This window comes from Pseudodesulfovibrio sp. (assembly GCF_028692895.1).
Lineage (GTDB): Bacteria > Desulfobacterota > Desulfovibrionia > Desulfovibrionales > Desulfovibrionaceae > Pseudodesulfovibrio.
Window position 1 is genome coordinate 1 of the sequence record NZ_JAQUWN010000022.1, and the last position, 56200, is coordinate 56200.

Annotated in this window: 50 protein-coding genes; 13 read left to right on the plus strand and 37 right to left on the minus strand. The window is 65.9% G+C overall.

The annotated features are described in order from the left end of the window. Positions 1–430: 430 nt before the first annotated feature. Both PHP91_RS07425 and hisA read right to left on the minus strand, forming a co-directional pair. A complete protein-coding gene (locus PHP91_RS07425) occupies positions 431–2317 on the minus strand; it encodes a potassium transporter Kup (protein WP_300139130.1) in 1887 nt (628 codons plus the stop codon). A gap of 173 nt (positions 2318–2490) precedes the next feature. Continuing rightward, positions 2491–3219, minus strand: a complete 729-nt coding sequence (gene hisA, locus PHP91_RS07430; RefSeq protein ID WP_300139132.1) for a 1-(5-phosphoribosyl)-5-[(5-phosphoribosylamino)methylideneamino]imidazole-4-carboxamide isomerase — start codon at positions 3217–3219, stop codon at positions 2491–2493. 615 nt (positions 3220–3834) lie between these two features. Between hisA and PHP91_RS07435 the strand changes: the two genes are divergently transcribed. Then, positions 3835–4152, plus strand: a complete 318-nt coding sequence (locus PHP91_RS07435; protein ID WP_300139134.1) for a hypothetical protein — start codon at positions 3835–3837, stop codon at positions 4150–4152. Between the two features lie 16 nt (positions 4153–4168). Here the strand turns inward: PHP91_RS07435 and PHP91_RS07440 are convergent, their stop codons facing one another. The 21 genes from PHP91_RS07440 to PHP91_RS07540 all read right to left on the minus strand — a co-directional run bounded on the left by PHP91_RS07440 (position 4169) and on the right by PHP91_RS07540 (position 23798). Beyond that, entirely contained in the window at positions 4169–4807 is a 639-nt protein-coding gene (locus tag PHP91_RS07440) for a hypothetical protein (RefSeq protein ID WP_300139136.1), read from the minus strand. After that, positions 4770–5759 (minus strand): hypothetical protein, encoded by a 990-nt coding sequence (locus tag PHP91_RS07445; protein WP_300139138.1) that lies wholly within the window; start codon positions 5757–5759, stop codon positions 4770–4772. The genes PHP91_RS07440 and PHP91_RS07445 overlap by 38 nt, the downstream gene beginning before the upstream one ends. 320 nt (positions 5760–6079) lie before the next feature. Then, complete coding sequence (locus PHP91_RS07450; RefSeq protein WP_300139160.1) at positions 6080–6721, minus strand: hypothetical protein; 642 nt, start codon at positions 6719–6721, stop codon at positions 6080–6082. A gap of 8 nt (positions 6722–6729) precedes the next feature. After that, positions 6730–7317, minus strand: a complete 588-nt coding sequence (gene hisB / locus PHP91_RS07455; protein WP_300139162.1) for an imidazoleglycerol-phosphate dehydratase HisB — start codon at positions 7315–7317, stop codon at positions 6730–6732. A gap of 116 nt (positions 7318–7433) precedes the next feature. After that, a complete protein-coding gene (gene tatC / locus PHP91_RS07460; protein WP_300139163.1) occupies positions 7434–8720 on the minus strand; it encodes a twin-arginine translocase subunit TatC in 1287 nt (428 codons plus the stop codon). Between the two features lie 6 nt (positions 8721–8726). Next, a complete protein-coding gene (gene tatB / locus PHP91_RS07465) occupies positions 8727–9119 on the minus strand; it encodes a Sec-independent protein translocase protein TatB (protein WP_300139165.1) in 393 nt (130 codons plus the stop codon). A 30-nt stretch (positions 9120–9149) separates the two neighbouring features. Beyond that, complete coding sequence (gene guaA / locus PHP91_RS07470; RefSeq protein WP_300139166.1) at positions 9150–10694, minus strand: glutamine-hydrolyzing GMP synthase; 1545 nt, start codon at positions 10692–10694, stop codon at positions 9150–9152. Between the two features lie 106 nt (positions 10695–10800). Next, positions 10801–12255: an IMP dehydrogenase gene (gene guaB, locus PHP91_RS07475; RefSeq protein ID WP_300139168.1), complete on the minus strand. Its 1455-nt coding sequence runs from the start codon at positions 12253–12255 to the stop codon at positions 10801–10803. Positions 12256–12332: 77 nt separating this feature from the next. Further along, the gene (locus tag PHP91_RS07480) at positions 12333–13040 is read right to left on the minus strand and encodes an ABC transporter ATP-binding protein (protein WP_300139241.1); all 708 of its coding nucleotides are present in this window, start codon (positions 13038–13040) and stop codon (positions 12333–12335) included. Position 13041: 1 nt separating this feature from the next. Then, complete coding sequence (locus PHP91_RS07485; protein WP_300139170.1) at positions 13042–13836, minus strand: ABC transporter ATP-binding protein; 795 nt, start codon at positions 13834–13836, stop codon at positions 13042–13044. Next, positions 13829–15097, minus strand: coding sequence for a branched-chain amino acid ABC transporter permease (locus PHP91_RS07490; RefSeq protein ID WP_300139243.1), 1269 nt, complete (start codon positions 15095–15097; stop codon positions 13829–13831). The genes PHP91_RS07485 and PHP91_RS07490 overlap by 8 nt, the downstream gene beginning before the upstream one ends. Positions 15098–15194: 97 nt before the next feature. Continuing rightward, entirely contained in the window at positions 15195–16097 is a 903-nt protein-coding gene (locus PHP91_RS07495) for a branched-chain amino acid ABC transporter permease LivH (RefSeq protein ID WP_300139172.1), read from the minus strand. A gap of 83 nt (positions 16098–16180) precedes the next feature. Next, complete coding sequence (locus tag PHP91_RS07500) at positions 16181–17296, minus strand: branched-chain amino acid ABC transporter substrate-binding protein (protein WP_300139175.1); 1116 nt, start codon at positions 17294–17296, stop codon at positions 16181–16183. Positions 17297–17489: 193 nt separating this feature from the next. Further along, positions 17490–18080, minus strand: coding sequence for a tetratricopeptide repeat protein (locus PHP91_RS07505; protein ID WP_300139176.1), 591 nt, complete (start codon positions 18078–18080; stop codon positions 17490–17492). Further along, positions 18070–18216, minus strand: coding sequence for a CcmD family protein (locus tag PHP91_RS07510; RefSeq protein ID WP_300139178.1), 147 nt, complete (start codon positions 18214–18216; stop codon positions 18070–18072). The genes PHP91_RS07505 and PHP91_RS07510 overlap by 11 nt, the downstream gene beginning before the upstream one ends. A gap of 24 nt (positions 18217–18240) precedes the next feature. Then, positions 18241–18900 carry a cytochrome c biogenesis protein CcsA gene (gene ccsA / locus PHP91_RS07515; protein ID WP_300139180.1) on the minus strand — a complete coding sequence of 220 codons (660 nt, stop codon included), beginning with the start codon at positions 18898–18900 and terminating at the stop codon, positions 18241–18243. Between the two features lie 2 nt (positions 18901–18902). Beyond that, entirely contained in the window at positions 18903–19580 is a 678-nt protein-coding gene (locus PHP91_RS07520; protein WP_300139182.1) for a heme exporter protein CcmB, read from the minus strand. Beyond that, complete coding sequence (gene ccmA, locus PHP91_RS07525) at positions 19574–20245, minus strand: heme ABC exporter ATP-binding protein CcmA (RefSeq protein WP_300139184.1); 672 nt, start codon at positions 20243–20245, stop codon at positions 19574–19576. The genes PHP91_RS07520 and ccmA overlap by 7 nt, the downstream gene beginning before the upstream one ends. Then, complete coding sequence (locus PHP91_RS07530; RefSeq protein WP_300139186.1) at positions 20246–22141, minus strand: cytochrome c-type biogenesis CcmF C-terminal domain-containing protein; 1896 nt, start codon at positions 22139–22141, stop codon at positions 20246–20248. It abuts the gene before it with no gap. A gap of 129 nt (positions 22142–22270) precedes the next feature. After that, the gene (locus PHP91_RS07535) at positions 22271–22714 is read right to left on the minus strand and encodes a cytochrome c maturation protein CcmE (RefSeq protein WP_300139188.1); all 444 of its coding nucleotides are present in this window, start codon (positions 22712–22714) and stop codon (positions 22271–22273) included. A 19-nt stretch (positions 22715–22733) separates the two neighbouring features. Continuing rightward, complete coding sequence (locus PHP91_RS07540; protein ID WP_300139190.1) at positions 22734–23798, minus strand: hemolysin family protein; 1065 nt, start codon at positions 23796–23798, stop codon at positions 22734–22736. A 128-nt stretch (positions 23799–23926) separates the two neighbouring features. Here PHP91_RS07540 and PHP91_RS07545 point away from each other — a divergent pair, with 128 nt between their 5' ends. After that, the gene (locus PHP91_RS07545) at positions 23927–24946 is read left to right on the plus strand and encodes a glycosyltransferase family 9 protein (protein ID WP_300139192.1); all 1020 of its coding nucleotides are present in this window, start codon (positions 23927–23929) and stop codon (positions 24944–24946) included. A gap of 28 nt (positions 24947–24974) precedes the next feature. Here PHP91_RS07545 and nadD read toward each other — a convergent pair whose 3' ends face one another. The 3 genes from nadD to PHP91_RS07560 all read right to left on the minus strand — a co-directional run bounded on the left by nadD (position 24975) and on the right by PHP91_RS07560 (position 29065). After that, on the minus strand, positions 24975–25631 hold the full coding sequence (gene nadD, locus PHP91_RS07550) for a nicotinate (nicotinamide) nucleotide adenylyltransferase (protein ID WP_300139193.1): 657 nt from the start codon (positions 25629–25631) through the stop codon (positions 24975–24977). A 95-nt stretch (positions 25632–25726) separates the two neighbouring features. After that, positions 25727–27067 (minus strand): NAD(P)/FAD-dependent oxidoreductase, encoded by a 1341-nt coding sequence (locus PHP91_RS07555; RefSeq protein WP_300139195.1) that lies wholly within the window; start codon positions 27065–27067, stop codon positions 25727–25729. Between the two features lie 738 nt (positions 27068–27805). Beyond that, complete coding sequence (locus PHP91_RS07560) at positions 27806–29065, minus strand: glutamate-5-semialdehyde dehydrogenase (protein ID WP_300139197.1); 1260 nt, start codon at positions 29063–29065, stop codon at positions 27806–27808. 332 nt (positions 29066–29397) lie between these two features. Between PHP91_RS07560 and PHP91_RS07565 the strand changes: the two genes are divergently transcribed. Genes PHP91_RS07565 through PHP91_RS07585 form a run of 5 tightly spaced genes read left to right on the plus strand, consistent with a single transcriptional unit; the run spans position 29398 to position 35766 of the window. After that, positions 29398–30051, plus strand: coding sequence for a tetratricopeptide repeat protein (locus PHP91_RS07565; RefSeq protein WP_300139199.1), 654 nt, complete (start codon positions 29398–29400; stop codon positions 30049–30051). 21 nt (positions 30052–30072) lie between these two features. Then, entirely contained in the window at positions 30073–31908 is a 1836-nt protein-coding gene (iorA, locus tag PHP91_RS07570) for an indolepyruvate ferredoxin oxidoreductase subunit alpha (protein WP_300139201.1), read from the plus strand. Next, positions 31909–32505: an indolepyruvate oxidoreductase subunit beta gene (locus tag PHP91_RS07575; protein ID WP_300139203.1), complete on the plus strand. Its 597-nt coding sequence runs from the start codon at positions 31909–31911 to the stop codon at positions 32503–32505. A 10-nt stretch (positions 32506–32515) separates the two neighbouring features. Then, a complete protein-coding gene (locus PHP91_RS07580; RefSeq protein ID WP_300139205.1) occupies positions 32516–34093 on the plus strand; it encodes a sigma 54-interacting transcriptional regulator in 1578 nt (525 codons plus the stop codon). A 59-nt stretch (positions 34094–34152) separates the two neighbouring features. Then, positions 34153–35766 (plus strand): glycosyltransferase, encoded by a 1614-nt coding sequence (locus PHP91_RS07585; RefSeq protein ID WP_300139207.1) that lies wholly within the window; start codon positions 34153–34155, stop codon positions 35764–35766. A gap of 691 nt (positions 35767–36457) precedes the next feature. Here the strand turns inward: PHP91_RS07585 and PHP91_RS07590 are convergent. Both PHP91_RS07590 and PHP91_RS07595 read right to left on the minus strand, forming a co-directional pair. After that, positions 36458–37006, minus strand: a complete 549-nt coding sequence (locus tag PHP91_RS07590) for a hypothetical protein (RefSeq protein ID WP_300139209.1) — start codon at positions 37004–37006, stop codon at positions 36458–36460. A gap of 151 nt (positions 37007–37157) precedes the next feature. After that, a complete protein-coding gene (locus PHP91_RS07595) occupies positions 37158–38726 on the minus strand; it encodes a glycosyltransferase family 2 protein (RefSeq protein ID WP_300139211.1) in 1569 nt (522 codons plus the stop codon). Between the two features lie 81 nt (positions 38727–38807). Here PHP91_RS07595 and PHP91_RS07600 point away from each other — a divergent pair, with 81 nt between their 5' ends. Both PHP91_RS07600 and PHP91_RS07605 read left to right on the plus strand, forming a co-directional pair. After that, a complete protein-coding gene (locus PHP91_RS07600) occupies positions 38808–40496 on the plus strand; it encodes a glycosyltransferase (protein ID WP_300139213.1) in 1689 nt (562 codons plus the stop codon). Positions 40497–40507: 11 nt separating this feature from the next. Continuing rightward, positions 40508–40831, plus strand: coding sequence for a hypothetical protein (locus PHP91_RS07605; protein WP_300139215.1), 324 nt, complete (start codon positions 40508–40510; stop codon positions 40829–40831). 83 nt (positions 40832–40914) lie between these two features. On the opposite strand, the gene PHP91_RS07610 is transcribed toward PHP91_RS07605, so the two are convergent. From PHP91_RS07610 to PHP91_RS07625, 4 genes are all read right to left on the minus strand, one after another. Then, positions 40915–41145 (minus strand): cold-shock protein, encoded by a 231-nt coding sequence (locus PHP91_RS07610; protein ID WP_300139217.1) that lies wholly within the window; start codon positions 41143–41145, stop codon positions 40915–40917. A 76-nt stretch (positions 41146–41221) separates the two neighbouring features. Further along, entirely contained in the window at positions 41222–41371 is a 150-nt protein-coding gene (locus PHP91_RS07615) for a hypothetical protein (RefSeq protein ID WP_300139219.1), read from the minus strand. 114 nt (positions 41372–41485) lie between these two features. Beyond that, positions 41486–41749, minus strand: a complete 264-nt coding sequence (locus PHP91_RS07620) for an RNA-binding protein (RefSeq protein ID WP_300139221.1) — start codon at positions 41747–41749, stop codon at positions 41486–41488. Between the two features lie 227 nt (positions 41750–41976). Next, positions 41977–43533, minus strand: a complete 1557-nt coding sequence (locus tag PHP91_RS07625; RefSeq protein WP_300139223.1) for an ATP-binding cassette domain-containing protein — start codon at positions 43531–43533, stop codon at positions 41977–41979. Positions 43534–43611: 78 nt separating this feature from the next. Here PHP91_RS07625 and PHP91_RS07630 point away from each other — a divergent pair, with 78 nt between their 5' ends. Genes PHP91_RS07630 through PHP91_RS07640 form a run of 3 tightly spaced genes read left to right on the plus strand, consistent with a single transcriptional unit; the run spans position 43612 to position 47626 of the window. Beyond that, positions 43612–44538 (plus strand): DUF362 domain-containing protein, encoded by a 927-nt coding sequence (locus tag PHP91_RS07630; protein WP_300139224.1) that lies wholly within the window; start codon positions 43612–43614, stop codon positions 44536–44538. Positions 44539–44576: 38 nt separating this feature from the next. Then, positions 44577–46919, plus strand: coding sequence for a carbamoyltransferase HypF (gene hypF, locus PHP91_RS07635; protein ID WP_300139226.1), 2343 nt, complete (start codon positions 44577–44579; stop codon positions 46917–46919). Continuing rightward, positions 46916–47626: a DUF3298 and DUF4163 domain-containing protein gene (locus PHP91_RS07640; protein ID WP_300139228.1), complete on the plus strand. Its 711-nt coding sequence runs from the start codon at positions 46916–46918 to the stop codon at positions 47624–47626. The genes hypF and PHP91_RS07640 overlap by 4 nt, the downstream gene beginning before the upstream one ends. Positions 47627–48002: 376 nt before the next feature. On the opposite strand, the gene PHP91_RS07645 is transcribed toward PHP91_RS07640, so the two are convergent. The 3 genes from PHP91_RS07645 to PHP91_RS07655 all read right to left on the minus strand — a co-directional run bounded on the left by PHP91_RS07645 (position 48003) and on the right by PHP91_RS07655 (position 52076). Next, positions 48003–49574, minus strand: a complete 1572-nt coding sequence (locus PHP91_RS07645; RefSeq protein ID WP_300139230.1) for a methyl-accepting chemotaxis protein — start codon at positions 49572–49574, stop codon at positions 48003–48005. 160 nt (positions 49575–49734) lie between these two features. After that, a complete protein-coding gene (locus tag PHP91_RS07650; RefSeq protein ID WP_300139232.1) occupies positions 49735–50925 on the minus strand; it encodes a phosphoglycerate dehydrogenase in 1191 nt (396 codons plus the stop codon). Between the two features lie 11 nt (positions 50926–50936). Continuing rightward, the gene (locus PHP91_RS07655; protein ID WP_300139233.1) at positions 50937–52076 is read right to left on the minus strand and encodes an aminotransferase class V-fold PLP-dependent enzyme; all 1140 of its coding nucleotides are present in this window, start codon (positions 52074–52076) and stop codon (positions 50937–50939) included. A 266-nt stretch (positions 52077–52342) separates the two neighbouring features. On the opposite strand from PHP91_RS07655, the gene PHP91_RS07660 reads away from it, so the two are divergent. Beyond that, positions 52343–53095 (plus strand): DUF6125 family protein, encoded by a 753-nt coding sequence (locus tag PHP91_RS07660; RefSeq protein ID WP_300139235.1) that lies wholly within the window; start codon positions 52343–52345, stop codon positions 53093–53095. Positions 53096–53183: 88 nt separating this feature from the next. Here the strand turns inward: PHP91_RS07660 and rsgA are convergent, their stop codons facing one another. Then, positions 53184–54278 (minus strand): ribosome small subunit-dependent GTPase A, encoded by a 1095-nt coding sequence (gene rsgA, locus PHP91_RS07665; protein ID WP_300139237.1) that lies wholly within the window; start codon positions 54276–54278, stop codon positions 53184–53186. A 645-nt stretch (positions 54279–54923) separates the two neighbouring features. Next, complete coding sequence (locus PHP91_RS07670; protein WP_300139239.1) at positions 54924–55826, minus strand: hypothetical protein; 903 nt, start codon at positions 55824–55826, stop codon at positions 54924–54926. Between the last annotated feature and the right edge of the window lie 374 nt (positions 55827–56200).

The following is a 56200-nucleotide window of genomic DNA, read 5'->3' on the forward strand; positions in this document are numbered from 1 at the left end:
GGTGCCGCAGAGCACGAATAAGAAAAGGAATACACTCTATTAGCCGCAATGGTGAGGGTAGAGTCTGGCCTGTGAACAGTCGAAGACAGGGCAAATGGGAGGGATTGACATGGGGCCGCATAAGAAAGCCCCTTCGCCGAGCGGAGGGGCTTTCTCTTATGCGGCGCGCCGGGACTCCCGACGCGCCTGTTCCTCGGTCAGGAAACTTCGCAATCCCGCCACGGCGTCGAAGACATGCTCGCGCAGGCGATAAGCGCCGCATCCTGGCCTCGGCCGCCCGCGCGATCCTGCCTCTGACGTCCTTTTCAAGACCTGCACCAGCCGCTCCTCCCTTCGAATTCAAAAATGAATTTATCATTCATTTTTCAAAAGCGAACATGCCGCTCACTTTTCAAGTTGCCTAGGTCTGGGGGAAGGATCGCCGAAGCGGTTACAGCTCCAGCCGCGCGCCCACCTCGATGACCCTGTCGGAGGGGATGTTGAAGAAGGACGCGGCGTCCATGGCGTTGCGCGACAGGAACTGGAAGAGCACGGCGCGCCAGCGGCTCATGGCCGGGTGCTCGCCCACGGTGAGCTTCTCTCGGCCCAGGAAGAAGCTGGCCTGGTCCAGGTCCACGTCCAACCCCTGGCCCCGGCACAGGGAAAAGATGGTCCGGATGTCCGGCTCCTCCATGAACCCGTAGTGGACGATGATCCGGCTGATGCCCAGGCCGATCTTCTCCACCTCGATCTTGTCGAAGTTCGGCACGCGCGGAATCTCCTCGGTGCGGATGTGCAGGAGGTAGACCTTGGTATGCAGGATCTTGTTGTGGCGCAGGTTCTGGAGCATGGCCACGGGCACGATGTCCCGGCTACGGGTCAGGAAAAAGGCCTGGCCGGGGATGCGCGCCGGATTCTCCTCGGGCACGCGGCCCAGGAAGTCCTCCACATCCATGGTCAGCGCGCGCATCCTGGCGGCCAGGATGTCGCTGCCCTGCTTCCAGGTGACCATGACCAGAAAGAAGAACAGGCCCACGACCAGGGGGAACCACGCGCCGTGGAATATCTTGGTCAGGTTGGCCGAGAGGAAGGAGACGTCCACCACCAGGAACAGGGCGGTCAGGGACGCGGCCGCGTAGAGCGACCAGTGGCGCAGCGTGCGCAGGACCTTGAAGTAGAGGATGGAGGTGATGAGCATGGTCGTGGTCACGGCCACGCCGTATGCCGCCGCCAGCCTGCTGGAGGACTGGAACCCGAGGACCAGGCCGATGGTGCAGAGCATCAGCAGCCAGTTGACCGGGGCCACGTAGATCTGTCCCCGGTGCTGGGCCGAGGTGTGGGTGACGCGCAGACGCGGCAGGTAGCCCAGCCGGATGGCCTGGCTGGTCAGGGAGAACGCGCCGGTGATGACGGCCTGGGAGGCGATTATGGTGGCCATGGTGGCCAGGCCGACCATGGGCGCGAGCCCCCAGCGGGGCACGATGGCGTAGAAGGGATGGTAGGCGTCCGCCGGGTGGTGCAGCAGGTTCGCGCCCTGGCCGAAATAGTTGAGGACCAGGCTGGGCAGGGCCACGACGAACCAGGTCAGCCGGATGGGGCGGCGGCCGAAGTGCCCCATGTCCGCATAGATGGCCTCGGCGCCGGTAACCACCAGGAAAACCGCGCCCAGGACCACGAAGCCGTGCAGGTGGTTGCGCAGGAGGAAGGAGAGCCCATGCCAGGGCGACACCGCCACCAACACGGCCGGGTGGCTCGCCACCTGGATGAACCCGAGCACGGCCAGACAGCCGAGCCAAAGCAGGATGATCGGGCCGAAGAGCGCGCCCACCATGGCCGTGCCGTGCTTCTGGATGAGGAACAGCCCGATCAGGATGGCCAGAGTGATATGGACCACATAGGGCTGGCAGGCCGGGGCGATGAGATCCAGTCCCTCGATGGCGCTCATGACCGAGATGGCCGGGGTAATCATGCCGTCGCCGTAGAGCAGGCAGGAGGCGAAGAGCCCGAGGCCCACCAGGAGCCAGGCCACGGTGCCCTTGACCACGCGCATGGGCCGGACTAGGGCGGTCAGGGCGATGACGCCGCCCTCGCCGTGGTTGTCCGCGCGCAGGATGAAGAGCAGGTACTTGACCGTGACGATGAGCAGCAGGGCCCAGAAGATCAGGGAGAGCACCCCGAGGACATTGTCCGGCGTGACCGCGATGGCGTACTCGCCGTGGAAGCACTCGCGCAGGGCGTAGAGCGGGCTGGTCCCGATATCGCCGAAGACCACACCCAGCGCGGCCAGGGAAAGGGCCGCGAGGCGTTTGCCCGAGGGATTCTCCGCTACGGTTTCCATTTTTGCGGTTTACTGCCGCACTGCGGCGAAGTCAAATCAAGTCCCGCCCGGCCGCCCGGGAGCGCCCGGCCCGGCGGGATAAGAAGGCCCCCTCTCCCCTGCCCTGGCCGGGCGGGAAAAGGGGGCGAAAAACGCTCGGGCGGCCCGCTGCTGCGGGTCGGCCCCGGCGGGCCCTACCGGGCGTCGATCCAGGCGATGGCCTCCCGGACGTCCAGGGTGCCGACGTAGATGGCCCGACCGGAGATGGCCCCTTCCAGCCCCTTTTTCGAGAGCGGATAGAGGGCCTTGATGTCGTCCATGGTGTGCACGCCCCCGGCCGCGATGACCGGGATGGACGTCTTGGCGCACAGGGCGGCGAGGCCCTCCACGTTGACGCCGGTCTGCATGCCGTCGCGCGAGATGTCGGTGTAGACGATGAACCGGACCTTGTCCGCCTCCAGCCGGGGCAGGACGTCGTCCATGGTCAGCCCGGCGTCCTCGACCCAGCCCTTGGTCTTGAGGCGGCCGTCCACCGCGTCCAGCGAGACGCCGATGCGGCCGGGCAGGGCGCGGCAGAGCTCGGAGAACAGCTCCGGGCTCTCCAGGGCCATGGTCCCGATGATGAGCCGGTGCACCCCGGCCTCGATGTACTTCTCGGCCGTGGCCACGTCGCGGATGCCGCCGCCGAGCTGGACCGGGATGTCGATGGCCGCGCAGATGGACTTGATCAGCTCGAAGTTGCGGGGCACGCCGGAGAACGCGCCGTCCAGGTCCACCACATGCAGGTAGCGGGCCCCCTGCTCGGCCCAGTATTTCGCCTGGGCCACGGGGTCCGGGCCGAAGACCGTGACCTGGTCCTCCTTGCCCTGGGCCAGGCGGACGCACTGGCCGTTCTTGATATCGACAGCGGGGAAGAGAATCATACACCAAATCCTTCTAAAACTATTTGAAATTACTAAATATCATGACGCATTATCATGCATTGTCGGCCATTCCGCCATCCCGGTGGCGGCATCCATACGATTTTCATGATGAAAGTTGGCTACTATCATAATTCAACCGAAAAGCTGTCAAGCGAAATCGACCGGCCGGAGCCGGCATTCCATCGGCATCAAGATTCGCTCGACAGCCATGGAGGTGCATTTCACCGGTATGTCCAGCAGTTGCGCTCCCCGGCAGAGGCCATTGAAGGGACGCGCAACCAACTTCCGGGAGAATGGCAATACCAGGGAACAGAGAAGACCTTGGGAATGGATGGGTGGCAATCGCGGTCAACCAGAAGATTGAGATAATCTTGCCAGTAAAAAAATGAAAACATCATCCCGACCATTCCACCTTGCCATAAGCACAAGCGCACGCGATGGACATATGATATCGAATGTGGCAATCAAATTGCCATGACCCGCTCTCGAAAATTCACCTGTCTCTTTGCCGGGGGCATCGCCTGCATTGCGTTTGTCTATGCTTTGGCGATTCATTTGCTTTGGAAGGGGGCTCCCTACTCGGCATCAATATGTGCAGTTTTCGGAGCGTTATTCTTGAGTTTTGTCATATGGCGGCTGCTTTATGAAAAGCGAGGAAAGCAATACGTCAGCGGGGTCATCCTGGGAGCCCTGTCCGGTTCGATCGTCTTGTTACTCGGACCAATCGGCTTTTATATAGGGTTGGCCTCCGAAAAACCCGAGCCATTGGGGCTTTCCCAGATACCTTTTATCCTGGCAATGAGCGGCATAGCATTCCCTGTGGTTTTACTTGCCATGCATGGATGGGCTGTTGTGCTGGCTTCAGTGTTTTGGGGTGGATTATTAGAAACCGTGGAGAAGGGTAATAAAATAAAAGTAAAAGGGGAGACATAGTTCCCCTTCAATACTATTATTTTAGCTTCCGAACATAAGGATTGGTATCGAGCATCTCTTCGGTTTGATCATAAGCTTCAGGATTTTTGGGGATCATATGCAACGCTCCTGCTCCGGCAGTTCTTGCCGCTTTACCCAATCCTTTTTTCTGCCAGATTCCTTTGCCAACTTCTAGGGATTCACGGAAGGCATCCAAATGCCACATGCCTGTGGCATCGACAGTTCCAATGATCTTGTCAATGTCTTCCTGAGGCAACTCCGCCAAACCTGCCTCAAGATACGCTTCAGAGTGAGAATCGTAAGCCTTTTTCTTCAATTCCTCTGGCTTTGATTCGTCCCACTCGCCGCTCCTCAGCCCTGATTCCATCTTGAACTGAAGCAGGTTCTTGGTTTTCTCCATCCACGTCTGCCCCTTCTCGGATAATTCCGGCTTCAGCTTGTCGAACCGCCTGACGTAGTTATCGCCGTATTCGCGATAGTAGGCCGGCGCATTTTTTCCGGGGTTCCGCTCCTCATAGTCCTTGGCCCTTTTTTCGTAATACCCGGTCTTGCCGAGTTCATCCTTGATCCAGGTGGGCTTGACTCCGGGCTTTTGCTTGTAATGCTCTTCAACGTCTCTAACACTGTTGCCGGTTTGTTTCTCCCACTCTTCCACGAGCCATGCCGCTCCCGTTGAACTGTCGGGTTTGGCGACTTGCGCTTCCATCTCGCGACCCTGCGCAGCGGAATACCTGCGAGAGACTGCCTCCAGAGCCTCCGTCTGCTCTTTTCCCGCAGTGTTTTTTTTGCTGATGCGTCTGCAGGTCTCCGTGACCGTCATCGCCGAGCGCCGCAGCTTTTCCCTTTCCAGCGGCATCACTCATGGTTCCGGCGCCATTCTCAGCCAGCATGACACCGTCTTCCATCTTGAAACCAGGCTTGACTCCGGAGACCACGCCGTTCTCAGAAGCCCGTGTCTTTTCCATGTCTACGCCCGCATACCCCAAATACTTATCGTACATCGCGTCGGCGTCCTTCTCATCGAACATGGCCTCGGACAGCACGTACTTGTTGATGAGATCGAAGGCGGCATCGTCATGGGCCTGGACTCCCTTTTCGTCCCTCGCGCCAAGCGCCCCTTTGGCGATACGCCGCAAGCCCTTGTCGAGGACGTTTCTGGACCGTTCGTTGAGTTTATCCACGGCGAACTGGCGCCCCTGCTTCAGAAAGCCGTCCTTGATCCTGGGCAGCGAGTCGGCCAGGGCGGCATGACGTTTGCCGCCCCTCGGCACGGAGGAGAGGACGGACTGCTCGTAGTCATCGAACTGCTTCTTGAGATTGGCGGCGTCCCTGGACGGCTGTTTGCCGGTCACGCCCTTCTGCCAGTCGGTCAGCCCCTTGCCGAAGAAGTCATGTGCCTCGTTCTCCTTTTCAACTGTGAAGTTGAGGCGATCCAGATCATGAAAGGCGTCCGTTTTTTGCTGTCGCCCCTGTTGCTGCCGGTTTTGATTATTGAAGCCGATGCCCATTTCCAGAGCGGACTTGCGCTGGCCGGAAGTGGCATTGCCGAGCATCTTCCTCTGCTCGTCGGGGTCCATGTCGATGAGTGATTTTCCAAAGTCAAACATAGCCGAATTCCTCCTGTCAGGATTTTGAGGTTACAGATCAAACATCCTAACCCCGGTTTTCGGCCCAGGGGAAAAACGGAAGAAAAAGGGTACCCAAAGGATAAAAGAAGCATAAAAGAGCAGCTTGACAGGGTTTCATTGAAGGGCTGGCAAACCGGCTTCTCCGTTTCAACCCCGGCCCATCGCCGCCAACCGCACGGGTCGGCGTTCTCGGCCGTCAGGCGGCCGGAAAACACAAAAAAAGGGTTAGCTGAAAACAGCCAACCCTTTGATTTTTATAATCCGAGTCTTTCGCGCGTTTCAGGCAACGCGCATCGGCATTACAAACCGAGTTCCGTGAGCTTTTCGTCGATGCCGTCCGAGGCCAGACGGGTGGCGGTGACCCACTGGCCGCCTCGGGAGGCGAATTTCTTGGCGGTGAGCAGGTTCTCCATGAGCGACTCCTGGGTCTCCTCGTAACGGGCGCGGGTCATGCGCTCGTTCTTCACGTCGATGAGGAAGAAGTCGATGGCCACCGAGGCCGGAGCCTCCACGCCGGAGGTCGAGCCGACCCGCTCGCTCCAGTGGGTGACCTGCGGCACGAGCAGCAGGTCCGCCTGGATGCACTTGGCCACGCCGAGCCAGTACTTCCAGGCCGAAAGCTTGGGCAGGCCGGACTGCTCGAAGACCACCACTTCCTGGCACTGCTTCACCGCGTCCGGGGTGATGTAGTCGAAGACCTGGTGGCGGCGCAGCGTGTCGGTCAGGATGGAGTCCAGGGCCTCGAGGGTGCCGTCGGGCACGGGATGGCCCTCCTCCTCCAGGTATCCGGCCAGGAGCTGCCAGTTGTAGATCGGATTGGAGAACCCGGCCACGGCCAGCTTGCCCTCGGGCCGGGGCACGGCGGCGGTGCGCTTGGAGCCGCAACCGGCCGCCAGGAGCAGGGAACAACACAGGGCCGAAAGAAGGAAAACTTTCATCATGCGTCGCATCAGTCGAGACTCCCTTTGGTGCTGGATACGCCCTTGCGGCCCACGCGCACGGCCTGGGCCAGGGCCAGTCCCAGGGCCTTGAACGCGGCTTCCAGGAGATGGTGCCCGTTCTGGCCGTATTCGAACTTCACGTGCAGGTTCATGCCCGCCTTGTAGGCCACGGACTTGAGCATCTCGCGCCAGACGTCCTTCTCGTCGCCCGCGATGACCTCGGGCAGGAGCGCGTCGTCGTAGACGAGGTAGGGACGGCCGGAGAGGTCCACGACCACCTCGGCCAGGGCCTCGTCCATGGGCACCTTGGCCGACGCCACGCGGACGATGCCCTGCTTGTCGCCCAGGGCCTCGGCCAGGGCCTGGCCCAGGCAAAGGCCCACGTCCTCCAGGCTGTGGTGGGAGTCGATCTCAAGGTCGCCCCTGCAGGTCAGCTCCAGGTCGAACCCGGCCCAGAAGGCGCACAGGGTGAGCATGTGGTCCGCGAAGCCGACGCCGGTGTCGACCTTCACCTTCCCCTCGCCGTCCAGGACGAGGGTCAGGGCGATATCCGTTTCCCTGGTGGTGCGGTTAACCGTTGCCGCGCGCTTGGCCATGGCCTACTCCTTTTGCAAGACGGTGCAGCATCATTGATGCTGGACTGTATAGTAAAACTCTAGAAAAGGAAACCGGGCGTCGGCGGCCTTTTTGCCGCCCCGCCCGGTCAATTCCGTCAGGCTTTTTCGGCCGCCCCGTCCGGCTCGGCCGCCTCCTGCTTCAGGTGCCGCTTCTCCTTCTTGCCGAAGAAGAAGGCAACCCAGATGCCGAGCTCGTACAGCACGATGAGCGGCCCGGCCATGAGGCACTGGGTGAAGGGATCGGGCGGCGTCAGGATGGCCGCCACCACGAAGGCGACGAGGATGGCGTACTTGCGCTTCTTGCGCAGCCCCGTGGACGAGACCATGCCCATCCGCGCCAGGAAGAAGATGAACAGCGGCAGCTCGAAGACCAGGCCGAAGGCGAAGAGCAGCTTCAGGCAGAAGCTCAGGTATTCGTTGAGCTTGGGCGTGAAGACGATGCCGTCGGTGGAGAAGCTGGCGAAGAACTCGAAGCCGTAGGGGAATACGATAAAGTAGCCGAAGAGCGCGCCCGAGACGAAGAACAGGGCCGAGACAACGGCCATGGGCACCATCCACTTGCGCTCGTGGGCATAGAGCCCCGGGGCGATGAAGCCCCAGATCTGGGCGAAGACATAGGGGCTGACCAGGAACAGCCCGGCCACGATGGATATCTTGATGTGGGCGAAGAACGCCTCGGCCGGGTAGGTGTACTGGAAGTGCCCTTCCTGGGTGGCCTGGAGCAGGGATTTCTGCAGGGTCTGGACGAAGAGGTCCACCTTGTCCGGGGTAATGCCGTGCTTGGCCATCATCTCGGCCAGCACCTGGGCGAAGTCGGTGAAGAACTGCTGGGGCAGCAGCGGGTTGGCGGCCAACTTTTTCTGGAAGACCTCCACCATGGGCTGCATCAGGATGTCGAACATCTGCTCGGCGAAGCCGTAGCAGGCGACCATGCCCACGGCCACGGCGATGGCCGCGCGCACCAGCCGGGTGCGCAGCTCGCCCAGATGCTCCAGCAGGGTCATCTGGCCGTCCTCGCCGTCCTCTTTCCCGCCCTCTTCCGCTTCCGAGTCGGCGTCCGGCTCGGCGTCCGGCGTCTCGTCCGCGTCTCCGGCCACGGCGGGCACGGCCTCCGCCCCTTCCTCCTCCCCTTCCGGCAAGCCGTTCGGGCTGGAGGAGGCGGCCACGTCCGTGCCGTCGGCCGGATCATCGGCCGGGTCGACGCCGCCAAGGGAATCAGCGGAATCGGCGGAGTCCTCCGCGGAGTCCTTCTCCGAATCCGCCGGGGCATCCGTCCCGGCTGCGGTCTCCAAGGCGTCCCCGCCGCTCCCGGCTTCGGGCGCGTCGGTTCCTTCCGGCGCCTCCGTTTCGGGCCGTTTCACTTCGTCGTTGTCGGAATGCATGGAAGTCTAGGCCTTTTCCCCGGTCTTTTCCGGCCCGGCTCCGACGGCGGCTGCGGCAGGTTCGGCCTGGGCATCAACTGTAACGGGCTCGGATGCGGGGGCGGCGGGAGCTTCCCCGGCCTTGGCCGTCTCGGCTTCCAATCTGGCCGCCTCGGCCTCCTCTTTGGCTTTCTCGGCCTTGCGCTTGGCCAGGGCCTCGTCAACCTCACGTTTGCGGGCCTCGGCCTCGGCCCGGTCCACTTCCTGGTCCAGGGTGGACTTGACGTCGTTGCCGACGCGCTTGAACTCGGCCAGTCCCTTGCCCAGGGAGCGGAGCATCTCGGGCAGTTTCTTGGGGCCGATGACGATGAGTGCAACGATGCAGATGATCAGTAACTCGGGTCCGCCTATTCCAAACATATGTGCACCTAAGGCAAAAAGGTTATCGCGCTATTCCCATTCGATGGTGCTCGGCGGCTTGGACGAGATGTCCAGAACCACGCGATTGACGCCCTTGACCTCGTTGATGATCCGGTTGGACATCCGGGCCAGCAGCTCGCTCGGCAACCGCGACCAGTCGGCGGTCATGGCGTCCAGGCTGTCCACGATGCGCAGGGCGATGACGTTCTCGTAGGTGCGGTCGTCGCCCATGACGCCCACGGTCTTGAGCGGCAGCAGGACGGCGAACCCTTGCCATACCTTACGGTACCAATCCGAGGCAACCATTTCGTTCTGGACGATGCGGTCGGCCAGGCGCAGGACGCCCAGGCGCTCCTCGGTGACCTCCCCGATGATGCGGATGGACAGGCCCGGGCCGGGGAACGGCTGCCGCCAGATGATGTGCTCCGGCAGACCCAGCTCGTAGGCGGCGCGGCGCACCTCGTCCTTGAAGAGTTCGCGCAGGGGCTCCACCAGCTTGAGGTTCATCTTCTCGGGCAGGCCGCCCACGTTGTGGTGGGACTTGATGACAGCCGAGGGGCCCTTGAAGGACTCGGACTCGATGACGTCCGGGTAGAGGGTGCCCTGCCCCAGGAACCTGACGCCCTCGATGGCCTTGGCCTCGCGGTCGAAGACCTCGATGAACTTGTGGCCGATGATCTTGCGCTTCTTCTCCGGGTCCTCGACGCCCTTCAGGTCGTTCAGGAACTCGGCGGCGGCGTCCACGAACTTGACGTTGAGGTCGAAGTGCTCGGCCAGGAAGCCGATCACCTCCTCCTTCTCGCCCATGCGCAGGAGGCCGTTGTCCACGAAGATGCAGTGCAGGTTCTTGCCGATGGCCCGGTGCAGGAGCACGGCGGCCACAGTGGAGTCGATGCCGCCCGAGAGGCCGAGCACGACCTTGGCGTCGCCCACCTGCTTCTTGAGGTCCGCGATGCATGTGTCGACAAAGCTGGCCATGGACCAGGTGGGCTTGAGGCCCGCGACCTTGAAGAGGAAATTCTGGATAATCAGGGAGCCGTCAGCGGTGTGGGCCACCTCGGGATGGAACTGGAGGGCGTAGATCTTCCTTTCCGGATTGCCCATGGCCCCGAACGTGATGGTGCTGGTCTTGCCCATGGGCAGGAACCCTTCGGGCAGCCCCTCCACGCGGTCGCCGTGGGACATCCAGACCGTGAGGTCGGCGCTGTCCTTGACCCCGTCGAAGAGGACGCAGTCGTTCTGGGCCGAGAACTGGGCGCGGCCGTATTCGCGGTCCGTGGAGGACACGACCTTGCCGCCCAGCTTGTGGGCCAGCATCTGCATGCCGTAGCAGATGCCGAGCACCGGGACGCCCATCTCCAGGTATTGCATGTCCAGATCCGGGCATCCGGCCTCCAGCACGGAGGACGGGCCGCCGGACAGGATCAGCGCCGACGGCTTGAACGCCTTGACCCGCTCGGGGTCGACGTTGAAGGGGTGGATCTCGGAATAGACCCCGGCCTCGCGCACGCGGCGCGCGATGAGCTGGGTGAACTGGCTGCCAAAGTCAAGGATGAGTACTCTGTTGTCGTGCATGACTCTCTCTAATTCACAACCGGTGAAATGAAAAGCCCAAAGAGCCGTCCGCGCCCGGAGCCGCCCGCCAGGGACGGCTCCGGAAGGGACGGAACATTGCGGCCGACTACCCCTCTTGGCGGTAGTTGGGGGATTCCTTGGTGATGGTCACGTCGTGGACGTGGGACTCGCGCAGGCCGGCGGAGGATATCTGGACCAGCTGGGACTTCTCGTAGAGCTCCTCCAGGTTGGCGGAGCCGGTGTAGCCCATGCCGGAGCGCAGGCCGCCGATCATCTGGTAGACGGACTCCTCGACCTTGCCGCGATAAGGCACGCGGCCGACGATGCCCTCGGGCACCAGCTTCTTGGACTTCTCCTGGAAATAGCGGTCCGAGCTGCCGCGCTTCATGGCGTCGATGGAGCCCATGCCGCGATACTGCTTGTAGGTGCGGCCCTGGTAGAGAATGGTCTCGCCCGGGGACTCGTCCGTGCCCGCCAGGGCGGAGCCCATCATGACGGCCTGGGCGCCAACGGCAAGGGCCTTGACCACGTCGCCGGAATACTTGATGCCGCCGTCGGCGATGAGGCACTTGCCCGCCTCGCGGGTGGCCCGGTTGGCCTCCATGATGGCCGTGATCTGCGGCACGCCGACGCCCGCCACCACGCGGGTGGTGCAGATGGAGCCGGGGCCGATGCCGACCTTGACCGTGTCCACGCCCGCGTTGATGAGCGCCTTGGCGCCCTCGTAGGTGGCGATGTTGCCGCCGACGAGCTGGATATCCGGGAAGGTGGCGCGCAGCTCGCGCGCGGCCTTGAGGATGTTCTCGGAGTGGCCGTGGGCCGAGTCGAGGACCAGGAAGTCCGCCCCGGCGCGCAGCAGGGCCTCGGAGCGGGTCAGGCACTCGCCGCCGATGCCGATGGCCGCGCCGACCAGCAGGCGGCCGCGCGAATCCTTGACCGCGCTCGGGTACTTCTTGTGCTTGTTGATGTCCTTGATGGTGATGAGGCCCTTGAGGCGGTTGCCCTCGTCCACCACCAGCAGCTTCTCGATGCGGTGCTGGTGCAGCTTGCGCTTGGCGTCCTCGTTGTCGATGCCCTCGGGCACGGTGACCAGGTCGCGGGAGGTCATCAGTTCGGAGACCAGGACGTTGTCGTCCTTGACGAAGCGGATGTCGCGGTTGGTGATGATGCCCACCAGGTGGTCGCCCTTGACGACGGGCAGACCGGAAATGCGGTACTCGGACATGATGGCCTTGACCTTGCCGAGGTCATCGTCCGGGTGGACGGTGATGGGATCGGAGATCATGCCGGACTCCGACTTCTTGACCCGGTCGATCTCGCGCGCCTGCTCGCGCACGCTCATATTCTTGTGGATGACGCCCACGCCGCCCTGGCGCGCCATGGAGATGGCCATGCGCGATTCGGTGACCGTGTCCATGGCCGCCGACATCAGGGGGATGTTCAGCTTGATCTCCGGCGTGAGCTGCGTGGAGACATCCACCGAATCCGGCAGGATGTTCGAATAGCCCGGCAGGAGCAGCACGTCGTCGAAAGTGAGTGCCTTCTCGAGTATTTTGACCATATACCCTCCGTGAGAGTTAAAAGGTATGTCGTATAAGAGCGAAGCCGGACGTTATCGTCCGGCTTCGAGTTTGACCATTATAGACCGAGGTAGGCCCGCTTCACCGATTCGTCCGCGAGAAGTTTGTCGCAGGTGTCGGTGAGCACGATCCTCCCGTTTTCCATTACATATCCCCGGTGCCCTATCTTGAGCGCCAGGTTGGCGTTCTGCTCCACCAGGAAGATGGTGGTGCCGCTCTCCTTGTTGATCTTCTGCACGATGTCGAAGATCTGCCGGACCACCAGGGGCGCAAGGCCCATGGACGGCTCGTCCAGGAGCAGCAGCCGCGGCCGGGCCATCAGCGCGCGGGCGATGGCGAGCATCTGCTGCTCGCCGCCGGAGAGGTTGCCGCCCGGCTGGCGGCGGCGCTGGGCAAGGATGGGAAAGAGGTCGAAGCAGTACTCGATGTCCCGCTTGATGCCGTCCTTGTCGTTGCGCATGAACGCGCCCATGTCCAGGTTCTCGCGCACGCTCAGCTCCGGGAAGATCAGCCGCCCTTCGGGCACCTGGCAGATGCCCTTGGCCACTATCTTGTTGGGAGCTTCCCTGGTGATCTCCTCTTCCTGGTAGACGACCTGGCCCGAGCGGGCCTGGACCACGCCGCACACGGTCATCAGCGTGGTGGACTTGCCCGCGCCGTTGGCCCCGATCAGGGTGATGATCTCGCCCGGATCGATGTACAGGTTGACGTCGTACAGGGCCTGGATGTTGCCGTAAAAGCTGTTGACGTTCCTCAGTTCGAGCATCCTAGTCATCGTGTTCCTCCCCGAGGTAGGCCTTGATGACCTCCGGATTCTCCGCAATCTCCCTGGGCGTGCCGTCGGCGATCATCCGCCCGTAGTCCAGGACGTAGATGCGGTCGGACACGGACATGACCATCTTCATGTCGTGCTCGATGAGCATGACCGAGATGCCGAAGGTCTCGCGGATTTCGAGGATAAGGCCTTCAAGCTCCTTGGTCTCGTGGGGGTTCATGCCCGCCGCCGGTTCGTCGAGGAGCAGCAGAAACGGGTCGGTGGCCAGGGCGCGGGCGATCTCCAGCCTGCGCTGCTTGCCGTAGGGAATGTTGGAGGCCAGCTCGTTGACCAGGTCCTCCAGGCCCACCAGCCGGAGCAGCTCGTAGCTCTTCTGGATGACGGCCTGCTCCTCCCGCCGGGTGGCCCGGTTGCGCGAGACGGCGCCCCAGACCGAGGACCTGGTCCGGCAGTGGGTGCCGATCATGACGTTCTCCAGGGCGGTCATGGACGGGAAGAGGCGGATGTTCTGGAAGGTGCGGGCCATGCCCAGTTCGGTGACCACGTTGGGCTTCTTCCCGTTGACGCGCAGGGGGCTGCCCGTGCCCTCGGGGTCGATGAGCACATCGCCCGAGGTCGGCACGTAGATGCCGGTGATGCAGTTGAAGAAGGTGGTCTTCCCCGCGCCGTTGGGTCCGATGAGGGCGACGATTTCCTTGTCGCCCACCACGAGATCGACTTCGTCCAGGGCGCGGATGCCCCCGAAGTCCTTGCTCACGTTGTTGACGTTGAGGACTGGATTATTCATTGGCGGCACCCGCGGGTTTGGCTTGGTACGTGTAAAGCTTGCGCTTGGCGCTGATGAGGCCCTGCGGGCGGAAGACCATGACCACGACCATGATCGACCCGAACAGGAGCATGCGGAACTGAGCGAAGTCGCGCAGGTATTCCGGCACCAGGATGAGGATGACCGCGCCGGCGATGACGCCCCGGATGGAGCCCATGCCGCCGATGACCACGATGGAGAGAATGATGGCCGACTCCCAGAAGGTGAAGGAGGCCGGGTTGATGAAGGTGGTCTTGGCCGCGAACACGACGCCCGCCATGCCCGCCCAGGTCGCGCCCAGGGCAAAGGCCATCAGCTTGGTCTTCACCTTGTCGATGCCCATGGCCTGGCAGGCGATCTCGTCCTCGCGCAAGGCCAGCCAGGCGCGTCCGATGCGGGAGTTCTGGAGCCGGTTGACGCAGAAGATGGTCAGGACCAGCAGGCCGATCATGATGTAATACATGTAATGGGTCGAGCCGATGATCCCCAGCTTGATGCCGAACAGCGCCGGCCGGTCGATGTTGGAGATGCCGGAGGGTCCCATGGTCACGTCGCCCCAGTTCTCAAGGACCAGGCGTATGATCTCGCCGAAGCCCAGGGTGACGATGGCCAGATAGTCGCCCTTGAGCCGTAGCACCGGAAAGCCGAGCAGCAGGCCGAGCAGGGCCCCGAGCACCGCGCCCACCGGGAGCATGGCCCAGAAGCCGACCCCCCAGTGCATGTTGCACAGGGCGTAGGCGTAGGCTCCCACGCCGTAGAAGGCCACGTAGCCCAGGTCCAGCAGGCCCGCCAGGCCGACCACGATGTTCAGCCCCAGCCCGAGCACGATGTACACCAGGCAGGAGATCATGATGTTGGTCTGGTAAAGGTTGAGGAGCTGGAGCTTGGAGCCGAAAAGGCTGAATTTCATGGGCCCGGCCACGGCCAGGAGGGCGATGAGGGCCAGCAGGAGGTATTTGCTCGTCGGGTTGTTCTGGATGCGGGTCAGCAGGGACTCGGCCTTGCTCTCGCGGCTGGCCGCGTCCTTCTTGAGCTCCTTGCGGGCCAGCAGCCAGCGCCAGACGAAGGAGCCGAAGAAGATGCCAACGGCCACGTAGCCCATGCGCTGCCAGTGCCAGACAACGGTGTGCTCGATGGTGTTGACCCGGATGACCATGATCGGGAACGTCAGGAAGACGAACCAGACGGCGGCGATCAGCGATCTCCACAGCGCCTGGGGGAAGCTGTCGCACCCCGCGGTCAGCAGCAGCCCGAGGAAACTCTTTTCCTGCGTGTCGTTTGTAGCGTTGCTCACGTCATATTCCTTGCGGGACGGTCGGCCACGGGCCGCGCCCCCATGATTACACCTTTTGGATCTTGTCCTTGCCCATGATTCCGGCGGGCCGGAAGATCAGGATGAGCACCAGCAGGCAGAAGGCGAACACGTCCTCGTAGTCCGAGGAGACGTAGCCGGTGGCGTAGGCTTCGGTCAGCCCGAGGACCAGGCCGCCGAGCATGGCGCCCGGCAGGGAGCCGATGCCGCCGAGCACGGCCGCGGTGAAGGCCTTGATGCCCGCGATGAACCCTATGTAGTAGTTGATCTGTCCGATGTGGGAGGCGATCAGCACGCCGCCCACCGCCGCCAGGCTCGAACCGATGATGAAGGTGGCGGAGATGACCATGTCGACGTTGATGCCGACCAGCATGGCCATCTTGCGGTTCTGGGCCGTGGCGCGCATGGCCTTGCCCAGCCGGGTGTACTTGATGAACAGGGTCAGCCCGACGCAGACGAGGACCGTGGCCACGACGATGACCAGCTCGGAGGAGCTGAGCATGGAGCCGAAGTGCTTCATGAACCCGAATTTGGGAACGAGTTCGGGGAAGGGAAGGAAGTCCGACGTCTGGGACAGCATGACGTAGTTCTGCAAGAAGATGGACATGCCGATGGCGGAGATGAGCGGCGAGAGCCGGGGCGCGCCGCGCAGGGGCTTGTAGGCGACCTTCTCCACGGTATAGCCGTAGGCCGCGGCCCAGATGACCGCGCAGACCAGGGCGATGGCCAGGATGGAGATGCCCGGAAAGCCGAGCATGGTCAGCAGGCCGGCCACGATCAGGCCGGTGAAGGCCCCGATCATGTAGATCTCGCCATGGGCGAAGTTGATGAGCTCAATGATGCCGTAGACCATGGTGTAGCCCAGGGCGATGAGCGCATAGATACTGCCTCGGGTCAGTCCGCCGAAGAACAGCTCGAGAAAATATTCCATGAGTTGGCTATCCCGTTCATTAAATAACGTCAGGGGACAGGCAACGGCCTGTCCCCTGGTTCACTGCATCTTGGAGCAGATACTTACTGCACCTGTACGTACTTGCCGCCCTTCACCTGGTAGATGGAGAAGCCGACGCCTTCGGCATCGCCCTTGGCGTCGAACTTGATCTTGCCCACCGGGGTGTCGACAAAGCTGGTGCGCAGGGCCTCGCAGACCTTGGCGTAGTCGGTGCCGCCGGCGACCTTGACCGCGTTCAGCAGGGCCAGGGCGGCGGAGTAGGCCTCGGGGAAGAACGCGCCCGGATCGGTGCCGAACTTGGCCTTGTGGGCGGCGACGGCCTCGATGAAGAGCGGGTTCTTGGAGAAGTCCTTGGGACCGGAGGCGTAGACGCCCTCGGCGTACTGACCGGCGACCTTGATGAAGGTGTCGTCCTTCACGCCGTCATCGGAGATGAACGGAATGTCCAGGCCCTTCTTGCGCATGGCCATGACGATCTTGGAGGCTTCCGGATGGTAGCCGCCGAAGACGACGCCGTCGGCGCCCGCGGACTTGATCTTCTGGACAACGGCGGAGTAGTCCACCGCGCCGGGGGTCACGCCCTCGAAGAGCACGACGTCCATGGAGGGGTCGGCATCCAGGAACTGCTTGGCGAAGGTGGCGAAGCCCTTGCCGTAGTCGCCCTTGTCGTGGATGACGGCCAGCTTCTTCAGGCCGAGGGTCTTGGCGTAGGCGACATCCAGGGAGGCCTGGGCGTCGTCGGAGGAAATGGTGCGGAAGAAGTTCGGGTACTCGCCGGACTGGGTCAGCGGCGGGTTGGTGGCGGAGGGGGACATGACGACCATCTCGCCATCCAGGTAGATGGGCAGGGCGGCCTTGGTGGCGCCGGAGCAGATGTGGCCGAGGACGATCTTCACGCCGTCGGACAGCAGCTTGGTGGCGGCGTTGGTGGCCAGCTCGGGCTTGCACTGGTCGTCTTCGGCGACGACTTCGACGGTCATCCCGTTCACGCCGCCGGCGGCGTTGATCTTATCCGCAACGAGCTTGGCGGCGTTGACGGTGGGCAGGCCGTAGGAGGCCAGGTCGCCGGAATGAGCGCCGGCGACGCCGAGCAGCAGTTTGCCGCCAGCCAGCGCGGACGGGGCGAGCATGGCGACCAGGGCGGCCGCAAGCAGGATGCGTTTGACGATCTCTCTCATGATTCCTCTCCTGAAATTATGGTAACAAGTTCCCAACAGAAACGATCAAACCACGAACATGGTCTTCCGCTCCCCCGACTCCCATCTCCCCATGGGACTCGGAACGGAAGATGTATTGTATTTATTTAGCCCGTCTTGTCAATACGTTAAGCGGCGGGCCGTTTCTCATCAACCACCTGTTTTTACAGGCTTTCTACTCCGCAAGCTCCTGCCTGGCCATCTTGATCATCTCCGAATCATTCTTTTCGAGACTCAGGACCTTCTCGAAATAAGTTCGGGCCACATCCATCTTTTTGAAATAATATTTGTTGATTACACCCAAATTGAAGAGGGCCAGGGTGTCGTTCGGCTCGATGGCGAGGATATCCTGATAGGCCGCGTCCGCCTTGTCGAATTCCTTCTTGTTGAAGTAGGCGATGCCGATGGCCTTGAGCACGCCGGTGTCCCCCGCGTCCAGCTCGCGGGCGTGCGCAAGCGGGATGAGGGCGCGGTCCCAGGCGCGCATCATCAGGAAGGCGTTGCCCAGGCCGACCAGGGCCTCCTTGTCGTCCGGGTTGGCGTCCACGCGGGCCATGTATTCCTTGACCTTGGCCATGGGGCCGTTCGCGGCCTCGCCCATGCCCGGGGGCATTCCGCCCTCCCTGGTGGGCTGGTGCTGGACCTGCACGAACAGGTTCGGGTGGTTCATGCGGTAGACGAAGCTGGTCACGAACATGGCGGCGGCCGACAGGACCACCGTCAGGATCACGGCCCGGCGGCCCAGGGTGATGGCGCTAAGCCTCATGGCCGTCCCCCAGCAGTCTGATCTGTTGCTCGCGGCGGCGCAGCCGGGCCTCGCCCGTGGCCAGGAAGCCGAGGTAACCGGCCAGGCCGAGCCAGATGGCGGCGTTGGCCAAAACGATGTAGGTGGTTGCAGACATTGTCATCCTTGCTTGCAGCGTTGGTTATTCGTCCCAGACCAGCCGGGCTTCCAGCTCGGCCCCTCGGCGGAGCTGGCGGATGCGGGCCATGAGCATACCAGCCCAGACGAAGCCGAAGGCGATGAGCCCGGCGAACACGGTGTGCCACATGCGCACCTCCATGCCGGAGCTCTTGCGCGCCAGGCCGTCGGGATGGGCCGAGCCCCAGAGCTTGGCCGCGAAAAAGACCAGGGGCACGTCCAGAAAGGCGACGATGCCGAGCACGGCGCAGACCAGTGCGCGGCGGTCGCGGCCCATGGGCGTGGACCGGAGCACCAGGTAGCCCGCGTAGACGTACCACATGATGAGGGCGGTGGTCAGCTTCGGGTCCCACAGCCACCAGTGGCCCCACTCCGCCCGGGCCCAGACCGAACCGCTCAGGAGCGCCAGGGAGGCGAAGAGCACCCCCAGCTCGGCGGCGGCCCCGGCCACTCTGTCCCAGGCCGGGTTGCGGCCGAAGAGAAAGAGGATGGACGCGACGAAGACCACGAAAAAGCTCACCAGGGACCACCAGGAGCACGGCAGGTGCATGTAGAATATCTTCTGCACCGGACCGGACTGGGCCACGGGCGCGTAGCCCCAGATCATATACTGGTGGGCGGCCAGGGCGAGGACGGCCGGGACGGCCAGGAACTTTGCTTTCATACCTACTCTTCCCCACTGTAGACGAACGGGAACAGGAACAGCCCCGCGCCGGCGAACAGGCAGTCGAAGGCGAAGATGAGCCCGAGCCAGTTGCGGTAGTCGCCGGGCTCCTCCACGGAAAAACAGAAGCCGAACAGGGTGATGCCCGCCAGCAGCACCGGCAGCAGCAGCGGAAAGACGATGACCGAGAGCAGCGACTCGCGCGCGGCCTGGCCCTGGGAGAGCGCGCCGAGCAGCGCGCCGATGACCACCAGCCCCACGTCCGCGCCCAGGAGCGTGACCGCGAGCAGCCAGACCGGGCCGTTCACCGTCTGGCCCAGGAAGGCCACGGTGGCCGGGAGAAACACGAGCTGGGAAACCAGAAGCAGGGCCAGCCCGGCCGCGCCCTTGCCGATCCAGACGCAGTGCACGGGCGCGGGCGACGAAAGGATGCCGATGCGCGCGCCGTTGGCCTCCTCGATGGCGAAGAGGTCGTTGAAGACCAGCACCAGCCCGAAGGCCGAGGCGAGCCAGAAGATGGCCCCGGCGGCCTGGCCGGAGATCTGTCCGCCCAGCGGCCGGGAGAGCGAAAAGAGAAAGATGAGCAGCAGGCCCAGGAGCATGGCCTGGACCAATCCCTGCCCGCCCGAAACCGAGAGTCGCAGGTCCTTGGCGGCGACGGCGGCGGCGCGCTTCAGCATGCGCCCTCCTCGTCCAGGGTTTTCAGGTAGCCCTCGGAAGGGCCGAAATATTGCACTTTCTGGCCGCCCAGGGCCAGGACCGTGTCGGCCAGGGCCGCGTCCTCGGCCACGTGGTGGCTGATCCAGACCACGCCCGTGCCCCGCTCGCGGAACCCGGCGATCTCGCGCCGCAGGGTGGCCAGTGAGCGCGGGTCCAGCCCGGTGCCCGGCTCGTCCAGGAAGATGAGCTCGGGCGCGACCAGGTAGATGCGGGCCAGGTTCAGCCGCTGTGCCATGCCGCGCGAAAACGAGCCCGCCTTTTCCTCGGCCGCCTTTTCCAGCCCCACGCGGGCCAGCAGTGCCGAAATCTCGGCCTCCGACGGCGAAAGGCCGTACATGGTGGCCCAGAAGCGCAGGTTGGCCCGGGCCGAGAGGCCGGGATAGAGGAAGGTCGCGTGGCCGAGATAGGCGGCGCGCTCGGGCTCCACGTGCAGCTCCACCTCGCCCGCCGACGGCCGGGAAAGCCCGGCCATGATGCGCATGAGCGTGGACTTGCCCGCGCCGTTGTGCCCGGCCACCAGCAGGATCTCGCCCGGGCCGACGGAGCAGGAGACCTCCTTGAAGACGAGCTTCTGGCCATAGAACTTGGCCGCCCGCCTCACGGTCAGGAGCGCGTCTCCCGCCATCTACTTCTCCTCGCCGGGACGGCGCAGGCGGGTCATGGCCAGGAACGGCATCAGGCACATGATGGTGCCGCCGATCCACAGCCAGTTGACCAGCGGGTTGACGCTGATCTTGAAGCTGCCCCGGTCGTCCTCGGTGAAGCCGAGCAGCGTGGCGTAGACCTCGTTGCCCAAGCTGAAGATGGTCGAGACCTCGGAGAACTGCTGGCGCTCGAAATTGCGGTAGATGCGCTTGTCCGGCGTCATCATGCCGACGAGTTTGCCTTCCTTCTCCACCTTGAGGGTGGCGGTGGCCCGGGCGCGCAGCTCGGGGGTGGTGTCGTCCAGGCGGTCCACGTAGGTGATGTCGTAGCCCGCCACCCGGGCGGTCTCGCCCCGGCCCAGGACCACTTCGCGCTCTGACTTGTACGGGCCGGAGAAGGCGATGCCCAGGGCGAGGAGCGCCAGGCCGAGGTGGATGCCGTAGACGCCCCAGTTGTGGCGCGCCCGGCGCAGGGGCGGGAAGAGGACGAAGAGCAGGACGATGCTCGCCAGGGCGGCCACCGAGGCGGCGGCGGCCAGGGCGGCCAGCGGCTTGGTCATGCCCGAGGCCAGGAGGACCGCCAGCGCGGCCGCGAGCACCCCGGCCACGCCCAGGAAACCGCGCCGGTCGCGCAGCCCGCCCTTCCACCCCAGCCAGGGGCAGAAGGCGAAGAGGAGCACGAGCACGCTCATGAACGGCAGGCAGACGCGGTTGTAGAAGTTGGCGTCGAGCCCCATGGGATGGTCGGTCCACAGCTTGCTGATGACCGGCCACATGGTGCCCAGGGCGACGACCATGCCGAGCGCGAGCAGGAACCAGGCCGTGATGACCAGCATTCCCTGTCGGCTCAGGAATTCGGACAGGGAGCGGTGGGTGTGCCGCTCGCTCAGGACGGGAACCATGACGATCAGCGCGAGCATGACCGCCTGGCCCCAGAACAGGGGCTGGCTCACGCCCGACTCGCCGAAGGTGTGCAGGGAGTCGATGACGCCCGAGCGGGTCAGGTAGGTGGAGAAGATGCAGAGCAGGAAGGTCAGCCCCATCAGAAAGACGTTGGTGCGCTGCAACGCGTTGCGCCGCGCCTCGATGATGGAGGTGTGCAGCACGGCCGTGCCCGCGAACCAGGGGATGAGCGAGGCGTTCTCCACCGGGTCCCAGGCCCAGTAGCCGCCCCAGCCGAGCTCCATGTAGGACCACCAGCCGCCGAGCACGATGCCGGCGGTCAGGAAGACCCAGGAGAGCAGGTTCCAGTTCCGGCAGGCCTTGACCCACGACTTCTGCTCGCCCGCGATGGACGCGGCCAGGGCGCAGGCCGCCGGGATGGCGTAGCCCGCGAAGCCGAGGAAGAGCAACGGCGGATGGAAGATCATGCCGGGGTTGCGCAGGAGCGGGTTGAGGCCCCGGCCGTCGGTGGGGGGCGGGACCATCTCGATGAAGGGGTTGGACCAGCAGGTCAGCAGGAGCAGGAAGAATCCCTGGATGGCCAGGAAGAACATCCAGAAATAGAGCTTGGTCCGCTCGGAAAGGACCCGGTAGCTCGGGGTGAAGACGAAGACGACGCCGCACGCGGCGATTATCAGCTCCCAGAACAGGAGCGAACCCTCGCGCCCGCCCCAGAAGGCGGTCAGCGTGTAGATGAAGTCCAGGGTGTTGTCCACGTTGTCGTAGACGTACTGGAAGGAGTAGTCGCGGGACATGAGGGCCACGAGCAGGATCAGGGAGGAGAGGACCACGCCTCCGGCCCCGACGATCTGGCCGCGCTCGACCAGGGCGAGCGAGCCGCGGCGGTCGCCCCAGGCCGCGAAACCGGCCCAGCAGGCGAGGAAGAGGAAGGCCAGCAGGGAAAAGAGGAGTCCCACGTAACCGGTCAGATGCATTCAAGTCTCCTTGGCGAAGAAAACGTCCGTTGGTGCGGCGTCATAGCGCACATCGGCGGTGCGCGTCCATGATCCAGATCAAGCGAGGTACGCACGGTCGCGGGCCCCGGCAACCATGTGAACGAAATTTCACATGGCGGCCTGTTGCTTGGCCTGCTCCAGCTCCCGGCTCTTCTCCTCGTACTTGGACGGGCACTTGGTGACCAGGGTCCGGGCCTGGAAGACTTTGCCGTCCGGCGCAAAACGCCCTTCGACGATGACCTCCACGTCCTCCTTGAAGGTGTCGGGCAGCGCCCCCTTGAAGGCCACGCGCAGCCGCTTGTCGTCCTGCATCTTGTCGACGAGGAAGAAGGACGCGCCGAGCTTGCCGTCCACGATGGCCAGGTCGTCTGGCGAGACCTTGCCGAAGAGGCGGGCGTTGCCCATGGCGGCGGGGTCCTGCTCCAGGGCCTTGGAGACATCCAGGAAGTAGACGGTGTCCTCGGTCAGGCCGGAGAATATGAGGTAGCCGAGCCCGCCCAGGAAGAGGACCAGGGCCACGGCGTAGATCGCCTTGTTCTTGCTTTTCGCCATTCGTATCCCTTGGGCGCCGCTATGCGCCCGGTTTCGTTTCACTGTCGCCCGAGAGGCTGCGGATCAGCTCGTCTCGCTGCTGGCGGGCCAGTTCGCGCATGTCCGCCACCTGGTCCGTCTCGTCCACGATCTCGCTGCCCAGGATCTCCTCCAGGACGTCCTCCAGGGTGACCACCCCGGCCACGCCGCCGTACTCGTCGAGCACCACGGCCAGGTGCATCCGGCTGCCCAGGAACTTCACCAGGACCTTGTCCAGGGTCACCGTGGCGATGACGAAGCTCGCGGGCCGCATCAGGTCCGAGAGCAGGAGGCCGTCCCGGTCGTCGGCCAGGGCCTCCAGCACCTCCCGGCGGTAAATCACGCCCACGATGTCCTCGGGGTCGCGGTCGTAGACCGGAATCCGGCTGTGGGGCCAGCTCGGGTGCTGCTCCCGCGCCTCGGCCACGGTCATGGCCGCGGGCAGGGAGAAGACCACCGTGCGCGGGGTCATGATCTCCTCCACCAGCTTGGAGTCAAGCTGGAGGATGTTCCGGATGGACTGCTCCTCATAGGGCTTGATGGACCCCGAGCGCCGGGTCAGGGTGACGATGGCCCGGATGTCGTCCTCCGTATGGGCCGGGCCCTGCTTGCGGCGCGGGTGCACCAGGCGCGACAGCACCCCCATCACTAGGATGAGCGGCTTGAAGACGAACACCATCGCCTTGAGCGGCCTGGCCAGCGGCGGCGCGATCCGGGTGTTGTACACCACGCCCACGGTCTTTGGCAGAATCTCCGTGAAGATGAGAATAATTACTGTGAAGCACAAAGTAAAGAGCCAGAGCGTCTCCGTGCCATAAAGATTGGCCCAGGCCCAGCCCGCCACGGACGCGCCCGCGGTGTGGGCGCAGGTGTTCAGGGTCAGGATGGCGGTGATGGGTTCGTCCACATTGGCCCTGAGCGACTGGAGAATCTTCGCCGACTTGCGGCCGGAGAGCAGGAGTTTTTCGATGTCCGCCCAGCTCATGGAGTAGAGCGCGGCCTCCGCCACCGAACAGAACATGGAGACAAAAACGGCCACGCTGACCGAAATGATGAGTTCAAGCATCTTGGTTGCCGATTCCTCGCTCAGTCCGGTTCGCGCCGGAGTCTGAATCTTGCGATGTTAGCAGATGCGAACAGGCCGCGCAACCACAAGCGCCTTGACTTCCACGGGGATTGGGGCGAGTGGGAGGCATGGTTTCCGGCGCATCCCTCCCGGCGGTGGTCTACCGCCTCGGCCACCTGGGCGACGTGGCCCTGCTGACCGGCGTCCTCGCCCACTGGCGGGAGACGCGCGGCCTCTCCTTCGTTGTGGCCACCCGCGCGGCCAACGCCCCCCTGCTGGCGGGCCATCCTGCCGTGGCCGACGTGGTCGCCCTGGACGACGCCGCGCTCAAGGGCTCGGCCTGGCTCCGGGAGGCCCGGCGGCTGGCCGCCCTCTACCGGGGCAGCCCGCTCATCGACCTGCACTCCACCCTGCGCTCGCGGGTCCTCTCCCTGGTCTGGCGCGGCAAGGTCCGCCGCTACCCGAAATTCGCCCTGACCCGCCGCCTCTATGCACGGACACGCGCGGACCGGTTCCGGACCGCGCTCGAAGCCCTCAACGTGCCCCAGCGCTACGCCCTGGCCCTGGACGAAACCCCGCCCGCGCCGGGCGACGTGGTCCCGCGCCTGTTCCTCTCCCCGGACGAACAGGCCGCCGCAAAGACCCGGCTGGCCCCGCTCACGGGCGAGCGCCCGCTGGTCGCCCTGCACCCCTACGCCACCCATCCGGCCAAGCAATGGCCGCGCAGCTACTGGCTGGGCCTGACCGCCCTGCTGGCCAGCGAGGGCACGGACTGGATCGTGGTCGGCCGCGACGCCGAGCCTCTCCTGCCCGGCCACGAGCACGATCTGACCAACGCCACGGACCTGCGCGAGACCTGCGCCGTCATCCAGCGGGCGGACCTGCTGGTCACCTCGGACTCCGGGCCCATGCACCTGGGCACGGGCGCGGGCACGCCGGTCGTCGGCCTGTTCGGCCCCACGGCCAGATCATGGGGCTTCTTTCCCTCGGGCCCGAGGGACAGGGTGCTGGAGCTGGACATGGCCTGCCGCCCCTGCTCGCTGCACGGCGGCCGCCCCTGCGGGACCGGCCACCGCTGCATGACGGGGATGACGCCCGAGACGGTCATGGCGGCCGTGCGCGGGGCGCTCTCGCCGGATCGCGCCTGATCCGGCCTTCTCAATAAATTTCTCTCTTCTAGCCCCGCTTTCCCCAGTGCGCCTCCAGCTCGGCGGCGTGCTCCTCCAGGTACGCCTCCACGGCGGGCGGCACCAGAAAGCGGATGGACCTTCCCTCGCGCCAGCGGCGGCGGATGTGGCCGCCCTTGATGTCCAGCCGGGGCACGTCCAGGAGCCTGAGCGAATGCCCCTCGGGGAAGAACCAGACGCCCTCGCCGTCCGCCTCGGCGTCGGGCCAGCGGGAGCCGATGAACTCGGCCACCTGGGCGGACGCCTCCCAGCGGTTGACCACGGCCAGGGAGGCCATGGCCGGAATCTCCAGCCCGCGCCGCCACTTGTCGAGCTCCAGGAAGGTGGACGCGCCGAGCAGGAACCAGATTTCGGACTCGGGCCGCTCGGTGCGGTAGCAATGCAGGGTGTCGCAAGTGAAGGACGGGCCGGGCCGCTCGCCCTCCAGCGGATTGCTCCCCAGGCCGGGCACGCCCTCGATGGCCCGGTTGACCAGGTCGAGGCGCGTCTCGAAAGGCAGCATGTCCGCGCCCTCCTTGTGCGGCGGCCGCTTGGCCGGGACCAGCTCCACCCGGTCCAGGGCGAGGCGCTCGCGCACCTCCAGCGCCATGCGCAGATGGCCGATGTGCACGGGATTGAAACTGCCGCCCAGAATACCGATCTTCACCGCAAGTCCTCCCTGTCCGGTTGATTGCTTCGCGTTCCTTTCCTATGGCACAGGCCGGGCCCGGCGTCAAAGCGTCGGGGCCCGCCTTTCTCCCGTCAGATCATGTACTTGAGGTAATATCCGCAGGTCGGATAGGCCCAGACCGCGTTGCGCAGGCCCGAGAGCGGGATACCCTGCCGAATGGCCAGGCCGAAGAGGTTGACCATCTCCTCGGCGTTGTGGCCCAGGATGTGCGCGCCGAGGACGCGGTCGTTCTTCGCGTCCACGAGCACGCGGGCCCGGCCGTGGGTCTCGCCCAGCCGCTTCCAGGGAAAGGACGCGGCTAGGTCGGTCTCGCGGACCTCGAAGTCGAGCCCCTGTTCGCGGGCCTCTTCCTCCAGGAGCCCCACCCCGGCCAGGGGCGGCAGGGTGAAGCAGCAGCTCGGGATGCCCGCATAGTCCACCTCGGCCGACCCGCACTCGATGATGTTGGCGGCGGCCGCAGCGCCCTGGATGGTGGCCACCGGGGTCAGGGCCGCGCCCTGGTCCGCCACGTCGCCCACGGCGTAGATGGCCGGGTTGGAGACCGAGCGCATCCGGCTGTCCACCTTGATGCCCCGCCGGTCCACGGCCACCCCGGCGGCGTCGAGGTTCAGCCCGTCCAGGGCCGGGCGGCGTCCCGTGCAGTTGAATACCGCGTCCGCCTCCAGGGCCTCGTCCCCGTCCTTTCCGATAAAGACGCGGTGCCCTTCGCCGAACCGCTCCACATGATGCACCGGCGAGTCCAGCCGGACGTCGACGCCCGCCTGTCGGGAGGCATCCACCAGGTCGGCCGCGAGGAGCGGGTCGAAGCGCCGGAGCACCCGGTCCGAGCGGTTGAGCAGGGTCACCTCGGCCCCGGCCTGGCGGGCCAGGTGGGCGAACTCCATTGCTATGAACCCGCCGCCGATGAAGATGATGCGCCGGGGCAATTCGGGCAGGTCCAGAAAGTCGTCGCTGGTCGGCAGCCCCTTGCCGCCCGGCGCGGGCAGGTCGGCCGGGACCAGGCCGACGCAGACGCAGATGTTGTCGGCGCGCAGGGTCTCGCCGCCCACCTCCACCCGGTCCGGCCCGGTGAAGCGCGCCGCGCCCCGCCGGGTGTCGATGCCCATGTCCGCATAGGCCTTGCGGGCCCGTTCGGGCACGGGGTCCACGAAGGACTGCTTGAAGCGCATCAGGGCGGGCCAGTCCACCACGGGTTTGGCCGAGATGCCGCGCCCCACGAGCCCTCCGGCCATGTGGACGGCCTCGGCCGCGCCCATGAGGACCTTCTTGGGATTGCAGCCCCGGAGCGGGCAGACTCCGCCGTAGCCGTCGCGTTCGATCATGGCGACCCTGCGCCCGGCCTTGGCCAGCGGCTCGGCGACGCCGCCCCCGGCGGGTCCCGCGCCGATGATGATGGCATCATATTCCTTCATGGCGTTCCTCGCTTGGCTGAGGTTTCGGATTCAGCCTAGCGCAGAATCGAAACGGTTGTCAGCAGGAAAGGGAAAAAGTCGATTGCGGGGACGGCATCGACTTTTGCGGGGAGAGCGCCAAGCGGTTTGGCTGTCACGACAGCGGCAAGCAAATGGCGCAGCAATACTATCGTACCGAACGGCACTTGGTGCTCAACAGCACGAATAGGAAAAGGATACTTCAGATTGTCTTGATTCGGGGCCACATAGGAAAAGCCCGATCATCCGCAACGGAAGAAACCCAAGAAAATCGTCCGGGACCGTAGTTCCTTCCAGTAAATCCGTTCAAGCCCAGCCCTGTGTTCCGGCGCTTGGCAGCCGACCAGGCGGGTAAGGCGGCTCTATGCGGCCACCGGGACGGTTGGGTGCAGTCTACGAATGTTGGTGGAGGAACGGCTTGTAGCTTTTCCGAGAGATGGAGCCGTCCCGCTTGGATCGGATGCTTGGCGACGCAACATCGAAGGCGGCCAAGTTACCCGCAAGGGCACTTTTTGCTCTTGAAAAAAGAAGCGCCGCCCGCACAGGGCAATCAAAAAGCTTGGAGGGGGAAGCGAACGCTTCCCCCGGCTCTGGCCGGACTTCCAGGCTCCCGCTTGCCTTTCCTTCCTCCCTCCCCATTCCCCTTTCATCAAAATAAGAAAGCCGCCCAAAAGGCGGCCTTCCTCATTTCCCGAAAGGGCAAACCCGGCCGGAGGCCGTTTACTCTCGCACCTGCCCCTCGCCGAGCAACACGAACTTCGCGCTGGTCAGCTCCTTTATCCCCATGGGGCCATACGCGTGCAGCTTCGACGTCGAGATGCCGATCTCGGCCCCCAACCCAAGCTGCGCGCCGTCATTGAACCGCGTGGTCGCATTCGCCACCACCAGGGAGGCGTCCACCTCGCGGACGAACCGCATGCAGTGCGCATAGTCCTCGCTCAGGATCGCCTCGGTATGGTTGGACCCGTGCTCGGCGATGAAATCCATGGCCTCGTCCAGCGAATCCACGATCCGGACGGCCAGGACCATGTCCAGGAACTCGAAACCCCAATCGCCGGGCGCGGCGGGCTCGGCCGCGTCGCCCAGCAGGGGGAGCGAGCGCGGGCACGCCTTGAAGCGCACGTTCTTGGGGGCCAGGGCGGCGGCCACCTTGGGCAGCAGCACCTCGGCCACGCCCGCATGGACCAGCAGGCACTCCAGGGCGTTGCAGCCGCTGGGGTACTGGGTCTTGGCGTTGTCGATGATGGGCACGGCCTTGACGATGTCGCAGGAGGCATCGGCGAAGATGTGGCAGACGCCCTTGAAATGCTTGAGCACCGGCATGGTCGCCTGTTCGGTGACGGCGCGGATCAGCCCCTCGCCGCCGCGCGGGATTACCACGTCGATGTAGTCGCTCAGCTTGAGAAGCTCGGCCACGGCCTCGCGGTCCGTGGTGGGCGGCACCTGGACCGCGTCGGCGGGCAGGCCCGCCTTGTCCAGGGCGCGGTGCATGAGGTCCGCCAGGCAGCGGTTGGAATGGAAGGCCTCGGACCCGCCGCGCAGGATGACGGCGTTGCCCGCCTTGAGGCAGAGGATGCCCGCGTCCACCGTGGCGTTGGGCCGGGATTCGTAGATCATGGCCACCACGCCCAGCGGGATGCGCATCCGCCCGACCAGCATGCCGTTGGGCCGCTTGGTCATGGACTCGATCTCGCCCACGGGGTCGGCCATGGCCGCAACGTCGCGGCAGCCCTGGACCATGTTGCCCAGGACCTTGTCCGTGATGGTCAGCCGCTGCACCCGCGCCTTGTCCAGGCCGCGCTTTTCGGCCGCGTCCAGGTCCAGCCGGTTGGCCTCGGCGATGGCGTCGCGCTCCGCCTCCAGCAGGTCGGCCAGGGTCAGCAGCGCGTCGCGCTTGGCGCCGCCCGAGGCGGAGGCCAGCTTCCGGGCCGCCCGCTTCGCCCGCTTGCCCATGTCCACCATCTGTTCCCGCACGTCCATGACGACTCCTTATGGTTCATCGGCGCGCAGCCGAATTTTGTTCTTTTTTCAGCAGAGGGAAGAGCTAACCCGCGCCGGGGGGAAAAGTCAAACCGTCCGGGCGCGCATCTTCTTCACTTTTCGCGCCTTGCCCCCGTCCGTTTTACGCATTTTGTCATTTCTGCACAATGACCCTTTCCGCCAAGGGGCGGATTTGTCCAAAACGAGCCGCCCCGCCAAAATAGCCTTTGACCTTTTTTACAATTTTGCTTATCAAGCGCTTTGCGTTGCCGGGCCCCGCTTTCCGGGCGTTCCGGCGAGAGACACATCCTTAATGGAGGACATGACTAGCAATGGCCCAGACCAATCCCACTGAGAACAACCCGATCGGGGAATTCGAATCCCGCGTCCCCGATTCCATGCACCCCGCCCTCGAAACGGCCTACAAATACCGCAAGTCCATCGCCCTGGGCGTGGGCGCCATCCTCGTCTGCACCCTGGCCTACGTCGGCTGGGGGGCTTACAGCAGCCGCGCCGAGGACAAGGCCCAGGCCGCGCTGGGGGACATTCTCCTCGAAAAGACCGGCCAGGACAGGATCACCGCGCTGGAGGGCCTGCTGGCCTCTGCCCCGGACTCGGTGAAGCCCGCCCTGCTGCTTGAGCTGGCCGAGGCCAGCATGACCGCTGAAGCCTTCGACAAGGCCGCCGGATACTGGGACAGCCTGGCCGGGGAGACCGACGACGACCTCAAGATCGTGGCCCGGATGGGCCGCGCCAAGTGCCTGGTGCTGGCCGGCAAGCCCGCCGACGCCGTAACCATCCTCACGGACCTCCAGGGCACCGTGGGCGAGGAGTACACCGTCCCGGTGAACCGCCAACTGGCCGTGGCCGCCGAAGCCGCGGGCGACAAGGCCCAGGCCCTGGCCGCCTACAAGGTCCTGGCCGAAAAGCAGGTCGCCGACAAGCCCTTCGTCGATTTCAAGATCGCCCAACTGGAAGCCCAATAAGGCTGTTTTAGGAGTATCATCATGGCCAATCCCCTGCTGGCGGATACCCCCGGCGCCACCCACCTCCTGCTCGGCAACGAAGCCATCGTGCGCGGTTGCGTGGAGGCTGGCGTCCAGGTGGTCACCTGCTATCCCGGCACCCCGTCCTCCGAGGTCCCCGACACCTTCTACAAGCTCTCGCCCGAAGGGAAATACTACTTCGAGTATTCCGTCAACGAAAAGGTCGCCCTGGAAGTGGCCGCCGGCGCCACCATGGGCGGCGCCAAGGCCCTGGTGACCATGAAGCACGTCGGCGTCAACGTGGCGGCCGACCCGCTCATGACCCTGTGCTACACCGGCGCGCCCGGCGGCCTGGTCCTGCTTTCGGCCGACGACCCCGGCTGCCACTCCAGCCAGAACGAACAGGACAACCGCATCTACGCCCGCCTGGGCGGCATGCCCGTGCTGGAGCCCGCCACGGCCCAGGAGGCCAAGGACATGGCCCGCGACGGCCTGCTGCTCTCGAAGAAGCACGGCGCGCCGCTTTTGCTGCGCACCACCACGCGGGTCAACCACCTGCGCGGCCCGGTGGAGTTCGGCCCCGCGCCCGATCCGGGCAAGCCCGACGGTTTCACCCGCAGTCCGTCGAAGTTCGTGCCCATCCCCGCCTTCTCCCGGCCCATGCACCTGGCCCTGATCGACCGGCTGGCCGCCCTGAGAGAGGAGGCCGAGCACTCGCCCTACAACACCGTCACCGGCGAGGGCAAGCTCGGCATCGTCTGCTCCGGCATCAGCCGCGCCTACGTGGCCGACGCCCTGGCCGCCTCCGGCCTGGCCGACAAGTGCTCCGTGCTGGAGCTCGGCTTCACCCATCCCCTGCCCGAGACCCTCTGCCTCGACTTCCTGAATGGCGTGGACAAGGTCCTGGTGGTGGAGGAGCTGGAGCCGATCCTGGAGAACGACCTGCGCGTCCTGGCCCAGAAGAACGGGCTCGGCGTGAAGATTTCCGGCAAGGACGCCCTGCCCCGCCACGGCGAGTTCAACATCACCATGGTGGACAACGCCATCCGCGCCGAGCTGGGCGAGGGCCCGGTCCCGGCCTGCGACTGCGAACTGCCCGAGCTGCCGGGCCGTCCGCCGAACCTCTGCGCGGGCTGCCCGCACCGCGGCACCTACTTCGCCGCGCGCAACGTCTTCGGCGACGACGCCATCTACTCGTCCGACATCGGATGCTACACCCTGGGCATCCTGCCGCCGCTCAAGGCCGCCGACTTCCTGGTGTGCATGGGCTCGTCCGTCTCGGCGGGCAGCGGCATGGCCATGGCCACGGGCAAGCCCGTGGTCGCCTTCATCGGCGACTCCACCTTCTTCCACTCCGGCCTGACCGGCGTGGCCAACGCGGTCTTCAACAAGCACAACCTGCTGCTCGTGGTCCTGGACAACCGGACCACGGCCATGACCGGCCACCAGCCGAACCCAGGCGTGGACAAGACGGTCATCGGCGAGAACGACAACCCCCTCTCCATCGAGGCCGCCATCCGCGGCCTGGGCGTCACGGAGATCCGCACGGTCAACCCCTTCAACCAGAAGAAGACCGTCGAGGCCTTCGAGGAGTTGAAGGCGCTCTCCGGCGTGCGCGTGCTCATCGCCAAGGAGCCGTGCCCGCTCTACGCACGCCGGGTCTACAAGAAGGTCGCCCCGCAGGTGGCCTACGTGGCCGAGTCCTGCGTCGGACGGCACGACTGTCTGGAGAAACTTGCCTGCCCCGCCATGTACAGGGACGGCGACAAGGCCGCGATCAACCCGATCCTGTGCAACGGCTGCATGCTCTGTCTGCAGGTCTGCGGCCACATCAAAGCCAAGAAAAGGGGCAGCTAGATGCGTGACGTCACTCCCATCAAGATATTCATGACCGGCGTGGGCGGCCAGGGCACCCTGACCGCCACCACCCTGCTCGCCAAGACCGTGCTGGCCCAGGGGTTGCCCGTGACATCGGGCGAGATTCACGGCATGGCCCAGCGCGGCGGCGTGGTCGAGTCCACCGTGCTCATCGGGTGCAAGTCGCCCAAGATCGGGCACGGCGAGGCGGACATCCTCCTCGGGTTCGAGCCCATGGAAACCCTGCGCGCCCTGCCCTACCTCAAGAAGGGCGGCCTGGTCCTCTCGGCCACCGAGTTCATGCCGCCGCTGGCCGTGGCCATGGGCAAGCAGGCCTGCCCGAGCATCGACGAGGTCAAGGCCCGCGTGGCCGAGTGCACCTCCGAGGCTTACTTCATGGACAGCCAGACCATCGGCATGGAGGCGGGCGCGGTCCAGGCGGGCAACGTGGCCCTGCTGGCCGCCCTGTGCGCCTCCGGCAAGCTGCCCTTCGGCCCCGAGGCCCTGGAGGCCGCCATCAAGGCGAACCTCCCGGCCAAGCTCCAGCCCGTGAACCTCAAAGCCCTGGAACTGGGCGTCAAGGCGCTCTCCTCCTAGGAACCACAGTATGGCATCGAACACCCAGGACCCGTCCGATCTCAGCTACCTCGTCACGCTGAAGACCATCCAGGAGACCCTCAAGCGGGACACCCCGCTGGAGGAGTCCCTCAACGCCCTGCTCAGGATCCTGGCCCAGGATATGGAGTATGTCAGGGCGTTCATGGTCATCATGGACCCCAAGACCGAGAACCTGAAGCTCTCGCTGACCTACTCCCCGGCCCAGGCCGAGGACGTCACCTACTCGCCCGGCCGGGGCATCATCGGCCGCGTGTTCGACACCGGGCGGTCCATCACCGTGACTCGGATGTCCGACGACCCCGAGTTCCTGAACAAGGCGTTCGGGCGCAGCGAGGAGGAGCTCCGCAAGCTCGGCTTCATCTGCGTGCCGGTCATCAACCGGCGGGCGGAGGCGGAAGAGGTCATCGGCGCGCTGTCCGTGGACGTCCCGCTCATCCCGGCGGACGACATGGCCGCCCACCGCCAGTTCCTGGAGGTGGTGGCCGGGATCATCGCGGGCCACGTGGCCCAGTTGCAGGAGGAGATGGCCACCCAGAACCACCTGCTGAGCCAGGGCCTCCTGGGCGCGAGCGACGCCGCCCCGCCCAAGGACTTCGTTGCCGCCTCCAAGGCCATGCGCCTGGTGCTCCGCCAGTCGCGCCAGGTGGCCCCGAGCCGGGCCACGGCCCTGCTGCGCGGCGAGTCCGGCACCGGCAAGGAACTGCTGGCCGAGGCCATCCACCAGTCCAGCCCCCGGGCCGACAAGCCGCTCATCAAGCTCAACTGCGCGGCCCTGCCGAGCGAACTCATCGAGTCCGAGCTCTTCGGCCACCAAAAGGGCGCCTTCACCGGCGCGTTCCAGACCAAACGCGGCCTCTTCGAGGTGGCGGACCAGGGCACCCTGTTCCTGGATGAGATCGGCGAGCTCTCCATGGACGCCCAGGCCAAGGTGCTCCGGGCCATCCAGGAGAAGGAGATCCAGCGCGTGGGCAGCGAACAGTCCATCACCGTGGACGTGCGCCTGATCTGCGCCACCCACCAGCCCCTGGAGGAGCTGCTGGAGAAGGGGAGGTTTCGCGAGGACCTCTACTACCGCATCAACGTCTTCCCCATCTTCATCCCGCCCCTCAAGGAGCGGCGCGAGGACATCCTGCCGCTCGCCGAGCACTTCCTCTCGGAGTTCTCGGACGAGTACGGCAAGGAGGTGAAGCGCATCTCCACGCCCGCCATCGAGCTGCTGGTCATGTACCACTGGCCAGGAAACGTGCGCGAGCTGAAGAACTGCATGGAGCGCGCGGTTCTGCTGTGCGAGGAGGCGGTCATCCGCACCTACCACCTGCCGCCGACCCTCCAGTCGGCCGAGAGCTCGGCCACGGGCACCAACCTCTCCTTCGGCGAGGCCGTGGCCAAGTTCGAGCAGGAGCTGCTGGTGGACTCGCTCAAGAAAACCGCCGGCAACATGCTCCAGTCCGCCCGCGACCTGCGCGTCTCCTACCGGATCGTCAACTACAAGGTGAAGAAGTACAACATCGACGTGAAGAAGTTCTCGCAGACGCGCAAGAAGCCGAAGAAGAAACTCGAAGGCTAACCGAAAAAACAGCAAAAGGCGGGGTCCGCAAACCCCGCCTTTTTTGTTAGGGTGGCCCCATGAACGACGTCGCCCGCATCGCCGCCCGCATCCTCTCCCTGGTCCGGGACTCCGGCTACCTCGCCCCGGACCACGCCGTTTCCGTGGCCGGGAACATCCTCGACGCCCGCCCCCTGCCCGACGCCTTCACAGCCCTGGCCGCGGCCCTGATCCGCCACGCCGCCATATTCGACCCCTTCAACCGCGACAAGCTGCGCCTGGCCCGCGACGTGGACGCCCGCGTCCCGCACCCGCCCTTTTCCCGCTGGCTGGCGGCCGCCCGCGGCCTGACCGGCCGCGAGCCCGTGGCCGAGAACCTGCCCCTGCCCGACATTGAGGCCGACGGACCCGAATCCTTCCTGGCCTACATGGAGGGCCAGCCAGCCAACCAGCACCGCTTTCCCGCCCTCCTGCACCTGTGGCAGTCCGGGGCCGGTGAGGCGCTGATCCGGGCCGTCCGCATCCTGGCCGGTTCGCCGTCCGGGCTGCTGGCCGGGCCGGTCCTGGCCTGGGGGGCCCACGCGGCGGGCGATCCCCTGCTGGCCGAGATGCTCCTGGACGAGGGCGTGGAGAGTTTCCCGGCCCACAACCTTCGCGCCCGCATGGCCCTGGACCGGGGCGACATCGACGGCGCGCGGCGTCACCTCCTCGCCTCCCTCGCGGCCGAGCCCTTCCAGCCCGCCGTCATCGAGCAACTGGCCGGACCGGCTGGGCCGGTCCCCCCGCCGGGCCCGGACACGGCGGTCTGTCTCTACACCTGGAACAAGCCGGACCTGCTGGCCGTGACCCTCAAGAGCCTGGCCGCCACCGACCTGGGCGAGGCGCGCCTGGTCATTCTCAACAACGGCACCACGGACTGCGCGCCCAAGGAGCTGGAGGCGCGGGTGCGCGCGGCCGCGCCGTCCCTCGCCCCGCGCTGGGTCCACCTGCCGGTCAACGTGGGCGCTCCGGCCGCGCGCAACTGGCTGCTTTCGCTGGAGGAGGTCCGCGCCGCCCGCTACGTGGCCTTCCTGGACGACGACGTGCTCCTGCCCCGCCACTGGCTCGGCCGCTACCGCGCCACCCTCGACCGGCTCGGGGCGTCGGCCGTGGGCCCCAAGTGCGTCAACCAGCGGGTGCGCACCCTGCAATACGCCTTTCGCCGCTTCAGCGAGGTGGGTCCGGCCAAAATCCGGTTCACGCCAAACGCCCCCAACCTCATGGACCTGGGCCAGTTCGACGGCGCGCGAACCTGCCTGACGGTCATGGGCTGCTGCCACCTGCTGGACCGCGAGCGGCTGAACCGGCTCGGCGTGCCCGGCTTCGACATCCGCTTCTCGCCTTCCCAGGTGGACGATATCGAACACGACCTGCAAATCTGCAAGGCGGGCGGCCGGGTGGCCTACGACGGCGCGGTGGAGGTGATCCACCTGCAGGAGACCGGCCGGGCCAAGACCCGCGCGGCCCTGGGCCAGGCCTACGCCAACCACGCCAAGATGGAGCAAAAGTTCTCGGCCCCCGAACTGGAGGCCATGGACCACGCCGAGCGCATGGCCGACCAGACCGCCTTCGCCCGCGCCCTCGACGCCGTGCTCCCCCTCCTGGACGGCCCGGCCGCGACATTCTGGCGAACCATGGCCCGAACGCTGGCCTGACGCCCTTCCCCGACCGCCCCCCCTGCCTCGAACCATCTTCACGGCCAACTTCACCCGCCCTCCATATAACCCCCGCATTCCGCCTCCACGCCCGGCGAATCGCTCCCCTGCGCACGCCTTCTCCGGCCATCTGTCCATTACATTTGTATGTACAAGCAACTTCTCCATTGTTCCAAAAGTAATGGCAAGACCGCGCCTGCGTATCCCATTGCAAGAGGCGAGTGAGGCCCGCCAAGAATGGGCATGACCGACCGGAACGCCGCAATACGCGGAACCGCATGACCACTGGCCCGGCAGGGCCACCACCGGCTCCTCCAGGGGCCAAACCAGCTATCCTCCTTCGCCAATACATTTGTATGTACAAACAACCATCCCCCCCCTCGTCGGCGGAATCATCATTTCTTCCCACCATAGCCGATGCGAAACCGAGACGTGCAGGGGATGCGGCCGCCTGTCGCAGCAGGAAAAGCCAGCCACGCGGCGGACCGTGATGCATGGCGTACACACCCTATCCGGCTGCCGCAAAACCCTTCATCATTCCCCTGCCAACACTTGTATGTACAAGCAACATTCTGGTAGTGCCCGTCCGACGGCGGAATGCCTTCTTCCTTTCTCTGCCCCAAGGCTCCAGGCACCAAAAAAGGCGGCCGGGAAATCCCGGCCGCCCTGTACGTTCCTTGAACCGCGCCGACTACTTGAAGGAGCGGGCGAAAAGGGCCTCCACGGCCTTCTTGCCGTTCTCTTCCAGGAAGCGGGTGCCGGTTCCGGTGAAATGCGCGCTGGTGATGACCGGGTTCTGAGCGGCCTTCCACTCGCCGTGCTGCCAGGTAAACCAGCAGTCCTGATTCTGGTCGAAGACGTAGAGGCCCTTGTTGCAGATCTTGGCGAACTCGGCGCCCCAGCCGGTGCCGCCCTTGACCGTGCCGTCCTCCTGGATGGAGCCGACCACGAAAATCTGGTCGCCGGACTCCACCTGATACATGATGGTCTGGAGGACCTTGCGCATCTTCTCCGCGTTGGTGAACTTGCGGTTGAGCAGCTTGGAGACGTAGGTCAGGCTCACGTCCTTGCGGGTCAGCTCCTCGTCGGTGAGCACACGCACGCCGCGCGTCCGCTCGATCTTGTGCCCTTCGAAGGTGTAATTGACCTCGGCAAGACCATGATACTCGGCCAGTTTGCCGAACTGGTTCTCCGCGCCCTGGGCGCCGCCGCTGTACAGGGTGAAAGTGCTGTTGGACATGGTATCTCCTTGCAATTGATTTCAAAAAATTCGCTGGCGCGGCCGTGTTCCCGTTTCAGGCAATATGCACCGCAAGCCCGACGGGAGCAAGGCATTTGCAATAATATCCGTCAAAAGGCCAGCATTTTTTCATTATAAACCCGTAAGACTATCACGCCAAGACGTTTATTTTCGCCAGCAGGTCGGCCAGCAGCACTCCGTCCAGTGACCGGGCCATGGCCTCGAACTCCTCGGGCGCATACTTCGCCCAGAGCTTGCGCCGGTTGGCCGCCGCGTCGGCCGCATTCGGGCCGTCCCCGCGGCCACGCCTGCGGGACACTGCCAGGAAGCCCGTGTACACGGCGTATCCCCCGGCCAGGACCATGCGCAGGTCCCGCTCCAGACAGCCGTCGCCCACGGGCGAAAAGCGCAGGTCGAAACTCCCGCCCGCCAGCAGCCGCCCGGTCCGAAACAGGAGCGCCCCCCCGGACACGGAGGCGCAGGGCCGGACGTAGTCCGCCTGGCCGAAGTCCCCCACCCCGAGCGCGGGCGCGAGGAGCTCCCGCTCCCGTTCCAGCGGATCGGAGGCCAGGAATCGTTCGCCGCGGCACGGGCCGCCGGGGCCCGCCGCGTCCATCACCTTGCAGCCCCAGACCCCGGCCTCGGGGTAGCGGGCCGCGGCCGCGCCCAGGCGGGCGAGCCAGTCCGGGGGCAGGGAGACGTCGTCGCCCACAAAAGCGGTCCAGTGCGACTCCCGTACCTCGGGCAAATGCAGGAGCCAGTTGCGCGCGGCGGGCGCGCCCACGTCCACGGGCAGCGCTACCCCGGCCGCGCGGGCCGCGCCGAAACGGTCCGCGAACCGGCGGATCACGCCGGACGTGTCGTCCGTGGACCCGCTGTCCAGCACGCGCACCGCCACGTCGCCCAGGTCGGATTCGAGCAGGGACTCCAGGGTTTCGGCCAGGGCGTCCGCCCGGTTCCGGGTGTGGAGCAGCACGGCCGTGCGCCCTTCCGGCAGGACGGCCGCCGTGTCCAGCTCCCCGGCCAGGTCGTGGAGGCGGAGCCGGAGCCCGGCGTGCCACGGCCGGAGCGACGCCGCCTCGCGCAGCACGGCCTGGGCCCGGCCGGACTCCCCGGCGCGATGCAGGGCCGTGGCCAGCCGTTCGGCCAGGGTCGGCAAAGGCAGTTCGGACGCGCACCGCCCGAAGGCGCGCCGGGCGGCCAGGGGCTCGCCCGAGGCCAGCAGGGCGTTGCCCAGGACGTAGCGGAACAGGGACGCGAGGACGGGCCCGGGCTCGTGGGCCGACAACCGGTCGACCAGGACGCGCCGGTCGCCGGCCGCCCGGCAGTGCGCCTCCAGGGCGTTCCACCAAAACAAATTTTCCGGCTCGTCATCCAACTGTTTCAGGATCTGGTCGGCGGCCAGACCGCCCTCCCCGGCTGGCTCGACGCGCCAGCGGGCCAGGACCGCCCGCAAGACCGGCAGCAATGCCGGGGGCGGCGGTGAAATCCGGCCAAGGCTCTGGGCCAGGATGACCGCGCAGTGGCCATTCAGAGGATTTTCGGCCCAGGCGGCCAGCAGGGCGTCGCCCGCAATGGCCGCGAAGACGTCGTCCGGCCCGGCGGAATGGGCCAGGGCCCGGGCCGCCAGCCCGTGCAGGTGGTCCCGGCCGGAAAAACCCAGGAGCAGCGGCCGCAGCAGGTCGGGGGGCAAAGCGGGAAAATCGAAGGGACGGGGCATGCTTTCCCCCTATGCGCCGGTTCGGCCAAAGTCAACCCGGCCCACTTCCGGGCCCGCCGCTTTTCTGGTAATCCGTTGTCCATGAACCGACTAGACTTCCCGGACGCCCTGCCGCCCTGCCGAGGGCTCGCGCCCGTCTTTCTGGACCGCTTTTCCGGCTGGTGCCTGGGCATGGGCCAGCCCGGCGACCTCGCCACCTTCCTGCGCGGCCTGGCCCAGTTGGCCGAGGAGCAGCCCGCCTGCCGGGCCGTGCTCCCCGGCATGGCCCTGTGGGGCTTCCAGGCCCATCCTCTTGGCCCGGACATGGCCGCATGGTGCGCCCGTCTTTCCGGGAACCCGGCGTCGGTCAGGGCGACCGGCCTGGCGGCGCGCCTGCTCCGGGCCACCCCCCTGGCCGACGCGGACGGCGAGGCCATGGACGCCTGGTACGCCCTGGCTCGGCAGGACGACCGGGGGCTGATCCTGCGCTTCCTCACCCTGGTCCTGCGCGACCCGGACAAGGGGCTGTCCTGGCTCGGCCACTGCTGGAACGACCTGCTCTTTCTCGACCGGCCCGAGGTCGGCCGCGCCGCCCTGGACATGGTCGCCTGGGACGCGGCCTCCCTGCCGCTCAAGGACCGGCTGGCCGCCGAATGGGCCTTCCACCGCCTCCCGCCCGAGGAGGCGCTGGACGCGGTTCTGGCCCTGGACCCCACGGCCTGGGGGCTCTGGCGGACCTATGCAGGCGCGGAGCTGCTCCTGCGCATGGGCAAAAAGGGCGAGGCCAAGGGCGCGCTGGCGCAGCTCTGGAAAGGGCTGCCCTGGCACGTCAACCTGACGTTGAAGCTGCACGACCTGTTCGCGCCCGTTGTGCTGGCCGGGCCCGACGCCGCGTCCGACGCCGCCGTGCTGGTCTACTCCTGGAACAAGGCGGACCTGCTGGCCGACACACTGGAGAGCCTGGCGCAGTGCGAACTGGGCGGGGCGCGCATCTTCGCCCTGGACAACGGGTCCACGGACCGCACGCCCGAGGTCCTGGCCGCCGCCCGCGACCGCTTCGGCCGCGACCGACTGCACGTGGAGACCCTGCCGGTCAACGTGGGCGCGCCCGCCGCGCGCAACTGGCTGCTTTCCCTGGAGGGCGTCCGCTCCCGCAAGTGGGCGGCCTTCCTGGACGACGACGTGGTCCTGCCCGAGAACTGGCTGCTCCACCTGCTGGGCGCGGCAGACGGACGCGACGACCTGGGCGCGGTAGGCTGCCGGATCACGGCGGCCGTTCCGCCCTTCGGCCTGCAATCCGCCGACTACAACCTCATCCCCAAGCCGCCGCGCCCCACGGAGCCGGGCGGCCTGCCCAACCGCGTCCTGGTCTTCGACAACTGCGCCGGGTCGCCGGACACCGGAATGTTCGCCTACACCCGGCCCTGCCTGTCCGTGTCCGGCTGCTGCCACATGGTGGCGCTCAGCGCCGTGGACAAGGCCGGGGGGTTCGACCTGCGCTACACCCCGTCCCAGTTCGACGACCTGGACCGCGACCTGCGCAGCGCGCTGGGCGGCATGCCCGCGCTCTACGCCGGGACCCTGGCCGTGCGCCACGTCCAGCACTCCAGCCTGGCCAAGGCCCAGACCGCGCGCCAGATCGGCCACGTCATGGGCAACAAGTACAAGCTGGACACCAAATACTCGGACGAGCAACTGGCCACGCTCGTCGCGGCCAACCGCGAGCTGCTCCGACGCGACTACGAAGCGAGGCACGGCTTCCTGGTTGACCGGCTCGGGACGCGCGGGTAAGGAACCGGTCCATGGAAGACGTACGCGTATACGGCGATTTTCACCGCGTCTCGCCGGAGCTCTTCGAGCAGGTCCGGGACGCCATCCCCTTCGAACAGGTGGCCTACGACGGCGACGTCCTGCGCCTGGACCACGAGGGCCCGTACCTGATGATCGACGACTTCATCGAACGGATGGCCGCGCTCCTGCCGGAGAACGGCTACGGCAACGTGGAGTACATCGACAATGTGGAGTGGGAGGTCATCCGCTACACCATCCGGGGCGGCAGGATCGAGACCAAGCGGGTCAAGGTGGACAACGTGTTGGACGCCCATCAAAGAGAACATGGGCTTTAACGTCGCGCCCCGCCGCGTTCCGGAAATCCGGAAACGAAAAGGCCGCCCAAAGGGCGGCCTTTTCCGTTGGCGGGCCGGATCGGCTAAAGACTGGACAGCCGGGGCTTCTCGTCCTTGAGCCGGACCTCCACGGCCTTGGGGCCGATGTCCTCGTCGGTGACGTCGTAGGTCACTCGCTCGCCCGCCTCCAGGGTCTGGAACCCGTCGCGGACGACCTCGGAATAGTGGACGAAAACGTCCACGCCGTCGTCGCCGGTGATGAAACCGAACCCCTTCTGATCGTTGAACCAGCTCACTTCGCCTTCGCGCCGCACGGGATACCTCCGGGTCGAATGGAAACCGGGGTCAGGATACCCTCAACCGGCCGTTCTTGGCAATGCCGGAGCGGGCTCAGGCGTCCTCGCGGTCCTGGTCGTCGGATTCCCCTTCCACGGGGACGCCATCCTTCCGGGCCTGCTTGCGACGCTGCTTCTGTTCTTTTTTCTTCTGCTTTTCCAATTCCTTCTGTCGCTTCTCAAACTTGTAGTTGGGCTTGGCCAAAACACCTCCCGGATTGTGGGTGAACCCGCCGACGGCGGAGAAAAAAAAGACGCCCGTCTCCCGAAAAGAGAGACGGGCGTTCGCTAATGCCTGACTGACTGATCGGGAATCCGCTTACCAGCGGGGGCGCTCGGCGCGGGGACGGGCTTCGTTGACCTTGAGGCTGCGGCCGCCAAAGTCCTTGCCGTCCATGGCCTCGATGGCCTCCAGGGCGCCCTCGCCCTCCATTTCCACGAAGCCGAAGCCGCGGGGGCGGCCGGTCTCGCGATCCTGGACCAGTTTCACGGAAGTGACCGGACCGTAAGCCTCAAAGGCCTTGCGGACCTCTTCCTCAGTGGCCGACCAGGGCAGATTGCCGACATAGATGTTCTTGGACATTACCAAATGCTCCTTAAAAAATGATAGTATAGCCGACGCCCGTACGTCTTGCTTAAAAAAGGGAGCAACGCACACGATACGCACGCCGCTCCTCGTTTTGCCTGTTTCCTTTCAACCAGACCTGGCCGCATCCGGCCGCGCCTCCACGGGTGCCTCTGGTGTCGAGCCACCTCTATTTGCCAGGAGCCGCACAAAGTCAAGAACAATTATATGTTTTTTGTGACCGCCTAACCTTCCGTAATCCCGTTCGATACGGCGGGAATAGCCCCGCCGCCCGCAGCCGGGGCCGCTCCGCGCCCGTCGCCGGGGCCGCAAAAGAGCTGTCGTCCGCCTTCGAGAATCATGACCCGGTTGATGGCCGGGAGCCGGTCCTCGACGTTGTGCGTGACCAGGACCAGGGGCGTCCCGGCGGCGGCCAGATCGCCGATCAGTCCGGCCAGGTCCGCGCGCGACGCCGGGTCCAGGCCGGAGAACGGCTCGTCGAGCAGGAGCAGGCGCGGCCCGGCGGCCATGGCCCGGGCCAGGAGCACCCGGCGTTGCTGTCCGTAGGACATGCGCCGCAACGGCCGGTCCGCCATCCGGCCCAGGCCGACCCTCTCCAGCCATTCGCGCGCGGCGAGCAGCTCCGCGTCCGTGGGTTCGTCGAACATGCCCACGCTCCCCCGGCGGCCCGAGACGACCGTCTCCAGCGCCGTGACCTCCCAGCCCAGCTCGCGGCCGTAGGAGGCCTGGAGCGCGGGCGAAACCACGCCGATGAGCGGCCGCGCCGCGTCCATGGTCATGCCGCCCAGCCGCTCCACCGTGCCGGCGCCGTGCTTGTCGTCGGCATAGGGGGCCAGGTCGCTCAGGACCAGCCGGAGCAGCGTGGACTTGCCCGCCCCGTTCTCGCCCAGCACCAGCCAGTGCTCGCCGGGCAGGACCTCCCAGTCGATGCGGTCCAGGATGCGGTTGCCGTCGATGACCACCGAGGCGTTGCGGATGCGCAGCAGGAATTCCAGGGACGCGGCGTCCGGCCCCGGCAGGGCGCGGGCCGCGCCCTCGGGCAGGGCAAGGGGGCGCGCGGGGGCCGCTTCCCCCAGCCGGGCCAGCCCCTCCTCGCGCGGCAGGTCCGCCGCGACGCGGCCGTCCGCCATGACCACCACCCGGCGGATGGCCGGGGGCAGGTCGCCCGCGCGGTGGGCCGCCATGACCAGGGTGGCCAGCCCGGACGCCCGCTCCAGCAGATCGAGGACCTCGGCGCGCGCCCCCTGGTCCAGGCCATCCAGGTACTCGTCCAAAACCAGCACGTCCGGGCCCGAGGCCAGAGCGCGGGCCACCAGCACCTTGCGAGCCTGGCCCGTGGAGAGCGTGCCCATGGCCCGGACCGCCAGGTCGCCGATGCCGAGCCTCTCGATGATCCGGTCCGCGCCCGCCGCCTGTTCCGGCGTGGGCTCGCCATAGAGCAGCGGGGAGTCGCAGAACCCGGCCAGGATCACGGACCGGGCCGGGGCGTGGGGCGCGTTCAGGGTATAAAAGTCCTGCATGTCCGGGGAGACCAGGCCGATGCGCTGCCGAAGCCCCAGGGGGCTCCGCTGCGGGCCGTCGCCGAAGTCGTAGACGCGGCGGCCGCCCAGGTCCGGGGCCAGGTCGCCGCGCAACAGCCTGAGGAGCGTGGTCTTGCCCGCCCCGTTTTCGCCGACCAGGGCGGTGTGTCGGCCACGGTCCAAGATGAAGTCGAGCGGCCCGGCCAGACGCAGGCCCGCCCGCGTGACCGCGACCCCCTCCAGTTCAATGAGATGGTGCATGGCGCACTGTCGCCCTTCCGGGGCCGGAAGGCAACCCTTTCCCTTGAGTCCGCGCCGGGTTGTGCCCTATGCTGGGCCATGCCCGCCACCGTCGCCCTCACCCGCGTCCCCGGCTACGACGCCGCCCGGCTCGACCCGGCCACCGCCCTGGTCCTCGAAACCTCCGGGGCCACGGTCCCGCCCGGCGCGCGCGTGCTGGTCAAGCCCAACCTCGTCAGCGCGGCCAACGCCCGGTTCTGCACCACGCATCCCGGGGTGGTTCGCGCCGCCTGCGCCTGGCTCCTGGACCACGGCGCGCGGGTGACCGTGGCCGACTCCCCGGCCTTCGGCCCGGCCGGGCGCGTGGCCAGGGCCTCGGGCCTGGACGAAGCCCTGCGGCCGCTGGGGCTCCGGGTCCGGACCCTGGCCCGGCCGGTCCCCCTGCCCCTGTCCGACGGGACCGCCGTCGGCGTGTCCCGCGACGCCTTGGAGGCGGACCTGGTCCTCAACGCGCCCAAGCTCAAGGTCCACGGCCAGATGGCCATGTCCGGCGCAGTCAAGAACCTGTTCGGCTGCGTGGTCGGCTGCCGCAAGGCCCTGGCCCACTACCGGCTGGGGCACGAACCGGAGCGGTTCCGGGCCATGCTCATGGACGTCTGCCTCGCCCTGCCCCGGACCGCGCACCTGCTGGACGGCGTCCAGCCCCTGCACCGCGACGGGCCCATCAAGGGCGAGCCCTTCGACCTGGGGCTCCTGGGCGCGTCCCTGAACCCCGTGGCCCTGGACGCCGCCGCCTACGACATCTTCGGCCTTGGGCCGGACGCCGTGCCCCTCTGGGCCGAGGCCCTGGCGCGCGGCCTGCCGGGCGCGCGCCCCGAGGACGCCGCCTATCCCCTCCTGACGCCCGCCGAGTTCGACGCCGCAGGGTTCACGCCCTCGCCAGCCAAGGACCTCTCCTTCGCGCCCATGCGGCTGCTCCGGGGAAGGGTCAAGAGCCTGATCGCCTACGTCCGCCGCGCCGGATAGCCCTTGCGCTGATCCCGGCCCGGAGGTATGCTCGGCGGATGGGTCTGCTCCGCCACCACTACACCATCACCGGCCAGGTCCAGGGCGTCGGCTTCAGGCCGTTCATCTACCGCATCGCCACGGACAACGCGCTCACCGGCTCGGTCAACAACTCCAGCGAGGGCGTGCTCATCGAGGTCCAGGGCACGGCCGACCAGCTCGGCCGGTTCGCCGACGACCTCTCGGCCAAGCTGCCGCCCCTGGCCTCCATCGTCACCCTGGAAAAGGGCGACATGGACGCCGTGGCGGACGAGGCCGCATTCGTCATTCTCAAGTCCACCGGCGGCCACGGCCACAGCGTGCTCATCAGCCCGGACGTGGCCACCTGCCCGGACTGCCTGGCCGACATCGCGGACCCGGAAAACCGCCGCTACCGCTACCCCTTCACCAACTGCACCAACTGCGGCCCGCGCTACACCATCACCCGCTCCATCCCCTACGACCGGCCCCAGACCTCCATGGCCAAGTTCATCATGTGCCCGGAGTGCCAGGCCGAGTACAACAACCCGCTGGACCGGCGGTTCCACGCCCAGCCCAACGCCTGCCCCGTCTGCGGCCCCCGGCTGATGCTCACCGACAAGGGCGGGGCCATCTTCGCCCAGGGCGGCGAGACCCTGCCCCGCCTGGCCATCGAGCTCGCCGAGGGAAAAATCGCCGCCGTCAAGGGGCTGGGCGGCTTCCACCTCGCCTGCGACGCCGCCTCGGACGCGGCCGTGGCCGAGCTGCGCCGGCGCAAGCACCGGCCGGACAAGCCCCTGGCCGTCATGGTCCCGGACATCGAGACCGCGCGCAAGCTGGCCGTCCTCTCGCCCGAGGAGGAAGAGTGGCTGACCGGCATCCGCCGCCCCATCGTCCTGGCCGCCAAACGCGAGCCGTTCCTCCTCTCGCCCCTGGCGGCCCCGGACACGAATTTCATCGGCCTGGTCCTGCCCTACACCCCGCTGCACCAGATCCTGCTCTCGGACTTCGCCGGGGCATGCGGCCACGAAGCCCCGGCCCTGGTCATGACCTCGGGCAACATGAGCTCCGAGCCCATCTGCCTGGGCAACCTGGAGGCCCTCAAGCACCTGGCCGACATCGCCGACGTCTTCGTCTTCCACAACCGCGACATCCTCATCCGCACCGACGACTCGGTCCTGCGCGTCAACCCGGCCACCGGCCAGCCCATCCACATCCGCCGGGCGCGAGGGTTCACGCCATCGCCGGTCTTCCTGCCCGTGTCCGGCCCCACGGTCCTCGGCACCGGGCCGGAGCTGAAGTGCGCCATGACCCTGACCAAGGGCGACCAGGCCTTCCCCGGCCAGCACATCGGCAACATGACCAACCTGGAGAACCTGCGATTCTACCGCGAGATCCTGACCCACCTCCAGTCCATCCTCCAGGTGAGGCCCGAGCTCATCGTCCGCGACCTGCACCCGGACTACATGACCTCCTCCCTGGCCGACGAACTGGCCGAGGAGCTGGGCGCGCCGGTCAGGACCCTCCAGCACCACTTCGCCCACATCCACGCCGTGCTGGCCGAAAACAAGTTCTCCGGCCCGGCCATCGGCCTGGCCCTGGACGGCACGGGGCTGGGCGAGGACGGAACAATCTGGGGCGGCGAATGCTTGCTGGTCATGCCCGAGGAGGGCGAACAGCAGCGCCTGGCCCACTTCGCGACCATCCGCATGCCCGGCGGCGAGGCGGCCGTGCGACAGCCCTGGCGGCTGGCCCAGTCCGCCCTCTGGTCCCTGGGCGTCACCGAGCCCGGCACCTACGCCTGGCCCTGGCTGGACCGCTTCGGCCGGGAATCGCGCCTGCTGCCCCAACTGCTCGAAAAAGGCATCAACTCGCCCGCGACGTCAAGCTGCGGACGCCTCTTCGACGCCGTGGCCGCCCTCTGCGGCATGGCCGACGCCATCACCTACGAGGGACAGGCCGCCATTCTCCTGGAAAAGGTCCAGGACATGGGCGAGACCGGGGCCTACCCCTGCCCGCTCTCCGGCGCCGACCCCGTGGCCCTGGATACCCACACCCTGCTCCGGGCCGTGCTGGAGGACTTGGAAAAGGGCGCGCCCGCGCCCAAGGTAGCCCGCCGCTTCCATCGCGGCCTCGTCGCCGGGCTGACCGACATGGCCTACAGCTTTTCCTCCCTGCTGGACATCCATCATGTGGCTCTGTCCGGCGGCGTCATGCAGAACCTGACCATCGCCACGGAACTGCCCGCCGCCCTCCGGTCCGCCGGGCTCATCCCCCTGGTCCACACCCTGGTCCCGCCCAACGACGCCTGCATTTCCCTGGGCCAGGCAGCCTGGGGCCTGTGGCAACTCCGCCTCGACAAAATTCAGGAGCCCCAACCATGAGAACCCGTTTCGCCGCACTGCCGCTGCTTTTGCTCCTCACGCTCCTCGCCGGAACCGCCTCGGCGGACGCCGCCTTCTGCACCCCCGGCGTGCTCGGCGAAATCCGCGAGATAGAAACCACCAGGGGCTTCCGCGTGGACGCGGCCTACCCAGTGCCCTGCGCCCCCGCCGCAGCCCGCCAACTGCGCAACCACGTCGCCCGCACCGTGCGCGAGTTCAAGGAGACCGACCCGGAACACGACCTGTCATTCTTTCCCCACCCCTACGAACTGATCGTCCAGTACGAAACCACCGCCGCCGCAGGCGGGCGGCTCCTCTCGGTCCGGCTGCACACCATGGTCTACACCGGCGGCGCGCACCCCAACAACTGGCCCGACACCTGGGTCTTCGACCTCGTCGACGGCCGCGCGCTCACCCTGGACGACCTCTTCCCCGCCCCCGGCGGAGCCCTGCGCATCCTGGCCACCTGCGTGCGAGCCGAACTGCGGGCCACCCTGGGCGAGATGCTCCTCGAAGAAATGCTCCAGTCCGGCACCGACCCCACGCCCGACAACTACGCCCGGTTCGTCCTCACCGAGCGCGGCCTGACCTTCTTCTTCGCCCCCTACCAGGTCGCTCCCTACGCCGCGGGTGAACAACGCGTCACCATTCCCATGGACCGCCTCGCCCCTCTGCTCCGCCCCTCGCTGGCGGCCATGCTGCGCTAGCGGATTGCGGCGCGATCGGACCGGAGGCGGAAATGCCTCCGGCGGCCCTCCGGGGGCCACTTCGTGGAGACCAGGGCGCTGTCCTGGACCCGCCAAAGGCAAGCCTTTGGACCATTCGCCGCTTTCGCGGGGGCGTAGCCGGACCAAACGGCTCACGTCCGCGGGGACGGACTGCCCGCTCGCCCCAGCCGGGGTATTTTTAGGAGAAAAGATGCAGACAAAACCTCAAATCAAGGACCCCGCCTCTCTCGATGTCTCAGACGCCGTAATGGCATGACCTGCAAGCCTGCACCAGGCAGTTCACACGACGTGGGCCACTGTCCGCGAATATTCGCGGACGCCGGATAGCCGCCGGAGGCGTTCCCGCTCCGTCCCGTCAGAGCCGGTCCAGCCCGTCCGGTCCCGGCTCGGGTCCCTCGTCCTCGGGAAATGCGGCCTGTGTGGCATCGCCCAGGTTGAAGTAGCTGATGGAGCGCTGGAGAAGCGCGGCCTGGCCGGAGAGGTTGCACGAGGTCCCGGCCAACTGCTCCGAGGCGGCGGCGTTCTGCCGGGTGATGGCGTCGAGTTCGCGGATGCCGTTGTTGATCTCCTTGACGCCTTCGGCCTGTTCGCCGCTGGCGGCGGCGATTTCCTGGACCAGGTCCGAGGTGCGGCGGATGTCGGGGACCATCTTTTCGAGCATGGCCCCCGCCTTTTCGGCCACGGCCATGCTGGAGGTGGAGAGCTCGCCGATTTCGGCGGCGGCCTTGCCCGAGCGCTCGGCGAGCTTGCGCACCTCGGCGGCGACCACGGCGAAGCCCTTGCCCTGCTCGCCCGCGCGTGCGGCCTCGATGGCGGCGTTGAGGGCCAGGAGGTTGGTCTGCCGGGCGATCTCGCCCACGATGGAAATCCTGTCCGCGATCTCACGCATGGCGGCCACGGTTTCGCTGACGGCCCGGCCGCCCTGTTCGGCGTCCTCGCGGGCCCGGCGGGACATGCGCTCGGTTTCGGCGGCGTTTTCGGAGTTGCGGCCGATGGTGGCCACCATGGCCCCGACGTGGGAGGAGACGGTCTCCACCCCGGCGGCCTGGCGGCTGGCCCCCTCGGACACGGTGTTGGACGCGCCGGTCAGTTCAGCGCTGCCTTCGGCCACGCTGGCGGCCACGGCCGAGGCGTTGCCGATGACCCGGCGCAGGTTGCCGACCATGCCGCGCATGGCGGCGTAGACGCTGCCGGGCCGCCCCTCGGCCTGGAAGAGGACGCCCAGGTCCCCCGAGGCGATGCGTTCGGTCATGGCCCGCAGCTCCTCGGGGTCGATGCCGAGCTGGCGCAGGATGGAGAGGGTGAGGAACACGGCCCCGGCAGCGCCCAGGAACATGGCCGCGATGCCGAGGCCGAGGGCGATGCGGCAGAGCAGTGAGGAGCGGTCGCGCACCTCGGACATGCGCCGGGCGGCCAGGGAGGCGGCGCGGTCAGCCATGGCGTCCACGCCGGGCTGGATAGCGCCCACCACGCCGAGCATGGCGGTTTCGGCCTGCTTGCCCTGCTCCGGGTTGTCCGCCCCGGCCACGTCGTAGAAGAAGGATTCGTAGTCGAAGCAGGCCTTCTTGACCTTTTCGCCCAGGTCGACCAGTTCGCCGTCACCGGCGGCGCGAGCCTGCTCCACCAGTTTTTCCGTGGACTTGACCAGGGTGGCCACGCCTTCGATGAACCGATCCAGGTAGGCCGGGTCCTGGTCGCGCAGGAAGCCCCGCTCGTCGATGCGGCAGCGGAGCATCTGCGACCGCACCAGGTTCGCCTGGTCCTTGATGGCCAGGTCCACGTCGATGACGGCGCGGTAACCGTCGGCCGTGACCATGGAGGCCACCTGGAACATGGCCAGCACCAACCCCAGGAGCACGACCACCATGCCGGACCCCAGGGCCAGCTTGGTGCGCAGCCGGGTCTTGCCCAAGAGTGAAACACGCATGTCTTGTCCGTCCTCGGTTGCAGGGACCGCCCTCCGGCTCCCATTGTCGACCATGGTAGCCGGGCGGTGAAAATATGAAATTATATTCTGCGGCGCGTCCGGCGGGCGAAAAAAAGGCCGGAGTCGCCTCCGGCCTTGATGATGTCAAATGGCGAGGGCCCTAGATGGACACGCGAATGACGCCCTCGATGGAAGCGAGCGCCGTGCGCACTTCCTCGGTGGGCTGGGAGTGGACCATGTAGACGGTCTGGACGTGGTCGCCGAGCTTGCGGGAGTTGTTCTCGCGGATGTTGACGCCCATCTCGCCCATGGCCGTGCCGAACTTGCCGAACATGCCCGGCTTGTCGTCGTGGGTGATGAAGATGGTGTAGACGTCGGCCCCTTCGTCCAGGACGGTTTCGCCCACGTTGACGCAGTTGCCGTAGTCGCCCCGGCGCAGGTAGGCGGTGACCACCTCGGCGATCTCCATGCCGGTGCGGATGCCCGCGTTGCGCGTGGACGCGCCCAGGTGGGCGGACATGACGATGTTGTCCAGCTCCTGGAGCTTGTTGACGAAGGGCAGGCCTTCGCGCTTGGGCTCGGTCTCGTAGCAGTCCAGGGCCGCGCCCGCGATCTGGCTGGTCTTCAGCGCCTCGTAGAGGGCGTCCTCGGCCACGTTCTTGCCGCGCGAGGCATTGATGAGGAAGGCGGTCTCCTTCATCAGCTTGAGCTCCTCGGTGTTGATGACCGGGTCCGCGCCGCCGCAGTGCAGGGAGACGAAGTCCGCCTTCTTGAGCAGCTCGGGGATGGAGTCCATGTATTCCAGGGGGGCGTCGATGGAGCGGTACATGTCGTAGCCGATGACCTTCATGCCCAGCGCGCCGGCCTTGGCGGCCAGGGCCTGGCCGATGCGGCCGCAGCCGATGATGCCGAGCGTCTTGCCGAAGAGCTCGACGCCCAGGAAGCGCTTCTTGTGCCAGGTGCCGCTCATCAGGGTATGGTGGGCCATCGGGACCTTGCGGGCGATGGCGAACATCAGGCCCAGGGCGTGCTCGGCCGTGGCGTTGGTGTTGCCGTTGGGCGCGAACTTGACGATGACGCCCAGCTCCTTGGCCGCTTCCAGGTCGATGTTGTCCGTGCCCACGCCGCCCCGGCCGACGATCTTGAGCTTGCCGCCGTTCTTCACGCCCGCTTCGAGCAGCTTGCGTGTGACCTTGGTGGCGGAGCGCACCAGAAGCGCGTCGAACTGGCCGATCTCGCTCAGGAGGTCATCCTCGTCCCGCTTCTCGGTCTCGATGACGAAGCCCTGCTGTTTCAGGTACTTCTGGGCCTCTTCCACCAGGCCGTCGTTGGCCAGGATGCGCTTGTTCATGGGCGGGTCTCCTAGAGTTTCTTGAGTTCGATTTCGAGCTTGGCCAGGTACTCGCCGAGCATGGCCGGGGTGATGTCGCCCATGTGGCCGATGCGGAAGACCAGGCGGCGGCCTTCGCTCTCCAGGGCGGTATTCAGCTTGCCGTAGCCGGGGTCCATGAGATAGCCCTCGGCGCGCAGAGCCTCCTTCACGCCCTTCTTGAGCTGGGCCACGGTGACGCCCGCAGGGCAGACCACGGTGGACACCGTGGGCGAGCGGAAGCCCTCGGGCGCGAACATGTCGAAGCCGTCCAGGCCGTCCACCCACTTCTCGACCATGCCGCGCATCTCGATGTGGCGGGCGAAACGGTTGGCGATGCCCTCCTCGTTCACGATGTAGTCGAGCTGGACGCACATCTGGTTGGCCAGCGTGCAGTTGGGGGTGGTCAGGGTCTGGTTCTTGCGGGCCCGGCCCAGGTGCTTGGTGATGTCGTGGTGGTGGCCCTTGTTCGTCACCTTCTCGGCCTTGGCCTCGGCCTCGGGCGAGATGAAGGCCACGCCGAAACCGGCGGGCAGGCCCAGGGCCTTCTGGGTGGCGGTGGAGTACATGGCGGCCCCGGAGTTGTCGAGGTCGATATCCGCGCCGCCGAAGATGGACACGCCGTCCACCAGGGGCATGGCCCCGTACTGGCGGATCAGGGCGCAGGTGGCCTTCATGTCGTTGGTCACGCCGGTGGAGGTCTCGTTGTGGGTGAAGGAGACCACGTTCGGCTTCATGGACTTGAGTTTGTCCTCGAGCACGTTCAGGTCGATGGCCCGGCCGTAGTCGAACTTGAGGTTCTCGGCCTTCTTCCCGTTGGCGGCGGCGATGTTGTAGTACATGTCGCCGAAGGCGCCCACGGAGACGTTGAGGATGGACTCGCCGTCGGCCACCAGGGAGCGCACCGAGGCCTCCATGGCCATGGAGCCGGAGCCGAGCAGCAGGGCCAGCTCGTACGTGCCGTCCGTGCCCGCGAGCTTCTTCATGTTCGCGCGGATGGGGACGAAGCGGAGGTCGTTCTCCGTGTCGCGATGGCCGAACTCGGGCAGCAGGGCGGCCTGCTTGACCTCGTCCCGGATGTAGGTCGGGCCGGTGATGAACAGTTTCAGGGGGGCAAAATTCGGTTTGCTCATGGCGATTCCCTTCTGAGATGATTTGACGGAAAAAACACCCAGGCGATTGCCGGGGAAATGTCCCCGTTCATATACCGAGATCGATGCGATGTCCAGGCGCGGCGGGCCTCCGGAGAACATTCGTCGCCCCGGCGAAAGCGACGAACGACGGGCGGTCCCCAGGGGCTGCCGCCGCAGGAAATTGCCCGCGCGGCCGGGTTGCCTCGCGCGGCCGATTGTGCTGTAACACAAGCCCGATCAAGAAAATTCCGCCCCACGGAGGCCCCATGACCGCACCCGCCGACTCCCCCGTCGAGACTTTCACGGACCAACGCCGCGCCGAAGCGGCCCGCGAGCTGACCGAGACCGTCCGCCAACTGGCGGCCCACTACGGCCTGTGGCTGGCCGAGACCGTGCACCAGCTCGGGCTCGACGCCGCGCTTGCGGCCGAGCGCGAGGCCGGGGACCGGTTTTTCCCCCTGCTGGCGGCCAAGATCGAGCGCGCCCTGGGGCTGGAGGCGGGAGATATGTGGCGCGGAGCCGCCCCCGAGGCGCTGGAGGGCGCGGCCCAGGCCGTGCGCACGGCCTGGCTGGCGGCGGACGGGGTCTGGTTCCAGGCCGTGGAGGAAGCGGCGGGCATGGACGCGGCCAAGCGGGTCAACGACACCTGCTGGGCGCGCTTCGCCCCGCTGGAGGCGGCGCGGATCAAGGCGGTCCTGGGCCTGCCGGACGACGGCGGCATCCCGGCCCTCAAGGCGGTGCTGGCCGCGCGCATGTACGGCCGCCTGAACAAGTGGGAGTTCGCCGAGGAGACGGCCGCCTCCCTCGTCTTCCGCATGACCGACTGCCGGGTCCAGACCGCCCGCAGACGCAAGGGGCTGGCCGACTACCCCTGCAAGTCCGGCGGCGCGACCGAATACGCGGGCCTGGCCCGGACCGTGGACCCGCGCCTGGCCTGTCAGTGCGTGGGCTGCCCGCCCGACGCCCACCCCGAGGAATGGGTCTGCGCCTGGCGGTTCACCCTGGCCGACAAAGCGTAACGGCGGGGCGGCGGCGCCTGGCCGACACCCCGCCGCGTCATTGTTCACGTAACGGGTGGGCGGGGGAACGGCGAACCGCCCCACACCGTCACTTCATTTTCCGCGTCAGTTTCGCGATGGGCTTCCACCGCTCCTTTTCGACCCGGTTCGCGCTCTTGTCCCGGCGCTCCGCCACGTAGCGCATCTCGCGCTCCATCCGGCGGTAGCTCTCCAGCCGCTCGGGCGGGAGGCGGCCGAGTTCGACCGCCCGCAGGACCGCGCAGCCCGGCTCGCTCTCGTGCGAGCAGTCGGCGAAGCGGCATCCCTCGGCGAGTTCGGCGATGTCGGCAAAGGACTTTTCCACGCCGTCGCCGTCCAGGTAGAGGGCGACTTCGCGGATGCCGGGGTTGTCCATGAGCAGGCCGCCGCCGGGCATGCGGATCAGCTCGCGGGCCGTGGTGGTGTGCCGCCCCTTGCCCACGCTGTCGCTGACCCGGCCGGTGGCCTGGATTTCGCCGCCGTAGAGCCGGTTGGCCAGCGTGGACTTGCCCGCGCCCGAGGAGCCGAGCATGGCCACGGTCCGGCCGGGGCCGAGGCGGCTCGCCAGCTCGTCCCTGCCCCGGTCGTCCAGCATGGAGGCGAGCACCACCGGGACGCCGAAGGCGATGTCCTCGACCTGCCGCCGCGCCGCCTCCGGGTCGTCCAGGAGGTCCGCCTTGGTCAGCGCCACCAGGGGCGCGAGGCCGCAGTTGTAGACCAGGGTCAGGTAGCGTTCCAGCCGCCGGAGGTTGAAGTCGCGGTCCAGCCCGCAGACGATGAAGACCATGTCCAGGTTGGCCGCCAGGGGCTGCTCGCGCAGGGCCGTTCCGGACCGGCCGTTGCGCGACCCGGCCTCGCCCCGCGACAGGATGTTCATTCTGGGGAGGATGGACCGGATGACGTCGCCGTCCGTCAGCACCCAGTCACCGGTGACGGGATAGTCGTCACCGGCGTGCAGGATGCGGCCCGAGGGTGGGCAGAGCCGTTCTTCCGCGCCGTCCGCCACCAGGAAGAGATTGCGTTGCGCGCTGATGACGCGGGCCACGCGGCCGGGGCCGGTGTCCATGGCCGCCAGGCTGCGGCCGAAGTGTCCGTTCCAGCCGAGTGACCGGAGTTGTTCCGCGAATTCGGCGAGTTGCCGTTGCGCATTGGTTGCGTCTGTCATGTGAATCACCTTGGAATCGGGACCGGCGACCGGCCGGTCCGCTGCATCGGTTCCGCCGACAGCGCAAGGCCGCCGGCCAGGGAAATGCCCGGTACGATGATGGGGAGGCTGCGGAAACGGGGACGCCGCGACAGACCGCTTCGCGGTGGAAGCGCCAGCCGGACGGGCCTGGACGGCCCGATGGAAGCCGCGAAAAACACGGCGGGATGGTGTATGGTCCGCTGGGCGCCCTTATTCGGCAACCACGGGGGCAAGATCCTTCGACAGACCGTGCATAAACGCTCCATTGATGATGTTGCCCCATCCCTGTCGCAAAAGGGCCCGCCTGTCAACCGGGGCGGGCCGGACGCGGAGGGGGGGGGGCTCCCTGGGTCTATACCGCCGACAAAGACAAGAGATCGACCAACTCCCCCTGTAAGTTGGGCGGCACGTAGGAGTACTGCCCCAGACTAGGTCTCACGCCCAGCCTGTGCGTCGTGGCCAGCTCGCTCCCCACTTGAGAAGCGGGTCAGCGTCTGACGGTTCGCGTTAGCGGGAAATTGCTGAGTTGCACTTATAGCAACTTGATCGAATAGCCTTCAAATTTCAGATGCAGATTCGAACAGTACAATTTTATAAAGTGCTATATTGCTTTTCTTCACTACATCACTTCTCCATGCTATCACCATATGCATATGTGATGTAATATTTTTTCGTTGTTCCTGCCTGGTTTACCACTTTCTTTGCATTAAATTTAAAAAATCCTGCCCGACTTCCTCTATTACCTTTAACTGCATCATACAAGAAAAGACTTCTCGTAAGTGTCTTCGTATTAACATCACATCCCTTTTCTAATTCAAATGGAATAGCCCTATTCTCTTTTTGCGAATATATCATTCCAGATTTTGTATTTGCGCTATATCCAGCGACTCGCCCAATTAGCATTTGAGCCTCTGATTCAATTGTTAATCTATTTGTCAAGTCAAGTGTTTGGCTATTAAATACAATTGACGGTTCTCCTGCTGTAGATAATGTTGAACTTAATGCCGATCTTGTCATGATTGGCCTATGGATATTCTTAACTGAGCTCTCTAGTTTTTGAGCAAGTGATTCAATACGTTTAGTTTCATATTCTTCTTTATCTATATACTGCGCGTAGATACTTTTATCAAAATCAACGAACTGGCCAGTTGTCTTATGAATAACCATATCATACAATGACCACACAATATGGCCAAGTACTGTATCTTTTGGGGCAGTCAACACCTTATATATTGCAGGTAACGATGCGATTATTCCAGTCGTTAACCATACAGATGCAGTTACTTCAAATGATCCAATAGTAGGAGGTTTAGAGAGTATATTTATACCTCTAACAAATGGAGCCTTTGTAATAATTTCACGATGGCAAAAGTAATGCGTTGTCAGGGCTAACGATCGATGAAGCCCATTTAATGCTACAGATAAATCATATAGATCAATGCTGCTATTTATAGCATGCATCCCTTCACAATATTTAATGGAAATATCAAGTATTTTACTAGAATCACTGTCAGGTCCCATATACATGATCATTTTCCTCTATTTTACGTTATCAGAAGCATAACTACATATATTTAAAAACCGAATTAATGTCACTCAAAAATATTAAATTTCAAACCACTCAGTTAGTTACAAGACCTTCCTTAACCCTAGTTCCTTCGATTGACACCCGCCCAGGCACGGTCAATACTCCACGCCTGATCCTGGTCCCCCTTTTCCGTCCACTTTTTCCCGACTGATGGCGATCTGCATGTTTGATTCCCTGATTCTCATTCTTCCCCTGTTCCTCATCCTCGGCTTCGGCGTGGTCCTGGACGTCGCCGGGGTGCTGCCCCGGCAGACCGGGTCGATCATCGGCGCGTACGTGCTCTACGTGGCCCTGCCCGTCATGCTGCTGCGCA

Coding starts and splice junctions, on each gene's coding strand:
- PHP91_RS07425 (WP_300139130.1), bottom strand. CDS start 2,317: ATGGAAACCGTAGCGGAGAATCCCTCGGGCAAACGCCTCGCGGCCCTT.
- hisA (WP_300139132.1), bottom strand. CDS start 3,219: ATGATTCTCTTCCCCGCTGTCGATATCAAGAACGGCCAGTGCGTCCGC.
- PHP91_RS07445 (WP_300139138.1), bottom strand. CDS start 5,759: ATGTTTGACTTTGGAAAATCACTCATCGACATGGACCCCGACGAGCAG.
- PHP91_RS07450 (WP_300139160.1), bottom strand. CDS start 6,721: ATGATGAAAGTTTTCCTTCTTTCGGCCCTGTGTTGTTCCCTGCTCCTG.
- hisB (WP_300139162.1), bottom strand. CDS start 7,317: ATGGCCAAGCGCGCGGCAACGGTTAACCGCACCACCAGGGAAACGGAT.
- tatC (WP_300139163.1), bottom strand. CDS start 8,720: ATGCATTCCGACAACGACGAAGTGAAACGGCCCGAAACGGAGGCGCCG.
- tatB (WP_300139165.1), bottom strand. CDS start 9,119: ATGTTTGGAATAGGCGGACCCGAGTTACTGATCATCTGCATCGTTGCA.
- guaA (WP_300139166.1), bottom strand. CDS start 10,694: ATGCACGACAACAGAGTACTCATCCTTGACTTTGGCAGCCAGTTCACC.
- guaB (WP_300139168.1), bottom strand. CDS start 12,255: ATGGTCAAAATACTCGAGAAGGCACTCACTTTCGACGACGTGCTGCTC.
- PHP91_RS07480 (WP_300139241.1), bottom strand. CDS start 13,040: ATGCTCGAACTGAGGAACGTCAACAGCTTTTACGGCAACATCCAGGCC.
- PHP91_RS07485 (WP_300139170.1), bottom strand. CDS start 13,836: ATGAATAATCCAGTCCTCAACGTCAACAACGTGAGCAAGGACTTCGGG.
- PHP91_RS07495 (WP_300139172.1), bottom strand. CDS start 16,097: ATGGAATATTTTCTCGAGCTGTTCTTCGGCGGACTGACCCGAGGCAGT.
- PHP91_RS07500 (WP_300139175.1), bottom strand. CDS start 17,296: ATGAGAGAGATCGTCAAACGCATCCTGCTTGCGGCCGCCCTGGTCGCC.
- PHP91_RS07505 (WP_300139176.1), bottom strand. CDS start 18,080: ATGAGGCTTAGCGCCATCACCCTGGGCCGCCGGGCCGTGATCCTGACG.
- PHP91_RS07510 (WP_300139178.1), bottom strand. CDS start 18,216: ATGTCTGCAACCACCTACATCGTTTTGGCCAACGCCGCCATCTGGCTC.
- ccsA (WP_300139180.1), bottom strand. CDS start 18,900: ATGAAAGCAAAGTTCCTGGCCGTCCCGGCCGTCCTCGCCCTGGCCGCC.
- PHP91_RS07520 (WP_300139182.1), bottom strand. CDS start 19,580: ATGCTGAAGCGCGCCGCCGCCGTCGCCGCCAAGGACCTGCGACTCTCG.
- ccmA (WP_300139184.1), bottom strand. CDS start 20,245: ATGGCGGGAGACGCGCTCCTGACCGTGAGGCGGGCGGCCAAGTTCTAT.
- PHP91_RS07530 (WP_300139186.1), bottom strand. CDS start 22,141: ATGCATCTGACCGGTTACGTGGGACTCCTCTTTTCCCTGCTGGCCTTC.
- PHP91_RS07535 (WP_300139188.1), bottom strand. CDS start 22,714: ATGGCGAAAAGCAAGAACAAGGCGATCTACGCCGTGGCCCTGGTCCTC.
- PHP91_RS07540 (WP_300139190.1), bottom strand. CDS start 23,798: ATGCTTGAACTCATCATTTCGGTCAGCGTGGCCGTTTTTGTCTCCATG.
- PHP91_RS07545 (WP_300139192.1), top strand. CDS start 23,927: ATGGTTTCCGGCGCATCCCTCCCGGCGGTGGTCTACCGCCTCGGCCAC.
- PHP91_RS07555 (WP_300139195.1), bottom strand. CDS start 27,067: ATGAAGGAATATGATGCCATCATCATCGGCGCGGGACCCGCCGGGGGC.
- PHP91_RS07560 (WP_300139197.1), bottom strand. CDS start 29,065: ATGGACGTGCGGGAACAGATGGTGGACATGGGCAAGCGGGCGAAGCGG.
- PHP91_RS07565 (WP_300139199.1), top strand. CDS start 29,398: ATGGCCCAGACCAATCCCACTGAGAACAACCCGATCGGGGAATTCGAA.
- iorA (WP_300139201.1), top strand. CDS start 30,073: ATGGCCAATCCCCTGCTGGCGGATACCCCCGGCGCCACCCACCTCCTG.
- PHP91_RS07575 (WP_300139203.1), top strand. CDS start 31,909: ATGCGTGACGTCACTCCCATCAAGATATTCATGACCGGCGTGGGCGGC.
- PHP91_RS07580 (WP_300139205.1), top strand. CDS start 32,516: ATGGCATCGAACACCCAGGACCCGTCCGATCTCAGCTACCTCGTCACG.
- PHP91_RS07585 (WP_300139207.1), top strand. CDS start 34,153: ATGAACGACGTCGCCCGCATCGCCGCCCGCATCCTCTCCCTGGTCCGG.
- PHP91_RS07590 (WP_300139209.1), bottom strand. CDS start 37,006: ATGTCCAACAGCACTTTCACCCTGTACAGCGGCGGCGCCCAGGGCGCG.
- PHP91_RS07595 (WP_300139211.1), bottom strand. CDS start 38,726: ATGCCCCGTCCCTTCGATTTTCCCGCTTTGCCCCCCGACCTGCTGCGG.
- PHP91_RS07600 (WP_300139213.1), top strand. CDS start 38,808: ATGAACCGACTAGACTTCCCGGACGCCCTGCCGCCCTGCCGAGGGCTC.
- PHP91_RS07605 (WP_300139215.1), top strand. CDS start 40,508: ATGGAAGACGTACGCGTATACGGCGATTTTCACCGCGTCTCGCCGGAG.
- PHP91_RS07620 (WP_300139221.1), bottom strand. CDS start 41,749: ATGTCCAAGAACATCTATGTCGGCAATCTGCCCTGGTCGGCCACTGAG.
- PHP91_RS07625 (WP_300139223.1), bottom strand. CDS start 43,533: ATGCACCATCTCATTGAACTGGAGGGGGTCGCGGTCACGCGGGCGGGC.
- PHP91_RS07630 (WP_300139224.1), top strand. CDS start 43,612: ATGCCCGCCACCGTCGCCCTCACCCGCGTCCCCGGCTACGACGCCGCC.
- hypF (WP_300139226.1), top strand. CDS start 44,577: ATGGGTCTGCTCCGCCACCACTACACCATCACCGGCCAGGTCCAGGGC.
- PHP91_RS07640 (WP_300139228.1), top strand. CDS start 46,916: ATGAGAACCCGTTTCGCCGCACTGCCGCTGCTTTTGCTCCTCACGCTC.
- PHP91_RS07645 (WP_300139230.1), bottom strand. CDS start 49,574: ATGCGTGTTTCACTCTTGGGCAAGACCCGGCTGCGCACCAAGCTGGCC.
- PHP91_RS07650 (WP_300139232.1), bottom strand. CDS start 50,925: ATGAACAAGCGCATCCTGGCCAACGACGGCCTGGTGGAAGAGGCCCAG.
- PHP91_RS07655 (WP_300139233.1), bottom strand. CDS start 52,076: ATGAGCAAACCGAATTTTGCCCCCCTGAAACTGTTCATCACCGGCCCG.
- PHP91_RS07660 (WP_300139235.1), top strand. CDS start 52,343: ATGACCGCACCCGCCGACTCCCCCGTCGAGACTTTCACGGACCAACGC.
- rsgA (WP_300139237.1), bottom strand. CDS start 54,278: ATGACAGACGCAACCAATGCGCAACGGCAACTCGCCGAATTCGCGGAA.
- PHP91_RS07670 (WP_300139239.1), bottom strand. CDS start 55,826: ATGTATATGGGACCTGACAGTGATTCTAGTAAAATACTTGATATTTCC.